This is a genomic window from Pseudorhizobium flavum (genome assembly GCF_044142885.1).
Classification (GTDB): domain Bacteria; phylum Pseudomonadota; class Alphaproteobacteria; order Rhizobiales; family Rhizobiaceae; genus Neorhizobium; species Neorhizobium flavum.
The window spans coordinates 1-56,846 of record NZ_JBIOKZ010000013.1; the positions used below are offsets into that span (position 1 = coordinate 1).

Annotated in this window: 51 protein-coding genes and 7 pseudogenes (1 of these 58 running past the window's edge); 19 read left to right on the forward strand and 39 right to left on the reverse strand. The window is 60.0% G+C overall.

The features are described 5' to 3' along the window. The 9 genes from ACEPP2_RS18895 to ACEPP2_RS18935 all read right to left on the reverse strand — a co-directional run. A partial coding sequence (locus tag ACEPP2_RS18895; protein ID WP_395517567.1) for an IS66 family transposase occupies positions 1-687 on the reverse strand: 687 nt, incomplete at its 3' end. A 45-nt stretch (positions 688-732) separates the two neighbouring features. Next, positions 733-1,080, reverse strand: coding sequence for an IS66 family insertion sequence element accessory protein TnpB (gene tnpB, locus ACEPP2_RS18900; RefSeq protein ID WP_077549229.1), 348 nt, complete (start codon positions 1,078-1,080; stop codon positions 733-735). After that, positions 1,077-1,487, reverse strand: a complete 411-nt coding sequence (gene tnpA / locus ACEPP2_RS18905) for an IS66-like element accessory protein TnpA (RefSeq protein WP_395517568.1) — start codon at positions 1,485-1,487, stop codon at positions 1,077-1,079. Before tnpA ends, tnpB begins: the two co-directional genes overlap by 4 nt. Before the next feature lie 381 nt (positions 1,488-1,868). Then, entirely contained in the window at positions 1,869-2,759 is an 891-nt protein-coding gene (locus ACEPP2_RS18910; RefSeq protein ID WP_395517569.1) for a sugar phosphate isomerase/epimerase family protein, read from the reverse strand. Between the two features lie 92 nt (positions 2,760-2,851). Beyond that, positions 2,852-4,468, reverse strand: a complete 1,617-nt coding sequence (locus ACEPP2_RS18915; protein ID WP_395517570.1) for an FGGY-family carbohydrate kinase — start codon at positions 4,466-4,468, stop codon at positions 2,852-2,854. Between the two features lie 14 nt (positions 4,469-4,482). Then, on the reverse strand, positions 4,483-5,211 hold the full coding sequence (locus tag ACEPP2_RS18920) for an SDR family oxidoreductase (RefSeq protein ID WP_395517571.1): 729 nt from the start codon (positions 5,209-5,211) through the stop codon (positions 4,483-4,485). A gap of 21 nt (positions 5,212-5,232) precedes the next feature. Continuing rightward, complete coding sequence (locus ACEPP2_RS18925) at positions 5,233-6,474, reverse strand: sugar ABC transporter permease (RefSeq protein ID WP_395517572.1); 1,242 nt, start codon at positions 6,472-6,474, stop codon at positions 5,233-5,235. Next, a complete protein-coding gene (locus tag ACEPP2_RS18930) occupies positions 6,471-7,283 on the reverse strand; it encodes an ATP-binding cassette domain-containing protein (protein WP_395517573.1) in 813 nt (270 codons plus the stop codon). The genes ACEPP2_RS18925 and ACEPP2_RS18930 overlap by 4 nt, the downstream gene beginning before the upstream one ends. Before the next feature lie 107 nt (positions 7,284-7,390). Then, positions 7,391-8,437 carry an ABC transporter substrate-binding protein gene (locus ACEPP2_RS18935; RefSeq protein WP_395517626.1) on the reverse strand — a complete coding sequence of 349 codons (1,047 nt, stop codon included), beginning with the start codon at positions 8,435-8,437 and terminating at the stop codon, positions 7,391-7,393. 242 nt (positions 8,438-8,679) lie between these two features. On the opposite strand from ACEPP2_RS18935, the gene ACEPP2_RS18940 reads away from it, so the two are divergent. Together ACEPP2_RS18940 and istA (ACEPP2_RS18945) are read left to right on the forward strand one after the other, a co-directional pair. Then, complete coding sequence (locus tag ACEPP2_RS18940) at positions 8,680-9,708, forward strand: substrate-binding domain-containing protein (protein ID WP_395517574.1); 1,029 nt, start codon at positions 8,680-8,682, stop codon at positions 9,706-9,708. 279 nt (positions 9,709-9,987) lie between these two features. After that, positions 9,988-11,437: pseudogene (gene istA, locus ACEPP2_RS18945) on the forward strand (IS21 family transposase); the annotation flags it as partial. Here the strand turns inward: istA (ACEPP2_RS18945) and ACEPP2_RS21180 are convergent. Next, positions 11,436-11,585 (reverse strand): annotated as a pseudogene (locus ACEPP2_RS21180) (helix-turn-helix domain-containing protein); the annotation flags it as partial. The pseudogenes istA (ACEPP2_RS18945) and ACEPP2_RS21180 sit on opposite strands and share 2 nt — an antisense overlap. 94 nt (positions 11,586-11,679) lie before the next feature. On the opposite strand from ACEPP2_RS21180, the gene ACEPP2_RS18950 reads away from it, so the two are divergent. Then, complete coding sequence (locus ACEPP2_RS18950) at positions 11,680-12,495, forward strand: hypothetical protein (RefSeq protein WP_395517575.1); 816 nt, start codon at positions 11,680-11,682, stop codon at positions 12,493-12,495. A gap of 9 nt (positions 12,496-12,504) precedes the next feature. Here ACEPP2_RS18950 and ACEPP2_RS18955 read toward each other — a convergent pair whose 3' ends face one another. The 4 genes from ACEPP2_RS18955 to ACEPP2_RS18970 form a co-directional block, all read right to left on the reverse strand. Then, positions 12,505-13,950, reverse strand: coding sequence for an NAD-dependent succinate-semialdehyde dehydrogenase (locus ACEPP2_RS18955; RefSeq protein WP_395517576.1), 1,446 nt, complete (start codon positions 13,948-13,950; stop codon positions 12,505-12,507). Between the two features lie 62 nt (positions 13,951-14,012). Continuing rightward, positions 14,013-15,332: an aspartate aminotransferase family protein gene (locus ACEPP2_RS18960; RefSeq protein WP_395517577.1), complete on the reverse strand. Its 1,320-nt coding sequence runs from the start codon at positions 15,330-15,332 to the stop codon at positions 14,013-14,015. Positions 15,333-15,424: 92 nt separating this feature from the next. After that, complete coding sequence (locus tag ACEPP2_RS18965; protein ID WP_395517578.1) at positions 15,425-16,591, reverse strand: iron-containing alcohol dehydrogenase; 1,167 nt, start codon at positions 16,589-16,591, stop codon at positions 15,425-15,427. Positions 16,592-16,653: 62 nt separating this feature from the next. Continuing rightward, positions 16,654-17,370 (reverse strand): TetR family transcriptional regulator, encoded by a 717-nt coding sequence (locus tag ACEPP2_RS18970; RefSeq protein WP_395517579.1) that lies wholly within the window; start codon positions 17,368-17,370, stop codon positions 16,654-16,656. 174 nt (positions 17,371-17,544) lie between these two features. Here ACEPP2_RS18970 and ACEPP2_RS18975 point away from each other — a divergent pair, with 174 nt between their 5' ends. From ACEPP2_RS18975 to ACEPP2_RS18990, 4 genes are read left to right on the forward strand one after another with little or no spacing between them, the layout of a single operon-like run. Continuing rightward, positions 17,545-17,988 (forward strand): MaoC family dehydratase, encoded by a 444-nt coding sequence (locus ACEPP2_RS18975; protein ID WP_395517580.1) that lies wholly within the window; start codon positions 17,545-17,547, stop codon positions 17,986-17,988. After that, positions 17,988-18,902, forward strand: a complete 915-nt coding sequence (locus ACEPP2_RS18980; RefSeq protein ID WP_395517581.1) for an SDR family NAD(P)-dependent oxidoreductase — start codon at positions 17,988-17,990, stop codon at positions 18,900-18,902. Before ACEPP2_RS18975 ends, ACEPP2_RS18980 begins: the two co-directional genes overlap by 1 nt. Positions 18,903-18,905: 3 nt before the next feature. Beyond that, on the forward strand, positions 18,906-19,361 hold the full coding sequence (locus ACEPP2_RS18985; RefSeq protein WP_395517582.1) for an acyl-CoA thioesterase: 456 nt from the start codon (positions 18,906-18,908) through the stop codon (positions 19,359-19,361). Positions 19,362-19,376: 15 nt separating this feature from the next. Continuing rightward, positions 19,377-20,579 (forward strand): acetyl-CoA C-acyltransferase, encoded by a 1,203-nt coding sequence (locus ACEPP2_RS18990; RefSeq protein WP_395517583.1) that lies wholly within the window; start codon positions 19,377-19,379, stop codon positions 20,577-20,579. Between the two features lie 80 nt (positions 20,580-20,659). Here ACEPP2_RS18990 and ACEPP2_RS18995 read toward each other — a convergent pair whose 3' ends face one another. From ACEPP2_RS18995 to ACEPP2_RS19025, 7 genes are all read right to left on the reverse strand, one after another. Continuing rightward, positions 20,660-21,148: a thioesterase family protein gene (locus ACEPP2_RS18995; protein ID WP_395517584.1), complete on the reverse strand. Its 489-nt coding sequence runs from the start codon at positions 21,146-21,148 to the stop codon at positions 20,660-20,662. Then, positions 21,145-22,113 (reverse strand): branched-chain amino acid ABC transporter permease, encoded by a 969-nt coding sequence (locus ACEPP2_RS19000; RefSeq protein WP_395517585.1) that lies wholly within the window; start codon positions 22,111-22,113, stop codon positions 21,145-21,147. Before ACEPP2_RS19000 ends, ACEPP2_RS18995 begins: the two co-directional genes overlap by 4 nt. Before the next feature lies 1 nt (position 22,114). Further along, positions 22,115-23,002: a branched-chain amino acid ABC transporter permease gene (locus ACEPP2_RS19005; RefSeq protein WP_395517586.1), complete on the reverse strand. Its 888-nt coding sequence runs from the start codon at positions 23,000-23,002 to the stop codon at positions 22,115-22,117. A gap of 4 nt (positions 23,003-23,006) precedes the next feature. Continuing rightward, positions 23,007-23,762 carry an ABC transporter ATP-binding protein gene (locus ACEPP2_RS19010; RefSeq protein ID WP_395517587.1) on the reverse strand — a complete coding sequence of 252 codons (756 nt, stop codon included), beginning with the start codon at positions 23,760-23,762 and terminating at the stop codon, positions 23,007-23,009. Then, positions 23,749-24,546 carry an ABC transporter ATP-binding protein gene (locus tag ACEPP2_RS19015; protein ID WP_395517588.1) on the reverse strand — a complete coding sequence of 266 codons (798 nt, stop codon included), beginning with the start codon at positions 24,544-24,546 and terminating at the stop codon, positions 23,749-23,751. The genes ACEPP2_RS19010 and ACEPP2_RS19015 overlap by 14 nt, the downstream gene beginning before the upstream one ends. 11 nt (positions 24,547-24,557) lie before the next feature. Further along, complete coding sequence (locus ACEPP2_RS19020) at positions 24,558-25,760, reverse strand: ABC transporter substrate-binding protein (protein ID WP_395517589.1); 1,203 nt, start codon at positions 25,758-25,760, stop codon at positions 24,558-24,560. Between the two features lie 71 nt (positions 25,761-25,831). Beyond that, complete coding sequence (locus tag ACEPP2_RS19025; RefSeq protein ID WP_395517590.1) at positions 25,832-26,569, reverse strand: enoyl-CoA hydratase/isomerase family protein; 738 nt, start codon at positions 26,567-26,569, stop codon at positions 25,832-25,834. A 174-nt stretch (positions 26,570-26,743) separates the two neighbouring features. Between ACEPP2_RS19025 and ACEPP2_RS19030 the strand changes: the two genes are divergently transcribed. Both ACEPP2_RS19030 and ACEPP2_RS19035 read left to right on the forward strand, forming a co-directional pair. Next, complete coding sequence (locus ACEPP2_RS19030) at positions 26,744-28,354, forward strand: AMP-binding protein (protein WP_395517591.1); 1,611 nt, start codon at positions 26,744-26,746, stop codon at positions 28,352-28,354. Between the two features lie 33 nt (positions 28,355-28,387). Beyond that, positions 28,388-29,965, forward strand: coding sequence for an aldehyde dehydrogenase family protein (locus tag ACEPP2_RS19035; protein WP_395517592.1), 1,578 nt, complete (start codon positions 28,388-28,390; stop codon positions 29,963-29,965). Between the two features lie 157 nt (positions 29,966-30,122). Here ACEPP2_RS19035 and ACEPP2_RS19040 read toward each other — a convergent pair whose 3' ends face one another. After that, a complete protein-coding gene (locus ACEPP2_RS19040) occupies positions 30,123-30,989 on the reverse strand; it encodes an ABC transporter permease subunit (protein WP_395517593.1) in 867 nt (288 codons plus the stop codon). Positions 30,990-31,060: 71 nt separating this feature from the next. After that, complete coding sequence (locus ACEPP2_RS19045) at positions 31,061-32,014, reverse strand: ABC transporter ATP-binding protein (RefSeq protein WP_395517594.1); 954 nt, start codon at positions 32,012-32,014, stop codon at positions 31,061-31,063. Positions 32,015-32,108: 94 nt separating this feature from the next. Between ACEPP2_RS19045 and istA (ACEPP2_RS19050) the strand changes: the two are divergent. Continuing rightward, positions 32,109-32,983 (forward strand): annotated as a pseudogene (gene istA / locus ACEPP2_RS19050) (IS21 family transposase); the annotation flags it as partial. On the opposite strand, the pseudogene istA (ACEPP2_RS19055) reads toward istA (ACEPP2_RS19050), so the two are convergent. Next, positions 32,971-33,759: pseudogene (gene istA / locus ACEPP2_RS19055) on the reverse strand (IS21 family transposase); the annotation flags it as partial. The pseudogenes istA (ACEPP2_RS19050) and istA (ACEPP2_RS19055) overlap by 13 nt on opposite strands. Before the next feature lie 113 nt (positions 33,760-33,872). Here istA (ACEPP2_RS19055) and tnpC point away from each other — a divergent pair. After that, positions 33,873-35,138, forward strand: a pseudogene (gene tnpC / locus ACEPP2_RS19060) (IS66 family transposase); the annotation flags it as partial. A gap of 212 nt (positions 35,139-35,350) precedes the next feature. On the opposite strand, the gene ACEPP2_RS19065 reads toward tnpC, so the two are convergent. The 4 genes and pseudogenes from ACEPP2_RS19065 to gdhA all read right to left on the reverse strand — a co-directional run bounded on the left by ACEPP2_RS19065 (position 35,351) and on the right by gdhA (position 39,647). Then, positions 35,351-35,668 (reverse strand): cupin domain-containing protein, encoded by a 318-nt coding sequence (locus tag ACEPP2_RS19065; RefSeq protein ID WP_077548883.1) that lies wholly within the window; start codon positions 35,666-35,668, stop codon positions 35,351-35,353. Positions 35,669-35,709: 41 nt separating this feature from the next. Then, positions 35,710-36,153: a CBS domain-containing protein gene (locus ACEPP2_RS19070; RefSeq protein WP_395517595.1), complete on the reverse strand. Its 444-nt coding sequence runs from the start codon at positions 36,151-36,153 to the stop codon at positions 35,710-35,712. 237 nt (positions 36,154-36,390) lie between these two features. Further along, positions 36,391-38,064 (reverse strand): dihydroxy-acid dehydratase, encoded by a 1,674-nt coding sequence (ilvD, locus tag ACEPP2_RS19075; RefSeq protein ID WP_395517596.1) that lies wholly within the window; start codon positions 38,062-38,064, stop codon positions 36,391-36,393. Between the two features lie 223 nt (positions 38,065-38,287). Then, positions 38,288-39,647 (reverse strand): annotated as a pseudogene (gene gdhA, locus ACEPP2_RS19080) (NADP-specific glutamate dehydrogenase). Between the two features lie 138 nt (positions 39,648-39,785). Here gdhA and ACEPP2_RS19085 point away from each other — a divergent pair. Both ACEPP2_RS19085 and ACEPP2_RS19090 read left to right on the forward strand, forming a co-directional pair. Further along, the gene (locus ACEPP2_RS19085; RefSeq protein WP_395517597.1) at positions 39,786-40,070 is read left to right on the forward strand and encodes a DUF6522 family protein; all 285 of its coding nucleotides are present in this window, start codon (positions 39,786-39,788) and stop codon (positions 40,068-40,070) included. 31 nt (positions 40,071-40,101) lie between these two features. Further along, positions 40,102-40,569, forward strand: a complete 468-nt coding sequence (locus ACEPP2_RS19090; protein WP_395517598.1) for a hemerythrin domain-containing protein — start codon at positions 40,102-40,104, stop codon at positions 40,567-40,569. 456 nt (positions 40,570-41,025) lie between these two features. Here the strand turns inward: ACEPP2_RS19090 and ACEPP2_RS19095 are convergent, their stop codons facing one another. From ACEPP2_RS19095 to ccoN, 10 genes and pseudogenes are all read right to left on the reverse strand, one after another. Next, positions 41,026-41,184, reverse strand: coding sequence for a hypothetical protein (locus ACEPP2_RS19095; protein WP_395517599.1), 159 nt, complete (start codon positions 41,182-41,184; stop codon positions 41,026-41,028). Positions 41,185-41,231: 47 nt separating this feature from the next. Then, positions 41,232-42,602: pseudogene (locus ACEPP2_RS19100) on the reverse strand (transposase). 100 nt (positions 42,603-42,702) lie between these two features. Beyond that, the gene (locus ACEPP2_RS19105) at positions 42,703-43,215 is read right to left on the reverse strand and encodes a hypothetical protein (RefSeq protein WP_395517600.1); all 513 of its coding nucleotides are present in this window, start codon (positions 43,213-43,215) and stop codon (positions 42,703-42,705) included. 54 nt (positions 43,216-43,269) lie between these two features. After that, positions 43,270-43,416 carry a cbb3-type cytochrome oxidase assembly protein CcoS gene (gene ccoS / locus ACEPP2_RS19110; protein WP_077548895.1) on the reverse strand — a complete coding sequence of 49 codons (147 nt, stop codon included), beginning with the start codon at positions 43,414-43,416 and terminating at the stop codon, positions 43,270-43,272. An 82-nt stretch (positions 43,417-43,498) separates the two neighbouring features. Continuing rightward, positions 43,499-44,338 (reverse strand): DUF2189 domain-containing protein, encoded by an 840-nt coding sequence (locus ACEPP2_RS19115; RefSeq protein ID WP_395517601.1) that lies wholly within the window; start codon positions 44,336-44,338, stop codon positions 43,499-43,501. An 18-nt stretch (positions 44,339-44,356) separates the two neighbouring features. Continuing rightward, a complete protein-coding gene (locus tag ACEPP2_RS19120) occupies positions 44,357-44,533 on the reverse strand; it encodes a hypothetical protein (protein WP_395517602.1) in 177 nt (58 codons plus the stop codon). Continuing rightward, positions 44,533-45,414 (reverse strand): cytochrome-c oxidase, cbb3-type subunit III, encoded by an 882-nt coding sequence (ccoP, locus tag ACEPP2_RS19125; protein ID WP_395517603.1) that lies wholly within the window; start codon positions 45,412-45,414, stop codon positions 44,533-44,535. Before ccoP ends, ACEPP2_RS19120 begins: the two co-directional genes overlap by 1 nt. Beyond that, positions 45,405-45,575 (reverse strand): cbb3-type cytochrome c oxidase subunit 3, encoded by a 171-nt coding sequence (locus tag ACEPP2_RS19130; RefSeq protein WP_142593890.1) that lies wholly within the window; start codon positions 45,573-45,575, stop codon positions 45,405-45,407. Before ACEPP2_RS19130 ends, ccoP begins: the two co-directional genes overlap by 10 nt. Positions 45,576-45,593: 18 nt before the next feature. Continuing rightward, positions 45,594-46,346 (reverse strand): cytochrome-c oxidase, cbb3-type subunit II, encoded by a 753-nt coding sequence (gene ccoO / locus ACEPP2_RS19135; protein WP_395517604.1) that lies wholly within the window; start codon positions 46,344-46,346, stop codon positions 45,594-45,596. 5 nt (positions 46,347-46,351) lie between these two features. Continuing rightward, the gene (gene ccoN / locus ACEPP2_RS19140; protein ID WP_395517627.1) at positions 46,352-47,998 is read right to left on the reverse strand and encodes a cytochrome-c oxidase, cbb3-type subunit I; all 1,647 of its coding nucleotides are present in this window, start codon (positions 47,996-47,998) and stop codon (positions 46,352-46,354) included. 291 nt (positions 47,999-48,289) lie between these two features. Here ccoN and ACEPP2_RS19145 point away from each other — a divergent pair, with 291 nt between their 5' ends. Next, complete coding sequence (locus ACEPP2_RS19145) at positions 48,290-48,730, forward strand: pseudoazurin (protein ID WP_077548901.1); 441 nt, start codon at positions 48,290-48,292, stop codon at positions 48,728-48,730. A gap of 38 nt (positions 48,731-48,768) precedes the next feature. Beyond that, the gene (gene nirK, locus ACEPP2_RS19150) at positions 48,769-49,926 is read left to right on the forward strand and encodes a copper-containing nitrite reductase (RefSeq protein ID WP_395517605.1); all 1,158 of its coding nucleotides are present in this window, start codon (positions 48,769-48,771) and stop codon (positions 49,924-49,926) included. A gap of 165 nt (positions 49,927-50,091) precedes the next feature. Here the strand turns inward: nirK and ACEPP2_RS19155 are convergent, their stop codons facing one another. Next, entirely contained in the window at positions 50,092-51,015 is a 924-nt protein-coding gene (locus ACEPP2_RS19155; RefSeq protein ID WP_395517606.1) for a ferritin-like domain-containing protein, read from the reverse strand. Between the two features lie 129 nt (positions 51,016-51,144). On the opposite strand from ACEPP2_RS19155, the gene ACEPP2_RS19160 reads away from it, so the two are divergent. The 4 genes in view from ACEPP2_RS19160 to ACEPP2_RS19175 are tightly spaced (at most 21 nt apart) and all read left to right on the forward strand, a layout consistent with a single transcriptional unit that may run on beyond the window. Beyond that, on the forward strand, positions 51,145-53,391 hold the full coding sequence (locus tag ACEPP2_RS19160; protein WP_395517607.1) for a 4Fe-4S binding protein: 2,247 nt from the start codon (positions 51,145-51,147) through the stop codon (positions 53,389-53,391). 21 nt (positions 53,392-53,412) lie between these two features. Further along, entirely contained in the window at positions 53,413-55,332 is a 1,920-nt protein-coding gene (gene nosZ, locus ACEPP2_RS19165) for a TAT-dependent nitrous-oxide reductase (RefSeq protein WP_395517608.1), read from the forward strand. After that, on the forward strand, positions 55,329-56,699 hold the full coding sequence (locus ACEPP2_RS19170) for a nitrous oxide reductase family maturation protein NosD (RefSeq protein ID WP_395517609.1): 1,371 nt from the start codon (positions 55,329-55,331) through the stop codon (positions 56,697-56,699). The genes nosZ and ACEPP2_RS19170 overlap by 4 nt, the downstream gene beginning before the upstream one ends. After that, positions 56,696-56,846, forward strand: partial view of an ABC transporter ATP-binding protein gene (locus ACEPP2_RS19175; protein WP_395517610.1) — the start only. 761 nt of this gene lie beyond the right edge of the window; 151 of the gene's 912 nt are visible here — the first part of the coding sequence; it begins with the start codon at positions 56,696-56,698; its stop codon lies off the right edge, out of view. Before ACEPP2_RS19170 ends, ACEPP2_RS19175 begins: the two co-directional genes overlap by 4 nt.

Here is a 56,846-nt window from a genome sequence, read left to right on the forward strand (position 1 = left end):
GCCCTCGCGGGCATAGCGTTCGCTTTGGCGATTGAGCGGCTGATGCTGGGCGAACTTCTCGAACAGGATCATCGCCAGAAGGTTTGGCCCGGCAAAACCGCGCGGCGTCACATGGAAGGGTGCTGGCGGTTGGGTGATCTTCTCGCATTCGCGGCAGGAGAACTTCTCCCGCACGGTCTGAATGACCTTCCACTGACGAGGGATGACCTCCAGTGTCTCTGTGATATCCTCACCGAGCTTCGACAGCTTGGCAGAGCCGCAGCAGGAGCAGTTTGTCGGAGCAGCAATGACGACACGTTCGCGCGGGAGATGCTCGGGAAACGGCTTGCGTGATGGGCGCTTGCGCTCGAAGGCCCTGACGGTCGAGGCATTGGCTGCGATCTCCGCCGCCAATTCATCTTCGCCAGCATCAGCCTCCAGCTCCTCGAGCTGCAGTTCCATCTGTTCGAGAAGCCGCGCTTTGCGCTCGGAGCGACTGCCATAAAGCTCCCGGCGGACTTTCTCGATCTCCAGCTTCAACCGCGCGATCAGCGCCTCGGAATGCGACACGAGCGCCTTCGCGCTGGCGGCCTCTGCCTTGGCGGTCGCTGCCTCGGCCTCGGCCGTAATGCGTCGGGCACGCTCCGCCGCCAAGGCCGCAAGTGCGCTGGCAAGGTCGTCAGGAAGCTGTTCAGCCGCATCGTTCATGGGCTGATGGAATCATATTCGCCCCCGCCATTCCAGCGTTTTTGCTCATCCGACTGATGTTGGTCGCCAGGTCTTTTGCGGCATCCGCCAGTCGATACCCTCCAGCAGATAACCGAGCTGTCCAGGCGTAATTACCACCGTACCATCGGCCACCGACGGCCATACAAAGCGTCCCCGCTCCAGCTTCTTCGTGAACAAGCAAGCTCCCTGGCTATCGTGCCAAATGACCTTGATCAGACCGCCGCCACGCCCGCGGAACACGAACAGGTGCCCGCACATCGGATCGCGCTTCAGTGTCTCTTGCACCATCAGCGACAGACCGGGAAAGCCCTTGCGCATGTCCGTATAGCCGGTCGCCAACCAGACCTTCACACCACCAGGAACAGGGATCATCGCCGACCCAGCACACAGTCGAGAATGCGACCGAGCGCCTCCGTGTCGATGTCGCTGTCCACGCGGACACGACGACCACGGCCTAGCTCAATCGTCACATCGCTGCGCTTCCGGCGAGGTGGTGGCGGAACCGGCGTTTCCGGGGCAGCGGATTGGGCTGCCGGCGCGGTCTCCGACACGATCACGGGCACCAACGTGCTCGATACCTGCATCGACGGCTCCTCGATCCGGCACAGTTCTTTGCGCCAACGAAAGAGCTGGCTGACATGGATACCGGCTGCGCGGGCTACCTCCGAGATCACAGCGCCAGGTTCAAAGCAGGCAGCAACGAGCCGCTCCTTCTCCTCGCGAGACCAGCGGCGACGGCGCTCGACAGACGTGATCACTTCAATCGGATGCTTCGTCATACGACTACTCCTAGTGCTACCACTAGGACTTCCGATGTTCGCATCAACCTCGCAAGGCGGCCCTCACCGGGCGCTTGCAATTTACGCGGCGCGATATTGTTGAAACGGGTGTTGTAATCGCGGCCAGCCGGTCGGTGCGATCGGGGTCGATCCAGACCCAGTCCCGGAATGCCTGTTTATGTCGAATGTCCGGTCAAAGGGGGTGCAGCTCACTTTCCGAGGAGGACTTCATCTGACAGCCGATATAACTCCAAGCTGGCACCAGGGATCCCCCACGACGGAAGTTCGCGCTTCCCCATGGTCGCGGCGGGATCAAGCGTGAAATGCTTTCCCGGTTAACGGATCACTCCGCCGAGTGGGTCCCCGACCATGACGGTCCGGTCAAGGTAGTCTTGACGTTCGCGAGACTGCGTTCTGCGCGGCAATCATCTGTGCTTGCGTGTACATCATGGCATGACGAACAAGATCATCCCCATCCTCCCACGTCTCACGCCAAATGCCGAGGATGCCCGTCAATGGCTGCCCAACCACACGGGATGAGAACGATTCATAGGTGATAGGGCCGCTGTAACCGATACGGGCTAAAGCCTGAAACACAGATTTCAGATCTATGGAGCCTGTGCCCATGTAGCCGCGATGGCTTTCGCCAGTATGAAAATATCCCAGATAATCGCCAGTCGCATGGATCGCCGCCACCGCGTCGGCCTCTTCGATATTCATGTGGTAAACGTCAAGATGAACCTTAACGTTCGCCGCTCCTACGCGACGGCAGTACTCAACAGCCTGAGCCGCGGTATTGATCATATTGCTTTCGTACCGATTGACGACCTCCATGCCCAGCGTGATGCCGCAGGCTGCCGCTTTTTCGGCTACGCGAGCCATCACTTCAATCGAAGAGGCGACACCAGCGGATGTTGCTGGTTCGGAGTATTTTTGGAAAGCCGAGTAAAGGATGCCGCAGACATGCGTCGCGCCAACATCACGCGCCATCGATACAACATCCAGTAGATGTGCTTCTCCTGCCCTAACGCGTTCTGAATCCGGCGATGATATGTCCTTCTCGGCCTCGAGCCCGAGCGACATTGTAACTCCAATACCTGCCTTCTCTAACCGCTGGCGCGTGACCTCGATGTTCATCAGGTGGGGGGCCATTGCCGAGATCTCGATCAGATCGAAGCCCATTTCCGCAGTCTTGTCGATCGCACGGATCGCTTCTTCTTCGCTCCAACCCGCCACCCAAACGTTGGCGTGCAGCCCCAAGCGGTTTTTCATTCGACTCTCCTCTCTATGATGAACGCAGCGCCTCTAGCGCATCAGCTGTCGCGACCACACGATCAGCTCATGGCCCGCCTGTAAAAACCGCTTCACCGGATTTCCTTCGCTAAAGCTTGAAGTCGCAAGAAGGCCTGGTAGCGCCTTTGATGGGAGGCATCGACCTCATCTCCCGCGGGCTCGTACGTGGCTCCAATGCGACTAGTCTGCGCCATTGCGGCGGGAAGGTCGTCAAAAAGTTTGCCCGCAACCGACCCTAGTAGTGCTGCCCCTAGGAGCACAGGCTCCTCTGCGTCGGAAGCAAGCACTGGCTTGCCTATTGCGTCGGCAAGCAGCTGGCGGATCAACTCGGATTGTCCAGCGCCACCCGATATCACAACCTTCTCCACGGGCGCACCCGCATCCGACTGGGTATCGATGATCTGTCGCAATCCGTACCCAATGCCATAGATGCCTGCCAGGTACAGTAATGCGAGGCTCTCAAGATCGCGCTCGATACCTAAGCCAGAGATGACAGCACGGGCATGCGGATCGGCATTAGGCGCTCGGTTGCCAAGGAATTCCGGCACAACATGAAGGCCCTCAACCCTTTGCACGAGACCGCTGAATGAGGTCGCGTTTTCAGTCAGCTTCTCTGTCAGAAGCTGCGCGACCGATACTCCGCGTTCTTGCGCCACCTCCCGCGCCTGTTGGCTTGCAGGATGACAGGCAACGAGGTGATCTATCGCGGCTCCCGCTGCCGACTGTCCTCCTTCATTCAGCCACATTCCAGGAACCATCGCGGAGAAGTACGGCCCCCAGACTCCACGGACGAAAACCGGATCTGTCGTTGAGGTCATGGTGCAGGAGGATGTTCCGAACACGTATCCCATATGGGTAGCAGGATTGCCTTCAATCCCGACGGTGCCGATACCGCCCGCGTGAGCATCTATCATCCCAGCTGCAACCGGAGTGCCGGGAACCAGACCTAAATCGGCTGCCGCTGCTGCCGTAAGCCCTTGGCCGAGCGGGGTTCCAGGATCCGCGATGTTCGTGCCGATCCTGACAAAACCCTCATCAGCAAGTTCATCAAGTCCGATCTGCCTGAAGTAGGTCGGATCCCAGCGGCGTTCATGAGCCAGGTAGGTCCATTTGCAGGTGACCGTACAGGTTGAGCGGGACAGGTCACCTGTTGACTTCCAAGTTAGAAAATCAGCGAGATCGAAGAACTGCCACGCTCGGTTGAACACCTCCGGCCGCTCTTCCTTCAGCCAGAGGAGCTTCGGCGTCTCCATTTCCGGAGATATGCGACCACCTACGTATTCTAGAACGTCGTGACCCGTCGCGTTGATGCGTTCGGCCTGTTCGATCGCACGATGGTCCATCCATACAATGATGTCTCGAGAAGGGTCTTCCGACGGACCAACAGGAAGAGAACTTCCTCCCTCCCCCAACACTACTAGGGAACAGGTAGCATCGAAGCCGATCCCAGCAACTCGTTCGGGATCAACACTGGCTTCGGCTAGCGCAGTACGGACAGTGTGGCAAACGGCAGCCCAAATATCGGCCGATGATTGCTCAGCAAGTGCTCCCGGCCCCCGCCAGAGCGTGATGTCTTGCTTCGCAGCAGCAAGCATCTTGCCCGAGAGGTCGAACAATGCTGCCCGCGCACTACCAGTGCCCACGTCGACCCCAAGGATCACCCGTTCATCGCGTTTTGAAGTAGCCACCGTCTGCCTCACACCTACAGGTCCAAGCTCGTCGGCATGATGACCAGATCGCGAACAGTGACGGTTCGCTTGCGGGTCAGCATGAAGAGGACAGCATCCGCTACCTCCTGTGGCTGCATGAGGCTCCCGTTCGCCAGCGCTTCCTCCATCTTTGCCTTGGGCCAATCATCGAGGAGAGCGGTAACAACGGGACCTGGCAGGACGGCGCAGACTCTGATGCCATGCGGAGCGACCTGGCGACGAGTAGAATGGACGAAGGCCTGAACCGCGAATTTGGAAGCCGTATAGATCGGTTCCCAAACAACCGGGATCACGCCAGCGACTGACGAGGTGAAGACAATATCTCCAGACTTCTGCGCGATCATATGCGGTAGTACCGCATGAACAGAACGGAATGCCGCATTGATGTTCAGGTTTAACATCTTGTCCCACGCATCAGGATCGCCTTCTGCAACTTTGCCGCCGATGTATGCTCCAGCGTTGGCATAGAAGACGTCGAGACCACCGGCGACCTCCAGAATGCGTGGAAGAATGGCCGAAACTTGCGGACCATCTAGAAGATCAACCACAAGCGGCAGCGCACTTGGCCCTATCTCTTTGCAAAGCTGGTTTAGCCTTTCCTCGGCTCTATCAATCAAGACTACGGTTGCTCCCGCGGCCACCAGCGTGCGAGCAGTTTGCAGGCCAATTCCCGAGGCTGCTCCCGTGATGGCGACAACCTTGCCCTTCATCTCATCAGTCATTTCTTTATCTCCAGAAATTGGTCAACCGCGTCCGTGACTTGCTCGCGAACGTCGCGCAAGAGAATCCACGATGACGGCGATGGCGAGGACTCCACCAGTGATCATGTAACGTAGACTCGAAGGCAGGTTTAGAAGCGTCAGGCCGTTGGATATCGCTTGGATCACGATGACCCCTAGCAAGGCTGAGTAGGCGCTTCCCCGCCCTCCGAATAGGCTGGTTCCACCGATAACCGCAGCGGCAATCGCGTTAAGATTGACATCTCCCGTCCCAGCCTGCTGGCTTGAAGACGCCAGGCGAGATGCCGACAAGATGCCACCGAGCGCGGCGAGGCTCGAGCATAGCACAAAGGCGGAAAGGTAGATGCGCTTGATGTTGATCCCGGCGCGTCGGGCCGCCTCGCGGTTTCCGCCGACCGCGAACATTGAGCGGCCCCATTTCGTGCGCGTCAAAGCGTAGTTCATCACAACAACCAGAAGCGCGAACAAGCCAAACATCCATGGCACGCCTCGGCCGAGGTTCAGGTACCAGACTGCGAACTCCAGGGTGGCAGTCAAGGCAATGACTTTTGCCAGCCGAACACCAAGCGGCTGCGCCGTCAGCCCAACGTCCTTGCGCTCCTTAGCTATTCGTAGTCCTGCATAAAGAATGACGAGTCCTGGAAGCACCGCAACGAGATGGGCAAACCAGGCGGGCATGATCCAGAGCTGGCCGAACTTAACCAGCGGCGAAGCGTAAGGCAGATTGATGGAGCCAGTATTGCCGAGCAGGTAAAGCTGGCAGCCCAAGAGAGCCAGTAGCCCTGCTAGCGTGGAGATGAAGCTCGGCATCCCAATCCAGTTGAACAGCGAAGCGTAGACGGCACCCACCAACGCGCCCGTTGCAACCGCGACCAGGATCGCGAGCGGGATCGGCACGCCCATGTTCACCCAGAACACGCCAAGTATCGCAGATGCCAACCCACTCATCGAACCCACCGAGAGGTCGATCTCGCCGAGCATTAGTACACAGACAATCCCTAGCGATATGACGCCAACCGTGGCGCAATCGAACAGGAGATTGACTAGGTTGTTGGGCGCAAGAAACAGGGGGTTGAGGCTCGTGAAGACGGCTGAAATTACCAGTAGCCCGACGGCAACAGGTAACATACCCAAGTCGCCAGAACGTATGCGATCAACAAAGGCCGACAATGTGCCCATCACGCTGTCGTCATGGCTGACGCGCTCGTCCGCTCGATCCAGGGGCTTGTTTGCTGTACTACTCATGCCCGCGGCCCTTCGACTTCCACTGCTTTGCGTTTGTTGCGGCGCGATACAGAATTCTCAGTTGCGCCTGTTATGGCCGCAACCAGTTCCTCGTTGCTGGATTCTGGGCTGAAGACGCCGTTGTTACGCCCCAGACGCAGCACGACGATCCGGTCCGCGACAGCGCGCACATCTTCCATGTTGTGGCTAATCATGATGACCCCGAGCCCGCGATCACGCACTCGCTCGATCAGGTTCAGCACCTCGGCGGTTTGGGCTACTCCGAGCGCCGCAGTCGGCTCGTCAAGCATGATGATCTTGGGATCTAGAAGAAGAGATCTGGCGATGGCAACCGTCTGCCGCTGCCCGCCTGAGAGAGAAGCTATAGGCTCACGAACCGAGGGGATCCGTGCCGCTAGCTCTTGAAGTAAGGTCCAAGCCCGAACTTCCATCTGAACTTCATTGAGACGGAATGGGTTGAGCTCGTGACCGAGGAACAGGTTGGCCACCACATCAAGGTTCTCACAAAGCGCCAAGTCCTGGAACACCGTTGCGATACCCTGGTTCAGGGCCGTGGCAGGGCTATCCAACACAACCTCTCGCCCCATGAATTTTATGGACCCCGAGGTTGGCTGGTGCACACCCGCGAGAGTTTTCACCAAAGTGGATTTTCCCGCACCGTTGTCGCCCACGAGGGCCACCACCTCTCCGGCCCGCACTTCAAGATCGATGTCTGTCAAAGCTGAGACAGCGCCGAACTTTTTAGAAATTCCACTAAGGCTAAGTATCACCTCGCCAGCGACAGGTGACCCACTTGAAAGCGTCATCATTGACCTCAACAACCTGTTCAGAGGACGGATTCAGCATCCGGCTGGAGGGAGGCACCAGCCGGATGCTACCTGTCGGCGCTTAACGGCACAGACAGGTACTTGCCCTCTTACTTCGTTATACCGAGAGCCTTGCAACCCTCTGCGTACTCACCCGTGCACACCTCTTCAGGCGTCTGGATCCCCTTGTCGAAGATCTCAGCCTTGATGTTCTCAGATGTGACAACGGCAGGTACGAACAGCTCGGACGGAGTGTTGTAGAGCTCAGTCTTTGCCTCAGGAGTCTCTCCATTCAGGAATTGCACAGCGGCCTTGGCAGCCGCTGCCGCAACGATCTCCGACGGCTTGGAGATCGTGTTGTACTGATCGCCCGAGATGATCAACTGTAGAGCCGCGATGACGGCATCGTTCCCCGTCACCGGAGGCACCGGGTCAACGCCAGCCGCTTTGAAAGCCGCGATCGCTCCACCTGCGGTACCATCGTTGGCCGCAGCAACACCCTTGATCTCATCGCCAAAGCGCGTGATCTGCCCAGCGGTCCACTCCTGTGCCTTACTCGGCTTCCAATCCGGCGTGTCGTATTCTGCCAACGTCTTGTAGCCCGATCCTTCCAGGCCACGATGGATGCCATCACGGATCAAGCCAGCTGCCGCGTCAGTCGGCGAACCATTGATCTGCAGCACGCCCGAACCTTCAGGAACGCCCTCGGCCTTCATGTGATCCACCAAAGACTTCGCGATGGCGTAGCCGAGACCTTCATTGTCGAACGATACATAGTAGTCTGCAGGAGTGTCGGGGATCGGACGGTCATACGCGATCACCTTGACGTCCTGAGACTGCGCAAGGTTTACGAGCGCGGCCGCGGCAGACGAGTCCACGGGATCGAGGACAATCACCTTCGCGCCCTGCGTAATCGCGGAGTTGAACTGCTGTTGCTGCAGCGACATGTCAGCGTTCGCGTTCTGATAGATCACCTTGCAATCCGGGCAGAGCTTTGCCATTTCAGCCTTGAATCCCGGATAATCATGCTCCTCGTAGCGGGTCGAGCCTTGATCGGGCATCAAAAACGCCACGGTTCCGCTTGTCTGAGCGTTAGCCGCATTTCCGGCCAACAAGGCCGCGAGCCCGACAGCAGCATACAGCATCTTAGTTCTCATTTCTTCTCCTCCTCTAGCGCCATCAGCGATTCTGGCGGCCCCAAAGCCCATCACCACCACAGCCGCTGCGAAACCCTCGCAGAGAAGCGTGTTGATCAGGCAAAAGGTGAACCAACCTCCCAGCTCGCCTAGCGCGTTTGTTCGATGCACAACCGATTGAGCCTCATTGCTCAACCGATGTAGCAGAGACTTGCATAATCGATTTCAGCCTGTCAAGCTGGCGTATCTTCAGGAGATGAAGTTTGACGAAGTCGCAAAGTGCACCAGTGAAACGACTAACGATCTACGACGTGGCAGCGCTCGCTGGAGCCTCACCAACCGCGGTGAGTTCGGTTCTGAACGGCACGTGGAAGAAGCGCCGGATCAGCGTTTCGTTAGCAGAGCGCATCAAACAAATCGCGGATGAAAACGGCTTTGCTCTGAATATGCAGGCGAGCGGTCTTCGCCGTGAAACGTCCCGGCTGATCGGGATGATCGTGCCCAAATATGACAACCGCTACTTCGGTTCTATCGTAGAAAAGTTTGAAAGCAGGGCACGCGAGCGCGGCCTGTTTCCTATCGTGACGTGCACACAGCGCGATCCAGAACTAGAAGTGCAAGCTGCCCGTGCGATGATATCCCATCAGGTGGATTGTCTAGTGGCTACCGGTGCCACTGACCCGGATCGTATCACTAAGCTTTGTTCGAAAGCGGGCGTACGCTCGCTCAATCTGGATCTACCAGGGAAGATGGCACCTTCCGTGATTTCGGACAATCGCGGCGGAGCGTACGCCCTGACTAAGCGGATTCTCGCTGCCTCGGCCGATACGCGAGCTCCCGGCCAACCCCTGCTTTATGTCGGCGGGCGGTCTGACCATAACACCACGGAACGAATTCGAGGTTTTACGGAAGCACATCAAGAGGCAGGTATTTCTGTGGACCCCTCCATGATCCTCGCGACAGGCTACGCTCCCGATAAGGCAGATGCTGCTTTGCGCGAGCTGGCAGCCGAACGCGGCAAGCTTCCAGCTGCCATGTTCGTTAATTCTACCATACCGCTTGAGGGCGTGATGCGGTGGATCAAAACAAGCCGCCACTTCGGGGATCATCTCCCCCATATCGGATGCTTTGACTGGGATCCGATGGTCCCCATCCTAAACGAGAACATCGTGATGCTGCGTCAGGACGTCTCTGGCATGCTGAATGCATTATTCCATCTGATCGACAGTGAGGCGGTTACCCCTCGGCTCGTCGAAGTGCCAACCCTCTTTGCATCGCTGGACACTGATTGATTCAACATGGATGGCCAGGAGCAACCTGGAATCCAATCACGTCTGCAACCGCCCGCCGCGGGATGTGATATGGTAGATACTACCAAGCGCAAGCTCGACCACGCGGCAAAGGCGGGATGGTTGCATTACCGAGAAGGTCTCTCTCAGACTGAAATTGTGAGAGCGGCGGTGCAAAAGTCGGCCACGGTAGCGGCGGCATAATGCTGCCGCGGGCGGAGTAAAATCCGGCCACCTATTTCCTTTCTGCAATGAGCGCAGGAGGGACAGGGGATCTACACCGTGGAACTTTATTTAAGGGTTTCGTCTGGCTGTTTCCGAAGGGATGACGCAGCGTCAGGCGGCGAAGCATTTCAACATCTCGCGCGACAGCGTTGCGAAGATGGTGTCGTATTCGACACCACCCGGCTATCAGCGGCGGTCACCGATCCGGCGGCCTAAGCTGGATGCGTTTGTGTCGACGATCGACCAGTGGCTCGATGCGGATATGCAGATGCCGCGCAAGCAGCGCCATACCGCCAAGCGTGTGTTCGATCGGCTGCGTGACGAGTGCGGCTTCACCGGCGGCTATACGATCATCAAGGATTACATGCGCGAGCGGGATCAGCGCCGCCAGGAAGTCTTCGTGCCGCTGTCGCATCCGCCGGGCCATGCGCAGGCCGATTTCGGTGAAGCGATGGTGGTGATCGGCGGCGTCGAGCAGAAGGCCCGCTTCTTCGTGCTCGATCTGCCGCATAGCGACGGCTGCTATGTGCGCGCCTATCCGGCTGCGGTGGCCGAGGCTTGGGTCGATGGCCACATACATGCATTCGCGTTCTTTGGGGCCGTCCCTCAATCGATCGTCTATGACAATGATCGCTGCCTTGTGGCGAAGATCCTGCCCGACGGCACGCGTAAGCGGGCAGCGTTGTTCAGCGGCTTCCTGTCCCACTATCTGATCCGGGATCGCTATAGCCGTCCTGGGAAAGGCAACGACAAGGGGAATGTCGAGGGTCTTGTCGGCTATGCCCGGCGCAACTTCATGGTGCCAATCCCGCAGTTTCCAACATGGGATGCGTTTAACGCCTTCCTGGAAGAACAGTGCCGCAAGCGCCAGAGCGACAAGCTGCGCGGCGCGAGCGAGACGATCGGAGAACGATTGCAGCGGGATCTGGCGGCCATGCGTCCTTTGCCGGCGTCGCCCTTCGACGCCTGCGACCAGGCGAGTGCTATTGTGACGGCCCAGTCACTGGTGCGCTACAAGACCAACGACTACTCCGTGCCGGTCGCATACGGCCATCAGGACGTCTGGGTCAGAGGCTATGTCGACAAAGTGGTGATCGGCTGCCGCGGCGAGATCATTGCCCGCCATCCCCGAAGCTGGGAGCGCGAAGACGTCATCTTCGACCCGGTCCATTACCTGCCGCTGATCGAGCAGAAGATCAATGCGCTGGATCAGGCAGCGCCACTCCAAGGCTGGGACCTGCCGGAGGAGTTCGCCACGCTACGCCGGCTGATGGAAGGCCGCATGGCAAAGCATGGCCGGCGGGAATACGTGCAGGTTCTGCGCCTGCTGGAAAGCTTCGACCTTGCGGACCTGCATGCGGCCGTGAAGCAGGCCATTCAGCTCGGCGCGATCGGCTTTGATGCAGTGAAGCATCTGATCCTGTGCCGGGTGGAGCGTCGGCCGCCGAGACTGGACCTGTCCATTTACCCCTACCTGCCACGGGCGACGGTCGAGAAGACCTCGGCCGGATCGGCAATTGACGCTGATAGCCCGGCGGCGTCGAATACGACACCATCTTGGCAACGCTGTCGCGAGATATGTTGAAATGCTTTGCAGCCTGACGCCGGCTCATCCCTTCCGAGACAGCCAGTCGCACCTTCAGATAAAGTTCCACGGTGTAGATCCCCAGGCCCTCCTGCATTCGTCGCAGAAGGGTAAATAGGTGGCCGGGTTTTACTCCGGCGCAGCAGGACTATCCCGCCGCTACCGTGGCCGACTTTCTCACCGCCGCTCTCACCCGTATCGTTGAGCTCAGCGACTTCACCGGACCTCTTTGTCAAAGACCTGCCGTCAAAGCTTTGCTGGACTTCCTTCCGGCAACGCTCTGCCAGCAATGCGCGCACACGCTGACCGAACAACTCACGAAGGACGCCCACACCCGCCTTTCACTTAGCCTTAGACTATCCGACCGTAAAAAGGCTTCCGTGGTAGCACGGCGGCTCAATGCCCTACTGCTAGAGATCGAGTTGTTGCCGAGGGCGAGGATGGCGACGAAAGAACAGCTTGCGAAGATCTTCGCGCTCGAAATCGAGTCGATGCGAGACGAGATCGAGAAGCTCGACCGAGCAGCCAAGCGCAGCGGCTCCCTTCGCGATTCGGTGCATCGGGAAGCTGACCGCCAAGTCGGGTACGCCTACCGTCTGCTAGAAGCTTATGGCCCTGCCGAGGACCTCAGATTTGAGACCGGGTCCGAGGTACACGAAGCGCTGCTTGAGGTCGGCGCGACGGAAGGTGATATGCCTTTTATCACTGAGACCTTCAGGTCAGAGCGAGAAGGCGTGCTCGCCGACCGAAACGGTCGAACGAAAAGCCCTTTCCTGCGAGACGTCCTCCATCGCATGGCACAGGTGGGCCTAGATGATACCGCTTTGAACCGAGACGCAGCGACCGAGGAAATCTTCCGAGCACGCGCAGATGTATTGTTGGCGCCGGCCGACGATCCACGAAAGCCAAAACTGTCTGGCGGGTCTCGGCGCTCAGAACGTGCGGCAGCCCATACAGACGTCAGCCACGGCTCTTCCTAAGTTGCCTCGTCACACGGCCGAACAAATATACTTCATCTCCAGATACTCCTCGATGCCGTACTTCGAGCCTTCGCGGCCGAGGCCGGATTGCTTGACGCCGCCGAAGGGGGACATTTCGTTGGAGATGAGGCCGGTGTTGTGGCCGACCATGCCGTATTCGAGGTCTTCTGAAACACGCACCGCGCGGGCGTGGTCTTTGGTGTAGAAATAGGCGGCGAGGCCGAAGATGGTGTCGTTGGCCATCGCAACCGCTTCTTCTTCCGTGTCGAAGGCATAGAGCGGGGCGAGCGGGCCGAAGGTTTCTTCCTGCGTCACCGTCATATCGGTGGTCACACCGGTCAGAACTGCCGGCTGCAGCATCAGACCGTCGAGACGCTTGCCGCCGACCTTCAGTTCCGCACCCTTCGAGATGGCGTCGTCGATGTGGGCGAGAACCTTCTCGATGCCCTTTTCCTCGATCATCGGGCCGATTTCGGTGCCAAGCTCCATGCCATTGCCGACCTTCAGGGCTGAAACGCGGGCGGCAAGCTTGTCCGCAAACGCGTCATAGACGCCGCGTTGGACGAAGATGCGGTTGGCGCAGACGCAGGTCTGGCCGGCATTGCGGAACTTGGCGATCATGGCGCCTTCAACCGCTGCGTCGAGGTCAGCGTCGTCAAAGACGATGAACGGCGCATTGCCGCCGAGTTCCAGGGACAGGCGCTTGATGGTCGCAGCGCTCTGCTCCATCAGCACGCGACCAACCTCGGTCGAGCCGGTGAACGAGAGCTTGCGCACGGTGTCGGAGTCGGTAAGGACCTTGCCGATGACGCGGCTAGAGCCGGTGACGAACTGGAGGACGCCCGCTGGAACACCTGCGCGTTCGGCCAAGACGCCGAGTGCAAGCGCAGTCAGTGGCGTAAGATCCGCAGGGCGTACGATCATGGTGCAGCCGGCAGCAAGTGCGGGCGCTGCCTTGCGGGTGATCATCGCCGCCGGGAAGTTCCACGGCGTGATCGCGGCGGTAACGCCGACCGGCTGACGGATGACGGTGATGCGCTTGTCGGCCTGCGGGGCTGGGATCGTGTCGCCATAAACGCGCTTGGCTTCTTCGGCGAACCACTCGACGAAGGAGGCGGCATAGACGATCTCGCCACGTGCTTCAGCCAGCGGCTTGCCTTGCTCGCTGGTGAGGATCACAGCGAGATCATCAGCGTTCTCGATCATCAGATCAAACCACTTGCGCAGGATCGCCGAGCGTTCCTTGGCCGAGCGGCGCGCCCATGGGCGGAAGGCGGCATTGGCATGGCCGATGACGGCTTCGACTTCTTCAGCCGACACCGACGGGATGCGAGCGATGACGTCACCGGTGGCCGGGTTTGTCACGTCGACCGTCTTGCCCGATTGCGCCCCAACCCACTCGCCATTGACGAGGCACTTGTCGATCAGAAGGCTAGGATCTTTCAAAGGCAGCATGGTGATCTCGCTATGTGGAAAGAAGGGCAAAGCTTTTCAGCGACTACGAGGAGAATTCGGGTTCAAACTTCCGCAAGCTTCGGCAATGCACGGGCGAAAGCGTCGGTGATCCGGTCGATGTCATCGAAGGTCATCGGCGTCGAGAAACAGACGAGGCCGTTGGCCGCGATGATCACGCCTTCGTCGAACAACAAGCGCGACAGCGCTGCGACCTTCTTCGCACCGTCAGGGCCTGCCAGCACTGTTGAGCGGAAGTCGGAAAGCGTTGCTTTGTTAAAGTGGATGCGGCGCAGCGAAGCCAAACCCGTTACCTGCGCCTCTATCCCGAGTTCCTCGAAGAGGGCGGTGATTTTCGCTTCGAAACGGTCGCCCAGCGCTTCCAGATGGGCAAAGACCTCCGGTGTCAGGGCTTCCATCGCGGCAATGCCAGCCATCATCGACATAGGGTTGGCGCTGAAGGTGCCGCCATGCTGCACCTTGGGTGCGCCGTTCGACGGGTCGTAGACCGCCATCACGTCCTTGCGGCCGGCAACTGCGCCGATCGGGAAACCGCCGCCAATGATCTTGCCGAGCGCCGTGACATCCGGATTGATGCCATAACGCCCCTGCGCGCCGCTGTAGCCGAGGCGGAAGGTGATCACCTCATCGAAGATGAGCAGAGCGCCGGTCTCTTTGGTCACGCGGCGCAGCATCTCGAGGAATTCCGGTGTCGCCGGAACCAAGCCGGCGCGGTTCGGCATGACGTCAACCAGCACGCCCGCGAGGTCATTGCCCTTGGCACGCAGGATCTTCTCGCCAAGCTCGACATTGTTGAACGGTATGATGACGACGTCATCGAGCACGCCCTGCGGGGTTCCTGCTGCAGTCGGAACAGGGTTCGGGGCGTCGACGTCTCCCCAGTTCTCCGGCCTCGCCTCCTGGCTGGTCTCCACCACATCATACGCGCCGTGATAAGCGCCTTCGCACTTTGCGATCTTGGCGCGACCGGTAAACGCACGTGCGACCTTCACGGCATTCATGACCGCTTCGGTGCCGGAGTTGCAGTAGCGGACCTGCTCAACCGAAGGCAGGCGTTCGACCAGGATTTCGGAGAGCCTCACCTCCCCCGGCGTCGCCATGCCGAAACAGAAGCCCTTCTCGAGCTGTTCCCGCGCAGCTGCCTTGATCGCCTCGCAGCCATAGCCGTGGATTAACGAGGTAAAGTTGCCGACGGCGTCGATACGACTGTTGCCATCGATGTCGATGATCCGGCAGCCCTCGCCGCGTTCAGCATAGACCTGATGGGGCGTACGAAAGACCGTGTGTCGCGTGTTGCCGGCCGGCATGACGTGCTTGGCACATTCATAGAGGGCGGCCGACTTCGGTGTCCCGAAAGTGCTCATGAATTCCTCCCTATGGACAGACAGGATCCGTGCGAACGAGGCGCTGTCCTCGTTCGCATCCTCAGCCGGAACTGCTGCCCGTTTTTTGGCTATCAGAAGGCCGCGCGATAAAGCGCGAGCGCGTCCGCTTCTGTAACTTCCACCGGATTGTTGCCGAGTAGGCGCGTTTGCAGCATTGCGTCGGCAGCAAGCTGCGGCAGCATTTCCTCGGCAACGCCCGCGTCGCGCAGGCGGCGCGGTGCACCCGACGCATCCATCAGTTCGATCAGTCGCTTCACGAAAGCGTTCGCCTTGGCCTCGCAACCGGCGTCCTGCGGGACATCTGCGCCGACAGGATTTGCAAGCTCCGCATAGAGCGGTGCGGCAGCCTTCATGTTGAACTCGAGCACCGGCTGCAGCATCAGCGCGTTCGAAAGTCCGTGCGGGATGTGATAGCGGCCGCCGAGCGGATAGGCGAGCGCATGCACCGCCGCGACCGGAGCATTGGCGAAGGCCTGGCCAGCGAGAAGCGCGCCGATCAGCATCGCCTCGCGCGCTGCGCGGTCTGCGCCGTTCTTGCACGCAGCAATGAGGTTCGACGACAGAAGCCGCAGCGCCTCGCGAGCTGCCGCATCCGACAACGGGTTCTTCTTGTGTTTGCTGGTGTAGGCTTCAATCGCATGCACCATTGCGTCGATACCGGTCGCAGCGGTGTGCAGCGCGGGCAGACCAACCGTCAGCTCGGCGTCGAGCAGCACCCGGTCAGCATAGAGCTGGTCGGAAACGACACCCATCTTCGAATGGTCTGGGCGGGTAAGGATGGTGATGTTGGTGACTTCAGAGCCGGTGCCGGCAGTCGTTGGCACCTGCACGAGCGGCAGGCGCCTCCCCCGCACGTTGCCAATGCCGTAGAGCTCGGAGAGCGGCTGCTCGCTGACCAGCATGACGGCGGCGAGCTTGGCGACATCCATGGATGAGCCGCCGCCGATGCCAATGACGATGTCCGCGCCGGCTGCGCGCCCCTGGGAGACGCAGTCGAGAAGCACCTGCTCGGCTGGATCGGCGACCACCGCATCGAACACCGTGACCTTGAAGCCGGACCCGGCAAGCGAAGCCTTCGCGGGTTCCAGTACGCCCGCCTTATGCAGGCCGCCATCGGTTACGATCAACAGGTTGCGGGCAGGAAACCAGCTGCCGAGGAGTTCGCCTAGTTTTGCGGCGCCGCCCCACTCGACGTGAATCTGCCCAACCGTGGTGAAGGAAAACGGCAAAGAAGTCATGGCTGCATTCCCTATGATATTCCGGCTGCTGCCGGACGGAATTTCTGATGGAGATTGTGGCGTTAGACGATGCCCTCGACCTGGCGTTTCGCCAGTTCGCGAGCGATCTCCTGCTTGTGTTCCAGCGTTTCGCCGGCGCGCGGGCGGTACCAGATCGCGGTCCAGTTGACCGCGCCCAGCATGCCCTTGACGGCGATGGAGGCGTTTTCGGCGCGGATGCTGCCGTCCTCCTGGCCGCGGCGGAACACGTCGATGAACAGGCGTTCGAAGTCGCCGCGGATCGCCATGATCTCGTCCAGCACCTGGCGCTGCGCGAGCGTGGTGGCACCCAGACGATGCATGTGAACGCCCTGCACAACGACCGCTAGGTAGGCGATGTTCTGCAGCATGGTCAGTGCATGCGCCTCCAGCATCGCGTTCAGCGTCGCGCGGCCGGTCGTGCCGGTCTGCATAGCTGCGTGAACTGCTTCGTTGAGGCGACGCATGCCTTCACGGTGGACGTCGAAGAACAGATCGGTCTTGGAACGGTAATAGTGGTAAATGCGTCCCTTGGTGGCGAAGAGGCGGCGCGCGACGTCATCAATGCTCGCGCCCTGGAAGCCCATTTCCATGAAGCACTGAGCCGCAGCGTCGAGAATGTCGATGTTGGTGTCGACAGTCTCCCCATCGGCCTTGTTCCGCCGCGCGCGGGTCGGGCGGCGCGGTCGGCCAGCCTCAACGGGAGCTTCTGCTTCGCTCAGTTCGCGCTTATCACCCGCGTCAAGCCGCGCGTTGGCCATCAATTCCTCCAAAGACTTTTTCTCCTGCATATCAGCGGATTTGCATGAGGTACGCAATTGCCCCAGCACCGAACAGTTGCTGCGCGAAACGCTAGACGCCTGCCATTAAACATACTACTGAGTATGTTGCAATTGTCGATTCCGCGGCAGACGTTGAGGGAGTGGAAAATCCAGATGAATGAACTGACCCGCCAGAGCGAACCGTTGATCTCTGAATGGATCACCGTCGATCAGCCGTTCGTGGACAGGTTCGCTGATGCGATACTGGATCATCAGTTCATTCACGTGGAGCCAGAGCGCGCGAAGGCCGAAGGCCCCTATGGCGGCACGATCGCCCATGGCTTTCTGTCGCTGTCGCTGCTGACCCATTTCACGCACAGCGCCCTGCCCCTGCCTGCCGCAGGCGTCGTCGAGGTGAACTACGGCTTCGACAAGATCCGTTTCCTTGCGCCGGTACCTGTCGGATCGCGCCTGCGTGGCAAGTTTACGCTCGTCGCTGAAGAGCCAAAGGGCGGCGGCAAGCTCCGTCGTTTCGCCGTGGAAGTCGAAGTCGAAGGAACACAGAAGCCGGCCGTCATCGCGGAATGGCTGGTTCTGGTTGTAGAAGGAGAGAATTAATGGCCGTCAGCTTCAAGGATCAGGTTGCGATCGTTACTGGCGCGAGTGGCGGGCTCGGCCGCTCGCATGCGTTGATGCTCGCCGCGCACGGTGCGGCAGTCGTTGTGAACGACTTTGGCGGAGCGCGTGACGGCACCGGTGGGTCAACCGCAGCCGCCGATGCGGTTGTGCGCGAGATCAAGGAAGCGGGCGGCCGTGCCATTGCCGATGGCGGCAACGTCACCTCCGAAGCCGACATGCAGGCCATGGTGGAGCGTACGCTGAAGGAATTCGGCCGCGTCGATGTCCTCATCAACAATGCAGGGATCCTACGCGACAGGACCTTTACAAAAGTAACGATCGAGGATTTCCGCGCCGTGGTCGACGTGCATCTGATGGGCACGGCAATCGCGTCCAAGGCGGTGTGGGGCGTGATGCGCGAGCAAAACTACGGCCGCATCCTGGTGACGTCGTCAACTTCCGGCGCATACGGCAATTTCGGTCAGTCCAACTACGGCGCGGCCAAGATGGCGTTGATCGGCCTGATGAACACGCTGCACCTTGAGGGTGCAAAGTACGGAATTCATGTGAATGCCATCCTCCCGACGGCAGCTACCCGCATGACCGGCGACATGATGAGCGAGGAGATGCTGCAAATGCTTGCTCCCGAACTTGTCTCGCCGGCTGCGGTATGGCTCGTGAGCCGGGAGGCGCCGTCACGCACCACTCTTTTGGCAGGTGCCGGCACGGTTGCGCGCCTCGCCGTCGTCGAGAGTGAGGGCGTCTGCTTCGCCGGCAAGTCGCTGACGCCGGATGATGTCGCCGCAAACTTCGACCGCATCGCCGACGTCTCCTCGCCGATCGAGCCCGCGGAAGGCTTGCGCCACGTCGATCGCATTATCGAGAACGCCCGGAAAGCCCTTGGCCAGGCCTGACAGATGAGCGAACGCCTTTATCCCCTTCCCCGCAGCGCTTATCCTTGGAACCAGGAGACCGTGCTGCAGTGGGAGGACTGTGACATCTACGGTCACGTCAACAACGTTGCCTACCTCAAATACTTCGACACGGCCCTGAATATGGCGCTGATCGATCACGGGGCTCTGGACCTTTCTTCGGATGCCTCCGATCCGATTGGCCTAGTGGTCAAGAATGGCGCCGAGTTCTTCAGCGAAATCAACTTCCCGACCCGGCTTTGGGTCGGAGCTCGGGTCGAGAAGGTTGGGCGTACAAGCCTCACTTGGGGTTTTGGCCTGTTCTCTGCCGAGGAGGAACTCTGCGCTGCACGCGGTACTTATGTGCATGTTTACGTGGACCGGCAAACGCGCCGGCCGATTGAACTGACCGACAAGCTGCTTGCCTGCGCCAAGGCGCTGGCGGTGCCTGACGACAACTGATTTTGGGAGAAGCAGATGAGAGAAGCAGTAATCGTCTCCACCGCGCGCACGCCGATCGGCAAGGCGTATCGCGGCGCGTTCAACGCGACCACCGCGCCGCGCCTGATCGGTCATGCGATCGAGCATGCGGTCAAACGCGCCGGCGTCGACCCGGCCGAGATCGAGGATGTTGTCGTCGGTGCAGCCCTGCAGCAAGGCACGACGCACATGAACATCGCCCGCACCGGCCTTCTGCGTGCCGGACTGCCGGTTACGGTGCCCGGCCAGAGCGTTGACCGCCAGTGCGCCTCTGGCCTGATGGCGATCGCGATTGCCGCCAAGCAGATCATCTCCGACGGTATGCAGATCACGATCGGTGGCGGCGTTGAACAGATCTCGCTGGTTCAGAACGCGCAGATGAACATCGCTAACTGGCGCGATCCCTGGATCGACGCCAACCTGCCGCAGACTTACATGTCGATGCTGGAAACGGCGGAGATCGTTGCAGACCGCTACGGCGTCAGCCGCGACGCGCAGGACGAATATGCCCTGCAGTCGCAACAGCGCACCGCCGCGGCACAGGCAGCCGGCCGCTTCGATGACGAAATCGTGCCGCTGACGACGATCATGCATGTGACCGACAAGGCAACCGGCGAGGTCTCCGAGAAGGAAATCACCCTTGCCAAGGACGAGGGTAACCGTCCGGAGACGACGCTCGAAAGCCTTACCAACCTCAAGCCAGTCTTCCGCGACGGCCAGCGCATTGCCGAAGGCCGCTTCATCACCGCCGGCAACGCCTCGCAGCTATCCGACGGTGCATCGGCCTCGGTGCTGATGGAGCGCAGTGAGGCTGAAAAGCGCGGCCTTGCGCCACTCGGCCTTTATCGCGGCATCTCCGTCGCGGGCGTTGGCCCCGAGGAAATGGGCATCGGTCCAATTCCCGCCGTTCGCAAGCTCCTCGCCCAGCACAATCTCAAGGTCGAGGACATCGGCCTTTGGGAGTTGAACGAGGCCTTCGCAGCGCAAGTCATCCCTTCCCGAGATCAGCTGGGCATTCCGAACGAATTGCTCAACGTCGACGGTGGTGCCATCTCAATCGGTCATCCCTACGGCATGTCGGGTGCACGCATGGTCGGCCATGCGCTGATCGAGGGTAAGCGCCGTGGCGCTCGCTACGTTGTCGTTACGATGTGCGTTGGTGGCGGTATGGGCGCCGCGGGACTGTTTGAAGTGCTCTGACACCGTTCATGCAACAGACATGAAAGAAGGCCGGTGGAGCGATCCACCGGCCTTCTCTTTGTCAATTCGCCTTCTGCGGATTATCGCCCGAGGCCGATCCGCCTGTCGATATGCGCGAGCGGCAGGATTGTGGCTCCAGCTTCAGCGGCCTTCACAATGCGGGCTGCGATATGGTCCGGGAATACAGCTGCCTTCGGCTGTCCGGACGCGCGAGAGACGTGCAACTGCACCTGTTCGTTCCAAGCCAGCAGGTTGCCGTCGCTGTCATGCATTTCGATGTAAAGATGCATGCGCTTGGTGTCTGCAGCCAGAACATGAAGCGTCAGCTCCAGCGCCATGCCTTGGTGGCATTCGCGCTGGTAGCCGATGCGCATGTCGAGCGTGTACAGCGTGGCAGACGTCGCATCCCGGTACGCCCGGTCGATGCCGATTGCGTCCATGAACGCCGTTACGGTCTGCGAAAAGGCGATCGCATAGGCGAAGTCGCCCATGTGACCATTGTAGTCGACCCATTCCGGACGGACGACATCCGCCCGGCTAAAGGTTGCGGCAGCGCGAAGGTCCGTCATCCCTTGCGACGCTCCAGCAGATTCACGACCTCGCCAACGACTCCGCGACGGAACAGAAGCACGCAGACCATGAACGTGCCGCCAAGCACCATCGTCACCGGCAGGCCGGAAGTGGCGAGAAAGTTCTGCATCCCGATGAGGATGCCCGCACCTACGACAGGACCAGCCAACGTGCCGATACCGCCAATCAGCGTCATCAAGATGACCTCACCGGACATTTGCCAGGCAACGTCCGCGAGCGTTGCGAACTGGAACAGCAGCGCCTTCAGTGCGCCGGCCAGGCCAGTGAGCCCCGCCGACATGACGAACGCTGCCAGCTTGAAACGCTGGACCGAGTAGCCGAGCGAAATGGTACGAGGCTCGTTCTCACGGATGGCGCGCAGGATCTGGCCAAACGGCGAGTTGACGATGCGCCAGATGAGGACAAGGGAAAGCACCGTAACCGCTGCGATGAAATAGTAGAGATTCATCGTCTCGTTGAGATCGATGATCCCAAACAGGTACCCGCGCGAAAAGCCCTGAATGCCGTCCTCGCCGTTGGTGAACGGCGCCTGCAGGCAGAAGAAGTAGAACATCTGCGCCATTGCGAGCGTGATCATCGCGAAGTAGATGCCCTGACGTCGAATTGCGACCGCGCCAATGATGAGGCCAAGCACGATCGCGGCAGCAACGCCCGCGAGGATCGCGAATTCGGGCGTCACTTGCCAGACCTTCAGGGCGTGTGCGGTGACGTAGGCAGCACCGCCAAAGAAGGCGGCGTGGCCGAACGACAGCAGACCCGTGTAGCCGAGAAGCAGGTTGAACGCTGCTGCGAACAGGACGAAGCAAAGCAGCTTCATCACGAAGATTGGGTATACCAAGGCCGGCAGGATCGCGAGGACCAGGATCAGAGCCACGAAGGTGAGCGCCGGAACCGGGCTCTTACGGGTCGGCATGACGATGGTGTCGGCGTGTGTCGCGGACATGTCAGCTGTCCTTTCCGAAAAGACCGGCCGGGCGCAGAAGGAGCACGATGGCCATGATGACGAAGACAACGATGTTGGCTGCCTCGGGGTAGAAAACCTTGCACAGGCCTTCGACGATGCCGAGCATATAGCCGGTGACGATCGCGCCGAGGATTGAGCCCATGCCGCCGATGACGACAACTGCGAAGACGATGATAATGAGGTTCGAGCCCATCAGTGGGCTGACCTGGAACAGCGGCGCGGCAAGCACGCCGGCAACGCCGGCCAGCGCACAGCCGAAGCCGTAGGTTAGCGTCAGCAGCAACGGCACGTTGACACCGAAGGCCTGCACCAACGTCGAATTTTCGGTTGCTGCGCGCAGGTAGGCGCCGATCTTGGTCTTCTCGATGATCGCCCAGGTTCCGAGGCACACGATCAGCGAGGCGACGACGACCCAACCGCGATAGTTCGGTAGCATCATGAAGCCGATATTGGTGGCACCTCGCAGCGCTTCGGGGGCCGCATAAGGTTGGCCCGATGTGCCGAAGTAGTGACGGAAGCCACCCTCGAGCAAGAGTGCCAAGCCGAAAGTGAACAGCAGGCCGTAAAGATGGTCGAGGCCGTAGAGCGCGCGCAGCATCGTGCGTTCGATCACCATCCCGACCACCGCGACAATCAGCGGCGCGAGGACCAGCGCGCCCCAGTAGCCGATGCCGGCATAGTTGAGCAGCATCCAGGCTGCGAAGGCGCCCAGCATGTAGAACGCGCCATGGGCGAAATTGACGATGCGCAGCAGCCCGAAGATCACTGCAAGGCCAAGCGATAGCAGCGCATAAAAGGAACCGTTGATAAGGCCGATCAGGAGCTGTCCCGTCAGGACGGGCAGCGCCACTCCGAAAATTGTGGTCATGGTCTCACACCCCCAGGGCCGTATTGAGTGCCTCGGTGCGTGCAGGCAGTTCCGAGACCGTGAAACTGTCGATCACCTGACCGTGGTCCATCACGTAGAAATGGTCGGCGATGCGCGACGCAAAGCGGAAGTTCTGCTCGACGAGCAACACGCTGACGCCGTGCGTCTTGAGCACCTTCAACACTTCGCCGATACGCTCGACGATCACCGGAGCGAGGCCCTCGGTCGGCTCGTCCAGCAAGATCAGGCGCACGCCGGTGCGCAGGATGCGGGCAATCGCAAGCATCTGCTGCTCGCCACCGGAAAGCTTTGTGCCAGGGCTGCCGCGACGCTCGAAGAGGTTCGGGAAGATCTCGTAGATCTTCTCAATACTCATGCCGCCCTTGGCGACGACCGGCGGCAAGGTCAGGTTTTCCTCTACCGTGAGGCTGGCGAAGATGCCGCGCTCTTCGGGAACGAAACCAAGGCCAGCATGGGCGATGCGGTGCAATGGCACGCGCATGATCGACTTCTGCTCGAACTCAACCTCGCCCTTGCGCTTGCGGATGATGCCCATGATGGCACGCAGCGTCGTCGTTTTGCCGACGCCGTTGCGGCCGAGCAGCGTGACGGTCTCGCCGGGGTAAACGTCGAGATCGACGCCATGCAGCGCATGGCTCTCGCCGTACCAGGCTTCGAGCTTGCGCACCTTGAGTTGCGGTGCCGCGTCGCCGCCGCGCGCAACCGTTGCAGGCGCAGTCAGCGTATCAGTGGCTGTCATCTTCGGAACCCATATATGCTTCGCGCACGCGTGGATCGGCGCTGACCGTCGCGTAGTCGCCGCGCGCCAGAATCTCGCCCCGCTGCAGCACGGTGATGTCGTCACCAATGTCTCCGACGACCTTGAGATTGTGCTCGACCATGACGAGAGCGCAGTCGCGGGAGACAGTCTTGATGAGTTTTGCCATGTGTTCGACGTCCTCCTGGCCCATGCCGGCCAGCGGTTCGTCGAGAAGAAGGACGCGGGGCTCGAGAGCCAGCGTCGTCGCGATTTCGAGCGCGCGCTTGCGCCCGTAGGAAAGATTGTTGGCGCGCAAGTGTGCCATGTCGGCAAGTCCAACGCGGTCCAGCAACTCCATCGCCTGCCGGTTGAGCCGGTCGAGGCTGATTAGCGAGCGCCAGAACTGGCGGGACATGTTATTGGGCCGCTGCAGGGCAACGCGGACGTTGTCCAGCAGCGTCATGTCGCCAAACGTGGCAGAGATCTGGAACGACCTGACCATGCCCATCCGCGCCACGCTGGCCGGATCCATTGCCGTGATGTCGGTCCCATCGAGCACGATGCGACCCTCAGTCGGCTTGAGGAACTTGGTCAACAGGTTGAACACGGTACTCTTGCCGGCGCCGTTGGGGCCGATCAGCGCGTGGATACGGCCGTGGCACACGTCCAAGTCGACGTTGTTGACGGCGGTAAACGGTCCGAAGCGCTTGGTCAGCCCCCGTGCCGAAAGTACGGCACGGGGTGCGCCAGCATCGGCAGGAGCCGCAGCTGGTTTATTGGTCATGGTCGCTGGGATCACTTCTTGACGAGCGGGCAAGTGCTGTTTTCGAGCGAAGCGAATGCTTCTTTGCCCGGGATCGTGGCGAGAACCTCGTAAAGGTCGCCTTCAGAGGTGGACTCAGACGGCTTCTTCACCCGGACGAGGAACATGTCGTGGACCACACGGCCATCTTCACGCAGGTAGGCGTTTCGGTTGAAGAAGTCGTTGATGTCCATGCCGCGCATGGCTTCCATCACCTTCGAGCCGCTCTTGGCCTGACCTGCAGCTTCTGCAGCCTTCAGGTAGTTCATGACGGACGAGTAGACGCCAGCGTGAACCATGGTCGGCTTCTTGCCTCCCATGCGCTCGCTATAGCGCGCGGACCATTCGCGGGTCGCATCGTCCATGTCCCAGTAGAAAGCGGTGGTGAGCGTCAGGTCCTGCGCGATGTCGAGACCAACGCCTTGGACGTCGGTCAGGAACAGCAGCATGCCCGCGACCTTCTGGCCAGCCTCGGTGATGCCGAATTCCTGCATCTGCTTGAGCGCAGTCATCGTGTCGCCCGACGAGTTGGCGAGCGCGATCACGTCGGCGCCAGACGCTTGTGCCTGTAGAATGTAAGATGAGAAGTCGGTGGTTTCGCGCGGATGGCGGACGGAACCGATCACTTCGCCGCCTGCTGCGGTGACAGCCTGTGTGGTGTCAGCCTCAAGTGCATGACCGAAGGTGTAGTCGACGGTAATGAAGTACCACTTCTTTGCGCCACCCTGCGTCAGCGCTCTGCCGGTCCCGTTTGCAAGCGCGTAGGTGTCCCAGGTCCACTGCGCCGTCGACGCCGAGCAGGCCTCAGCGGTCAGAGCGGACGAGCCAGCGGTCGAGATCAGAAAAGCGGTGTCCTTCTGGCGGGTGATTTCCTGCACAGCCATAGCAACCGACGAGGTCGGCACGTCGACAACAGCGACGACGTTCTGCTCATCGATCCAGGTGCGTGCCAGCGTCGAACCGATATCCGGCTTGTTCTGGTGGTCGCCGACGATGACCTCGATGCCCTCTCCCAGCAGCTTGCCACCAAAATCCTCGACGGCCATCTGCGCCGCCACGACCGAGCCCTGACCAGAAAGGTCGTAGTTCATGCCGGACATGTCCGTCAGGACGCCAATTCGGTAAGGCTCCGCGAAAGCTGTGGCTGCAGTCAGCGTGAACACGCTCGACAGGATAATGGTCTTCAGATTCTTCATTCTAATGCTCCTCCTTGATGCACAGACGTGCGTAGTCCCCGGCTGCCGCGCTCCCGCCCGACCCCCAGTGATTATTTGCGGCCAGCTTCTTCTAGAAGACGTCGCGATAGGTAGAACTGATCGGCTTCGCTCCATCCCGCCCAGTTCTGGCGGGCATTCCCGTCAATAGCGGACTTGGTCATCCGCAGGGCAAGCGCAGGAACTTTGGCAAGTTCCGCCGCCCATGCGCAAGCAGCAGTGACCGCGGCACCGTCATTCACGATGCGATCGCAAAGGCTAAGCGACAGGGCCTCCTCAGGGCCGATTTTCTCGTCACAAAAAAGGACACGCTTGGCGCGCGACGACCCCAGACGCTCTACGAGGAGCGGCAAACCTCCCCACCCGAGCGTCATGCCGAGCCGCACTTCCGGAAAGCTCAAGTAAGATGATGCGCCCATCACGCGAAAATCTGCCGTCAGCGCCAAGATGGCTCCGCCACCGATCGCCGGCCCCTCGATTGCTGCGATCACGGCCTGTGGCACCTGCCGCCAGGCATCAGTCATACGCCCGCCGGCATTCATTGCCTGCGCGCGTTCCACATCGCCAGCACCCGTCTTCCAAAGCTCCTCGTCCTTAAGGTCCACCCCGGCCGCGAATATCGCAGCGGCACCCGTAAGGACAACAGCGCCAACATCGGCGCGCTGCCCCACAGCATTAGCGGCCGATTCCAGTCCCGCAATGAGCTCGGAATTCAGCGCGTTCGCTTTTCCGCCTCGGTCGAAACGAACGGTCGCCACCTTGCCCTCAACGGACGTCGATACTGCCGACATTTGGCCTCCCTGCCCCTCCCGATGCGCGGTACCTCACAAACCGCTTTGACATACTACCGAGTATGTTGCATACCTATTTTCAGGATTGCAAGGCATATTTTCGTCGGGCAGATAGCGACTGGGGAGGAGCCCAGAAGCTGTGAAAATGCTCTGAGGCCTTTGGAAGGAGAGGACATGACGACCGGTACAGTCTGCGCATCGGATCCGGCACTCGACCGCAACCGTGCGGTGCTCCGCTACATCTTGGAGACCTATGCGGCCGAGCGGCCCGAGGGTCCGTTTGTCCAGTTCTGGCCGGGCGACGAGTGGAGCTATGGCGAGACGCTACGGCGCGTACGCCTGCGCGCAACTACCCTTGCCCGCGCCGGCGTGAACCGCGGGGATCACGTCCTTTGCATGATGAGCAACGGGCCTGACCTGCTCTGCACCTGGTTCGCCATCAACTATCTCGGTGCCGTTTACGTGCCGATCAATACGGCTGCGCGCGGTCGAGTCCTCGAGCACATTCTCGAAGACGCCGACGCGCCGCTTCTGGTTGCTGCTGCCTCGCTGGTCGAGCGTCTGGGCGAGGTCTCACCGGGCAAAGTGAAGACCGTACTGGTCGTGGAGGGACAAACGCAAGCGATTGCGGGCCTTGACGTTCACCTTCTGGAAGACCCGGCCGAGGAAGAGGCGAGCGTTCTCGAGCTCTCTAGCCCGATAGAGCCGTGGGATCTCTACGCCATCATGTACACCTCCGGCACGACCGGGAATGCAAAGGGCGTGATGAGCAGCTACACGCAGCTTTATACGATGGGTCCGGACGCGTTTGACTGCGTTGAGGAAGACGATCGCTGCATGATCTGCGGCCCGATCTTCCACTGCGGTTCAACGCTCTATGTTTATGCGATGCTCGCGCGTGGTCTTTCCATCGGCATGACGCGTGAGTTCAAGACAGGCACCTTCTGGCAGGCCGTGCGCGAGACAGGTTCTACCTACTGCCTGCTGCTTGGCGTGATGGCGAGCTTCCTGCTGAAACAACCGCCATCACATAACGACAAGAACCATCCGCTGCGCCGCGCATTCATCACGCCGTTCGGCGAAGACGGTCCGCTGTTTGCGGAGCGTTTCGGCGTCGACGCCTGGACCATCTATAACATGACCGAAATTTCTTCGCCGATGGTCGCGGGCCCTGGCATCACGTCCAAGGGCATCGCCGGCAAGCCGCGGCCCTGGTACGAACTGCGCATTGTCGACGAAAACGACATCGAGGTTCCGGACGGTCAGGTTGGGGAGCTCATCGTGCGCACCCACCGTCCATGGGCGCTGATGCGCGGTTACTACAACAATCCGAAGGCCACCGTTGAAGCGATGCGCAACGGCTGGTTCCACACCGGGGACGGTTTTCGCCGCGAGAAGGATGGAACCTACTTCTTCGTCGATCGCCTCAAGGACGTGATCCGTCGCCGAGGTGAGAACATTTCCTCCTTCGCCCTTGAAAATGAAGTGCTGAACATTGCGGCCATCCGCGAGTGCGCCGCAGTCGCGGTGCCCTCCGAGTTCAGTGAGGACGAAGTGCTTATTGTCGTGACACCGGTAGAAGGTGCGACCATCGACCCGGCAGCGGTTACCGAGGAACTAACCAGGACCCTGCCTCAATTCATGGTGCCGCGCTACATCCGTATCCTCGACGAACTTCCAAAGACCGCATCCGGCAAGGTGCAGAAGCATATCCTTCGCTCGGCCGGTGTTACGCCCGACACGTTCGACCGTACCACTCAGGCCCCAGGGCGGGTCAGCGCCTAAGCGCGGACACGTAGTTCGACCAAGGATTTTCCCATGTCCCAGACCGCACTGCCGCGCGTCACGTATTCCAACATCCAGGCCGATTTCTCCGGCGTCCATGACCTCCTCGACACCGTGATCGCGAAGGTGCGTGCAGAGCTGCTCGGCCAGGCCTGGCCGCATCGCATCGGTGGCGAGGATGTAGCCACCGGCGCAATCTACGAAGCCGTCTCGCCGATCGACAACCGAATCCTGCTCGGCCGCTTCCACCGTGCCGACGCTGCAGTCGTCGACCGCGCCGTTGCCGCCGCGCGTGCCGCGCAAAAGTCGTGGGGCGCTATGCCATGGCAGGACCGCCTTGTCGCGATACGGCGCTTTGCCGACCAGTTGGAAGAAGAAAAGTTCCAGCTCGCTGTTGCCTGCCTGATTGAGGTCGGCAAGTCCCGCCTCGAGGCGATGGGTGAGGCCGAAGAAGCGATCGACCTCGTGCGTTACTACGCATCGCAGATGGAGGAGAACGACGGCTTTGTCCGCCCGCTGCAGCGCGCCTTCGACAATGAGGAGACCAGCGATCGGCTGCGCCCCTATGGCGTCTTCGGCGTCATCGCACCATTCAACTTCCCGCTGGCATTGTCGGTTGGCATGCTGTCGAGCGCGCTGATCGCTGGCAACACAGTCGTCTACAAGCCGAGCGAGTTTGCCGGACTGACCGGCGCCCTCATCATGCGCGCAGCCGATGCCGCGGGGCTTCCGGCTGGCGTCCTCAACATGATCTGCGGCGACGGCAGCACCGGCCAGGCAATGGTCGATCACCCGGGCTTCGACGGCTTTGCCTTCACCGGCAGCCACAAGGTCGGCTCCGATATGCTGCGCAAGGTCGCAAGCGGCGCCTACAACCGTCCGGTCATCGCCGAGATGGGCGGCAAGAATCCGACCTATGTCGCAGCTTCCGCCGGTGTCGAGCGCGCGGCCCAAGGCATGATGCGCTCGGCCTTTGGCCTGCAGGGCCAGAAATGCTCGGCCGGGTCCAAAGTCTACGTCCATTCCAGCATCCGGGATGTCTTTGTTGAGAGGCTAGTCGCACTGACGAAGGCGATCCGCATCGGCGATCCAAGTGGCCGCGACATCTTCATGGGACCGATCATCAATGAGACCGCCTTCCGCCGTTTCGAGCAGGCGAGCGTCGACGCGGCGCGCGATGGACGCATCCTTGCAGGCGGGAACCAACTTACGGGCGGGATCTACGACCACGGCTTTTATATCGAACCGACCATCGTCGACAGCCTGCCCGCCGACCATCCGCTCAATCGCGACGAACTCTTCCTGCCGTTCCTGACGGTTCAGGTCTTCGACGACCTTGAAGCCGCAATCGCCGACGGCAATGCCATCGCCTATGGCCTCACCGCCGGCTGCTATGCGAGCGATCAAGCCGAGATCGACCTTTTCCTAGACCGTGCTCAAGCAGGCGCCCTCTACGTCAACCGCGCAAGCGGCGCGACCACAGGTGCCTGGCCAGGCATCCAGACATTCTGTGGCTGGAAAGGCTCAGGCCTATCGGGCAAAGGCGGCCTTGGGCCCTTCTACCTACCGCAGTTCATGAGGGAACAGAGCCATACGATCTGGAAGGATTGACCGTGTGGGCATGTAAATGGCCGCCGAATCCTCGGGACATTGCATAGCGGTGCTGCACGGACGATGCATGAATTGTTGCGAGACCACCTGAATGCTCTCGCCACTCACATCTGCGCGCCGCCTCCGCAGCGCGCAGATGCCTCCACGATACCAGCAACTATGCCCTGATCTCTTGCCTTTGGAACACCACGTAGGCCGCGGTGAACAGAGCGAGCATGGCGGCGATGAGGGCGGAGATTTGGGGCCAGACGATCAGGAGGCTTTGCCCGGTTGGCAAGGGCGAGCCGATGACTGCGCCGTGCAGCTGGTGCATGAACAGCGGGCCGACGGAGCGTGCCGCGGGATCGAGCAGGATGCCCGTCACCTCACCGTAAAGCGTCTGCGGAGAAAGGCGAGAAATCGCCTGACGCCACTCGAAGCTGTTCAGGATGCTGGCGGGATCGAGCGGGTCGACGGGAGCCACCACGCCGGCCACAAGCGGTGCGACCATGCCCCAGAAGACAGCCAGGATCAGCCAGACAGACAGGGCTGCGAGCGCGGATGTGGCCGGGGTGCGGATCAGCGTCGACAGTGCGATCGCCAGCGCCAGCCATACGCCTGCATAGGCAAGCGTGACGACAAGCCAGGCGACGCTGCGCACAATATCGCCCCCGGAGGGCGGCAGACCCAAGAACAGCATGCCGAGCCCGACCATCAATAGCCAAAGTGTCAGCAGAGACACGGCGAGAACGATCAGCCCACCCAAGAATTTTCCGAAGAGCATCGCATCGCGGTAGATCGGCTGTGCAAGCACCCGGCTCATCGTGCGCCTGTTGAACTCGCCATTGATTGCGTCAAAGCCGAGTGCAATCGACACCAGCGGCAGCAGAAACCCGAGGAACGCCGCGAACGATGGCAGGGGGTCCTGCGCGACCGTAAACAGCTTTAGAAAAAGGTAGGCGTCCTCAGCGGTGGTATCGCGCAAGCGACCGATCGAGCCATAGACCGCACCAAGTGCTGTCAAGATGACCAGTAGCATGATCATGTTGCATGCGGGCGCTGGGATCGGCCGCCTCCTTCAGCGCGATCGCACCAACCCCAGTGAATGGAGAGCCACTACGCCGCATTGGCTACCTCCGTGAAATAGCGGTTGTAAGCCTCATCCAACCGCGCACGGCGCAGGTCCAGATTGCGCAACGAACCACCCGCATCGACCACGATCTTTGCAAGCTCAGGCCGAACGTCTCGCGTGGCTTCGACCTGCCAGACGCCGTCAGACACCTTTGCCACCGATGCAACGCCATCAGCCTTTTGCGCCAAGCTGGTGAGATCGATACCACCTGCCTCAACATCAACGATGAAAGCGCCGCGACCGATTTGCTGGGCAAGCTCGTCGACTGTGCCGAAGAAGCCGATCCGCCCCTTGTTGAACAGGGCAACTCGACTGCAGATCGCCTGCACCACATCCAACTGATGCGAGGACAGAAGGATCGTGATGCCCTCGCTTGCCAACTGCTGAATGAGCTCCAGCAACTCGTGCGTCGATTGTGGATCGAGCCCTGAAGTTGGCTCATCGAGGATCATTACCTTGCAATCGCGCATCAGGAGCTCAGCTATCCCGAGGCGCTGGCGCATACCACGCGAATAGGTCGAGACACGCCGGCGGCCAGCATCGCTCAAGCGCACCCGCTCCAGCGCGGCATCGATCCGATGATCAATCGCCTTTCGCGACAAGCCGGCCAGCTTTCCCGTGTAGACAAGGTTTTCGCGTCCGGTCATCGTGTCGTAGAAGCCGACAGCATCCGGCAGATAGCCAACCTCGCGCTTGACCTCCAACGGCTGTCGCAGCGGATCCTTGCCAAGGACGCTGACCTCGCCTTCATTGGCCTCCGTCAGGCCAAGGAGCATAAGGATCGTTGTGGTCTTTCCGGCACCATTGGGACCAAGCAGACCGATAACCTCACCCTGGTGGACGGTCATGTCGACGCCGGCGACAGCCACTGCCTCGCCGTAGCGTTTGACCAGCCCCTTTGCTTCAAGAATGAGAGCGGCGGTGAGAAAGTCGGCCACGGTAGCGGCGGGATAGTCCTGCTGCGCCGGAGTAAAACCCGGCCACCTATTTACCCTTCTGCGACGAATGCAGGAGGGCCTGGGGATCTACACCGTGGAACTTTATCTGAAGGTGCGACTGGCTGTCTCGGAAGGGATGAGCCGGCGTCAGGCTGCAAAGCATTTCAACATATCTCGCGACAGCGTTGCCAAGATGGTGTCGTATTCGACGCCGCCGGGCTATCAGCGTCAATTGCCGATCCGGCGACCCAAGCTGGATGCGTTCGTCCCGACAATCGATCACTGGCTGGATGAGGATGTGAAGGTGCCGCGAAAGCAGCGCCATACGGCCAAGCGGGTGTTCGACCCTCTCCGTGACGAGCGCGGGTTCACCGGCGGCTACACGATCATCAAAGATTATATGCGCGAGCGGGATCAGCGCCGTCAGGAGTATTCGTGCCGCTGGCGCATCCGCCTGGCCATGGGCAGGCCGACTTCGGTGAAGCGATGGTGGTGATCGCTGGCGTGGAGCGGAAGGCGCACTTCTTCGTGCTCGACCTTCCGCACAGTGACGGTTGCTATGTCCGGGCCTATCCGGCGGCAGTATCGGAGGCATGGGTCGATGGCCACATCCATGCATTTGCGTTCTTCGGTGCCGTGCCGCAATCGATCGTCTATGACAATGATCGCTGCCTAGTGGCCAAGATCCTGCCGGACGGCACACGCAAGCGGGCAGCGTTGTTCAGTGGCTTCCTGTCCCACTATCTGATCCGGGATCGCTATGGCCGTCCCGGCAAAGGCAACGATAAAGGGAATGTCGAAGGTCTCGTCGGCTATGCCCGGCGTAACTTCATGGTGCCGATCCCGCAGTTTCCAACATGGGAGGCGTTCAACGTCTGGCTGGAAGAGCAATGCCGCAAGCGCCAGCGCGACAAGCTGCGCGGCGAGAGCGAGACGATCGGAGGACGACTGCAGCGGGATCTGGCGGCCAGCCGCGGCGTGAAGAAGCGTTCCCGCACCAGATTGACCTGGTTCTCGACCTGGCCCTTCTCCCACCCCGACGCTGGCGTACAGGCCACCGGTTCGATCAGGTAGTGGCTGCACATCTGTAGGAAGCGGCGATTGTATTGCCGTTCCTTGCCGATGAAGACCGTCTCCACCGCAGTCTTCATGTTATCGTAGATGCCGCGCGTGCAGGCCCCGCCGAAGAACGCGAATGCCCGGTCATGGGCATCGAAGACCATCTCCTGCGTCTCGCGCGGATAGGCTCTCACATACATCCTCCGGCTGTGGCAGAGCCGGACATGCGCCACCTTTACCGTCGTCGTCACGCCGTTCAGCACGACGATCTCGTGGCTCCAGTCAAACTGGTAAGCCTCGCCCGGCGCATAATAGAGCGGCACGTAGGCTTCCGCCGTTACGGAGCCGCGTTCCTTCGCCCAGGTTCGGGCGTAGCGCCGGACTGTGTCGTAACCGCCCGCGTAGCCGAGGTCGCGCAAGTCCTCGAATATCCGGATCAGTGTCAGCCGTTCGCGAGAGGATTTGGCCTCATTGGCGAGCAGCATTCCATCGAGCTGATCGCGCCAGGGGCCGAGCTTCGGCTGAGGTTGACGGGTCCGCTCGTATTTGAACTCCGTCTCATCGCTGCGCAGAACCTTCCGCACCACTTTCCGCGATATGCCAAGCTCCCGGCAGATCGCCTTGATCGACTTGCCCTGCACACGGGAAAGCCGACGTATCTTCAGAATTGTCTCCACAACAAGCATCCAAATAAAAAGCCTCCGATGAAACCGGAGGCTGTTGTAACCCCATCGCAGATGGGGGTCCCATTTGGACGCCGATCACCCCATTTGCGAGGTCCTTATTCCATGCCTAATCACAGCTCGTTATCGCCGCCCCATCCAATTGCACCTGCTGTGGATCGGACAAGCTGTCGAAGCTCGGCGAGGACATTACAGAGACCCTGGAGGTCATCCCGCGTCAGTGGAAGGTCATCCAGACGGTGCGGGAGAAGTTCACCTGCCGCGAGTGCGAGAAGATCACGCAGCCGCCAGCACCCTTCCATGTGACACCCCGCGGCTTTGCCGGCCCGAACCTCCTGGCGATGATCCTGTTCGAGAAGTTCGCCCAGCATCAGCCGCTCAATCGCCAAAGCGAACGCTATGCCCGAGAGGGGATCGACCTCAGCCTGTCGACGCTGGCCGACCAGGTCGGCGCGTGTGCCGCAGCCCTCAAGCCAATCCATTCGTTGATCGAGGCTCATGTCCTGGCCGCCGAGCGGCTGCATGGCGACGACACGACCGTGCCGATCCTGGCGAAGGGAAAGACCGATACGGGCCGCATCTGGACGTATGTTCGGGATGATCGACCGTTCGGCGGGCTGTCACCGCCTGCGGCACTGTTCTACGCATCGCGAGACCGGCGACAGGAGCATCCCGAGCGCCACCTGAAGACCTTCACCGGTATTCTGCAGGCCGATGCCTATGGCGGCTATAACCCGCTTTACAAAGTAGATCGCGATCCCGCACCGCTGCGCCAAGCACTCTGCTGGGCACATTCACGCCGCAAGTTCTTCGTGCTGGCCGACATTGCCACGAACGCCAAACGTGGAAGCAAAGCCGCGCCGATCTCACCCATGGCGTTGGAGGCCGTCAAGCGGATCGATGCCCTGTTCGACATCGAGCGGGAGATCAACGGTCTTGCCGCCCAACAGCGACTGGAGCACCGATGTAAGAACAGCCTGCCTCTCGTTGAAGAACTGCACGACTGGCTCCAAAATGAGCGGGCAAAGCTGTCGCGCAGCTCTCCGGTCGCTGAGGCAGCCGACTACATGCTGAAGCGTTGGGATGGCTTTACGTCATTCCTCGACGATGGCCGCGTCTGCCTCACAAACAACGCCGCCGAACGAGCGCTTAGAGGCTTTGCACTGGGCAGGAAGTCATGGCTCTTTGCCGGATCGGATCGTGGGGCTGATCGTGCAGCCTTCATGGCCACGCTGATCATGACCGCCAAGCTCAATGACATCGACCCGCAGGCCTGGCTCGCTGACGTTCTCGCTCGTATCGCCGACACTCCTATCAGTAGGCTGGAGCAATTGCTTCCGTGGAACTGGACACCCAGAACGTTAAACGCTCAAGCGGCCTAACCTGCGGCCGTCGCCGGATGCTTACGGTACAACCTGCAATCCGACGACCCACAAGCTGATCGACCCCGATGCAGCACAGTCGGGACGTGCTGCCGCTGTCGAGAGATGGGAGCCGGAGTTTGATGCGGAAGCCGCCTTCGCATGACACGCATGCCCTGCCCGCTCTTAACCGAGGGCGGTACTTTGTAATGAGAATAGGCTCAGAACTGCGCCTAAAGCATAATGGTTAGCAGCAGCGTGGAATCCACATGAGCCGATAACGCATGTCTGGCCCCGCCCTCCAGGAACACCCAATCGCCCGCCCTTAGCTGGATCTCCCGTGTCTCAAGGCGAAGAACCACGTCGCCGCTGATGCAGAAGAGCGTTAGCTCTTTTGGAACATGGTGCCACGGGATTTCACGTCCCGCTTGAACGCCAAGCCGGACCGCTTCGAATGACGAGGTCTTCACAAGGGCTGCGGTACGCGTAGCGCCGACCTGTTCATCCCGCAGACCGATCACTTCTCCCGGTTTCGCATGAGCCAATGCCATTCAACGTTCTCCAACTCGATTCTGACGCCCGACGGGTTGCCTCAGTGATAGCCTATGCACATCACGTAGTCTCGCAAAAGGGCCTCCTCTTGCTCCACCTCTCCCATCAATGCTTGCAGCACATCAGGCGCAGCCAGAACGCCCAGTGGGCGACGTCGCGCGTCAACCACTGGGACATTCTTCAGCTTCTTGTCCTTCATCGCTTGCCAAACTTCATTCAGCCGATCGCCGGGGCTACAGTCTGCCACTGCTTTCGTCATCACGGCCGCAACACCCATAGTGCAACTCGATCCGCAGCAATGGCTGATCTGCGCAACCACATCAGACTTCGTTATGACGCCGGCAAGAACGCCTTGGCTGTCGCAGACGACAACCATGTCCGATCTATTATCGCGCAACAGGCGAGCCGCTTCCGTAACGGGTGCATCCTCAGGTATAGCGATCAAACGTGAGCTAGCGTCAGCGAGCAATCGATCAACGAGCATGAGAAACCTCCAGACCTAGAGTGGCGCCGTGTCACCCAGCGCAGGGTCTGCGCCTTGTTTACCCAGATACTGCTCCGAGCGTCGTCTCCGTCGATTCAGAGTCGAATCTTTATAACGCAGCACCCTTGGTGTGGCCAAAGATGACGGATAGCCGCATATTCAGAAACCTTCAACCAAAGGAGTCGACGCGACAATTTGACTTAGGAGCCGCCGGTCCGCCTCGCGCATGTGTGACAGTCAGCCTGTCACCGCCCCTTCATTCGCGGGACGCGCAAGCAGAGCAAATTTTCCAAGAACGCCGCGGGTATATCGCGGTTGGGGCTTTCGCCATAGGGCTCTTCGCCTTGCGATCTCCCCCTCATCTAGCTCAAGCCTGAGCAGGTGCTGTTCAGCATTGATGGTGATGAGGTCCCCGTCTTCCACCAAGGCAATCGCACCGCCGTCGTAAGCTTCTGGCGTTACATGGCCGACGACCAGGCCCCAGGTGCCCCCCGAAAAGCGCCCATCGGTGATCAATGCGACGCTGTCACCCAGCCCCCGCCCGATGATGGCTGAAGTGGGGGCAAGCATTTCAGGCATACCCGGTCCGCCCTTTGGACCGAGGTAGCGGAGCACCAGAACATCTCCAGGTTTTATCTGATCGGCGAGAATGGCCGCCATCGCGGCTTGTTCATCGTTGAACACTCTTGCCGGTCCTGTGATCTTCGTACTTTTCAGCCCTGTGATCTTCGCGACGGCGCCCGCCTCAGCCAGATTTCCTTTGAGAACTGCAAGGTGTCCTTCGCGGTAGAGCGCTCGCTCGATAGGGACGATAACGTCCTGGTCAAGCCGCGGTTGATCTGGAAGCCTCGCCAATTCTTCCCCAAGGGTTTTGCCGGTGATCGTTAAGCAGTCGCCGTGCAGTAATCCGGCGCTCAGCAGCACCTTTAGAACCTGTGGAATCCCGCCTGCTGCATGAAGATCGACCGCCATGTAGCGGCCGGAGGGCTTCAGGTCACAGATCACCGGAACCTTACGCCGCACACGCTCGAAGTCATCCAGTGTCCAATCAATGTCCGCGGCATGGGCGATCGCAAGATAGTGGAGCACGGCGTTCGTCGATCCACCTGTCGCCATGACCAGTGCAACAGCATTCTCGATGGATTTTCGGGTCACGATGTCACGAGGCGTGAGACCTTTCTTCACCGCATCTACCAAGACTCTGGCAGATTGCGCGGCGCTTTCTAGTTTCTCCTCATCCGGGTTCGCCATGTTGGCGGATCCGAGCAGTGACATTCCCAAGGCTTCAAAAGAGGAGCTCATAGTGTTGGCTGTGTACATTCCACCACAAGAACCGGTCGTCGGACAGGCATTACGTTCAATACCTTCGAAGTCCTCGGCAGCCATCGTACCTGCCATATATGAACCCACGGCTTCGAAAGCGGAAACGATGGAAAGCGGCTCTCCCTTCCAATAGCCTGGCTTGATGGTTCCTCCGTAGACATAGATGGCGGGAACATTGGCACGCAGGATGCCGATCATTCCACCTGGCATGTTCTTGTCACATCCGCCTAGCACCAGAACGCCATCCATCCACTGGCCTTGCACCGAGAGCTCGATGCAGTCGGCAATGACCTCCCGCGAGACCAGCGAATACTTCATGCCTTCCGTGCCCATCGCCATGCCATCGGAGATGGTAGGGGTTCCAAACATCTGGGGGTTTGCGCCAGCCGCCTTGATGGCTGCAACTGCTGCGTCGGCCAATGGCTGCAGACCTGCATTGCAGGGCGTGATGGTGGAATGACCATTGGCGACGCCAATCATTGGCTTGTCGAAATCCTCCTTCACATAGCCCAGGGCGTAGTACATCGCCCGGTTCGGCGAACGGGCTGTCCCTTCAGTGATGTTTCTGGAACGATCATTGTGCGGCATGTCAGCTCCCTCCTGGCTCTCATGAGCGAAACGAGCTTTCACAAAGCCAGTTCCCCTTCAGCGCACTGATAGCGCACCCTTCGTGACATCAGGACAAGCGAACCTCGGCCCCGATCAGGAGGTAACATTGTTTTTCTGATGTCAGCTGCAACGGAAGCCAAACCTCCTAGCTGACTACCGGGCATCTTAATCTACAGCGCGCATTGCCTTTTGGCCAGTTGACTCAGATTACGCCAAGCGCGTCCATGGCCTGTGCGACCTTGACGAAACCGGCAATGTTGGCGCCGAGGACATAGTCGCCAGGTGCGCCGTATTCCTCGGCAGTGCCGGCGCAGGTGTCATGGATGTTCTTCATGATCACCGCGAGGCGCGCTTCCGTCTGCTGGAAGGTCCAACTGTCGCGTGAGGCGTTCTGCTGCATTTCGAGCGCAGAGGTGGCGACGCCACCCGCGTTCGCAGCCTTGCCGGGAGCGAAGAGGACGCCGGCTTCCTGGAAGATGCGGATTGCTTCCGGCGTGCAGGGCATGTTCGCGCCTTCGCCGAGTGCGACGAGACCGTTCTTCACCAGCGTCTTCGCGTCGGCGCCGGTCAGTTCGTTCTGCGTTGCTGACGGCATGGCAACGTCACAGGGTACATCCCAGATGGAGCCGGATTCGGCCTTCACGAAATAGACGCCCTTGCCTTCGCCCTTGGCCCGGAGATAGTCGGAGATACGGGCGCGGCGAACTTCCTTGATTTCCTTCAGGAGCTTCAGGTCGATTCCATTTTCGTCCACGATATAGCCGGAACTGTCGGAGATCGCGAGAACCTTGCTGCCGAAAGACTGTACCTTCTCGACGGTGTAGACCGCGACGTTGCCGGAGCCGGACACGACGACGTTCCTTCCATCAAAGCTCTGTCCCTTCGTGGCGAGCATTGACTGAACAAAATAGGTGTTGCCGTATCCGGTCGCTTCCGTCCTTGCACGCGAGCCCCCATAGAAGAGGGCTTTGCCGGTAAGCACGCCTGCTTCGTAGCGGTTCGTCAAACGCTTGTATTGCCCGAACATGTAGCCGATCTCGCGTCCACCGACGCCGATATCGCCTGCCGGCACGTCCGTATATTCCCGATATGGCGGTGAAGCTCTGTCATGAAGGATTGGCAGAAGCGCATGATCTCGCCCTCCGACCGACCACGCGGATTGAAGTCGGATCCCCCCTTGCCGCCGCCGATCGGCATGCCGGTCAAGGCATTCTTGAAGGTCTGTTCGAAGCCGAGAAACTTGATGATGCCGACGTAGACGGACGGATGAAAGCGAATGCCGCCCTTGTAGGGCCCCAGTGCCGAATTGAACTGGACCCGAAAGCCGCGGTTGATCTGAACCCGCCCTGGTCATCGACCCAGGGGACGCGGAAGATGATCTGTCGTTCCGGCTCGCAGATGCGCTCGATCAGCGCGTTCTCGAGGTAGCGCGGGTGCTTTGCGATCACCCGTCCAAGGCTCTCCAGAACTTCCCTTACGGCCTGATGGAACTCCACTTCGCCTGCGTTGCGCCGCAGGACCTCCTGAAGGACCGGCTCAAGCTTCTCGTCATTCGTCACCATTCGGGCAGACTCCGGTCATACAGCTTCGGCATACGCTTGTTGATGGCAGTTTTATGAACTCCCTGGTCTTCCAATTTGCGTTTTCGCAAACTGTTAGGCGTCCAACCCGCTAGAATTGATTAGTTTCCCCAACCGAGGATGTTCGGAGTGAGGATCGAGTACAACGAATCCGGTGATATCGGCCTTGATCCCGATGAGCTAGCGCGCGAATTCCAACTCTCGGCCGACACCCTCCGGCGCTATCTCCGCATGGGTCTCGTCGCGAGCACGGTCGAACGCGGTGAAGACAATGACCTTGGGAAGACGCGCGTTACAGTCCGGGTCGGCAACCGCATCTGGCAGGCGGTGGTAGAGCATGGAGATATCGTTCACCAGGAAAGGCGCGTCCTTCGAGCAGTCACTCCGCTCCGGTCGGCGCCATAATCTTGCTGCGAACAATCAAAGGACCAGAAAAATGGCAATCCTGCAGCCCCTCTCTGCTCGTAACCTGGCGACCCTGGAGATGAACCACCAAGCCCTCCTTGACCTCTGCTTGAAGCTGGAGGAACTGTCCGCCTCAAGCTCAGAGGAGATCGAAGCCGCTACGTGTGATAGGCTCGAAGCAGACCTTCTTCCTCTCCTGCGGCAGACGCAGCAGCTCGAAGAGCAAGCCCTTTTTGAACAATTTGCGGCCGCTACAGAGTCAACTTTCGGTACACATTTCACGCAGGAACTAAAGGCGGAACACCGTTGTGATCTGGCCGCCGCCGCCGATGCCTTAGCGGTGCTGAGATCGATTAGAAACAATACTGCCTCGATTGAACCGGCCCGCCACCTTCTAAGGGGATTTGCGGAGTCGCTGCGTCGTCATATCAATTCCGAAAAACTAGTTATCGAGGCGCTTTTATCGTCGGAAGCGGAGAAGCGGCCTATCTTCTCCTAGCAATCCATCTTCGAAAACTGCGCAGGCCAATATTAAGAGCAGGAGGTGTGTCGGACATCCCAGCTCTGCGGAATGTCTGACGTAAAATCCGCGTTCGAGCTGCTAGACTCCCGGTCCTTCTGCAAGCTCTGCCGGAGCCGTGTTCCCTATGTTGAGGCTTCCGATCCCTATGTTGATTGCCAATTTCTCTCCGCCTCGTCTATCTTCTGGGTAGCCGGATCGCATGTTTCCGAAGACTGTCCTCGCTTGAGCTTCGACAGGGCAGTTATAGACGCGTGAAGATTGACTAGTTGGCGTGCCGCGTCTTCCGTCCGCTCTCCCTGCTCGAGGGTGTCAATAAGACCACGGTAAATCAGAATCTGCTCATCGACAAACGCGCCTGGATGAAATCTTGTCATTGCTCCATCTCCTCTGTGCCAACATTAGATGATGGCTGAGGAAATCAGTTGAGGCATATCAAAAAGCGGCCACAAGCACACCTGCCAGATCGAACGCCGACGGCATCAGACGGTCTGCGTCAATCAATTTCAGGGTCGGATAGTGGCGGATATCGTTGAAAAACTCGTAGGATTGGCTGCTCATCCGCCCATTTCTGCCTTTAGGCGGATCGAGCATGTCCCTCTGCCCAGAGCCGCAGCGTAGGGTGGTAGTCCATGCCGCTCTCAGGCGGCAATGACGCTGTGTGATGGCCTGAGTTTGGCCAACCTTCTGAGGTTTTGTGCCGTCGCTGCAAGCAGGAATTCGTCTCGCGCACCACACGGTCCTCGGAGCCTTAGCCGCGCCATGCGCAGGATGCGCTTGAGGTGAGCAAAGAGCATCTCGACCTTCTTTCGGCGATGCCGTGACTGCACGTATTCCGGTGTTGCGGCTGTCGCTCGGGCGACGTCACGGGCATCTTCGTTGAGATCGCGCGGCACCTTGCGCATCGGTGTGTTAGGGCAGCAGCGAGGCTTCAGTTCGCAGCGATCACAGTCCCTCTTGCTGGCGCGGTAAAGCCGCGTCCCTTCGGCGGTGATCCCTGATCTGGGTGTCGCATAGGTTCGATGGAACTGCTTCAGCTCCTTTCCCGCCGGGCAGATGTAGCGGTCATTCTCGACCTCCCATAAGAAGTCTGAGCGGGAGAAGGTGCCGTCCGTCCTCTTCGACTTGTCGAAGACCGGTATGTACGGCGCGATCTTCTTCTCCTTGACCAGCCATGCGAGATTGTCGGCAGAACCGTAGGCACTGTCGGCCGCCAAATAGCCGGGCCGCAAGCCGAAGCGGCTCTCCGTTCTGTCGAGCATCGTGCGGGATGCTTCAACCTCCGCCTGGCGGATTGCTCGTGTGGCCTCTACGTCCACAATGACGCCGTGGTCTGTTTCGATCAGGTAGTTTGGTGGCATAGGCGAAGAAGGCATGGCCTTTGTGGGCACCGGTCCACTGCGCTGCCGGATCGGACGGAGAGATGAACTTCGGCGTCACCCGCGAGGCAGCACCAAAAGCGGCATCATCGAGAACAGCCAGATATTCCTGCACCGAACGCCCAGCGTCCTCTTTGGCTTCCCATTCAGCGCCCGGTACCGAGCGCTGTTTGTTGGCATCTGCTGCAATCAGGCTAGCGTCGACGGCAAATCCTTCCGCACCGACCAACCCTTGCGCAAGGCAGCGCTCCACGACCGTCTCAAACATATGTCGCAGGATGTCGCTCTGCCGGAACCGGCCATGGCGGTTCTTCGAGAAGCTGGAATGATCAGGCACTTTGCCGTCCAGTCCAAGGCGACAGAACCAGCGATAGGCGAGATTAAGGTGGACCTCTTCGCAGAGCCGCCGCTCAGATCGGATACCCATGGAATAGCCGATGATCAGCATCCGCATCATTAGCTCCGGATTAATCGAAGGGCGACCAGTGGTGCTGTAGAAAGGCTTCAACTGCGCTCGCACGCTGTCGAGTTTGAGATGGCGGTCGATCCGCGCAGCAGATGATCTGCAGGAACGTGATCATCAAGACAGAAGTCGTAGAAGAGCTGCGCCGGAACTGCCTGACATCCCATCATCGCTCAATCCTCCGCAAATCATTGCGGCGATTGAATCACGGCTACCCAGCACCGACAACGCGAGTTTTTCAACAGTATCGGAGATGACCGGCCATTACCGCTATGAATTGTCCTCCTCAGGAACGGCGAAGGCGCCGCCGGCGGAGCGCAGTATCTTCCCAATGCTATCTAAATCCCCAGCCGCTTTGACGGCGACCAGGGTACCTCCAGCGCGCAACCCCTCCGTATAGAAGTGCGCCTCTTTTTCCGGCGCGCCGCTGGTGCGTAAGATGTCATAGACGCTTGCGGCCGTTGCGCCCGCTACGACGCCCGCCGAGGCTCCGGCAAGGCTTGTGGCAAGCCATCCCAGCACTCCCACAAGGCCCAGGCCCGAGACAGGCATGAGAGCAAGGCCGGCGGCGAGACCGAGAGCGCCACCTCCGACGGCACCGATACTGGCTCCGGCTGTCGTGCTTTCGATAGGGTCGATGTCGGTTGTTAGGTGTTCGCTCTGATTGCAAATGATACTGATATCCTCCTCCGGGACGCCAGAAGAGGAAAGTTTTTCAGCAGCCAGTTGGGCGGCTTCAAGATCCTTGAACAGAGCGGCTACCGTTGGCATCGGATCCTCCACGACGATCTATCACGATAAACTAAAACGATGCTGTTCCCTTCAAGGCCTTGACCCCTACTCATCCTCGTCATCCAGGAGGACGCGGACGGCTGCGCCATCGAGATCCTCATACTGGCCATCCTTCATCGACCACAGGAAGGCGCCAAGGCCAACCGCTCCCATGAGGATCGAGATCGGGACGAGAACCAGGAAAAGGCTCATTGCAGGCTACCTTCTGTTGCGGTCGTCGATGCCGTGTGGGTATCCCTCAAACGGGAATGATCCCGTGGGGCCTACGGTTCCCTCACTTGAGCGGCGCATCATCATGGGCAGCTCCTCCGGCCATCTCCCTATAGGCGTGCCAGGTGGCATGGCCGAGCAAGGGGAAGACGATAACCAGCCCCGCCAATCCAGTCGCCAGGCACGCCAGGAACAGGCTCAGCACGATCGCGCCCCAGGCCAGCATCGGCTTTAGATTGTTCCAGACCAGCGCCATGCTGATCCCCATGGCGGTCAGGGTATCGACCCGCCTATCGAGAAGCATAGGGATCGAGAACACGCTCACGCCGAAGGCAAAGCCGGCAAACAGCGAACCGACGAAGCCACCCACCAGAAGCATGGCCCAGCCCGTCGGCGTCGTCAGCAGGACCTGAACGATCTGCGAAAACCCGAGGAACGGACTTACCCCGAAAAACAGCGCATAGATCAGAACCGCCGATCTCATCCAGAGAAGAAACAACAAAACGAGGAGCAGACCGGTGAAGAAGATGTGCGTCCCGGTTTCGGCACGAATGAGCAGCATCCGCCGGGCGCTGATCCGTTCACCCGCCTCGATGGCGCGGCTCTTGGCGTAGAGCCCCGCAGCCAGCAGAGGCGCGATGATCAGAAACCCGGCCATGGCCGGAAACAGATAGTAGTCCCGCTGGCCGACAAACAGCAGCCACACGAAAACCACCGACAGGAGGAAAACCCCAAGGCCGTAGCCCAAGCTCAGTACCGGCTGTATCCATAGATCGGACCAGCCTCTTGAAAGCCATTGCAGAGGCGCGTGCGCAGACACGTTCCTCTTGAAGAGGGGATTGCGCGTTTCCTCGATCGTCGAGGTCTCGCTGAGGAGCCCATAGGTTTTGCCAGGCATCTTCATTCGTCCCTCCCTGAAGGGCTAACAGGCAGATTTTGCTGCACGATACTGGCCCTCACCCGATCCTGCCGTTTCCGGATGGCTTACACAGCCCGGGTCACTCGCGACTGCAATGTAGACAAGATGGGCGTTGGCGGCGACGAAGACGGCAACCGCAATCCCAACCAGCGTCCACAGTGGCCATTGACGCGCAGACATCAGCGTTTCTCCAGGGCCAGGTCGTTCACATAGAGCGCAAGCGTCTTTATCTCGACTTCGGTCAGCCGCTCGTCCCACGTCGGCATATGCCCGCGGCGGCCGCCATGGATCGTGGTGATAAGCGTCTGCATGTCGCCACCATAGACCCAGTAGTTGTCGGCGAGATTGGGCGCTCCCATGTCTTGGCTGCCGCCGGCATCTTCTCCGTGGCAGGCAGCGCAAGTCGAAAGGAAAACCTCCCTGCCCGCCTGTATCTCCGTCGCATTCTGCGGCGTGGAGGTCTCTGGATTGGTGAGCGAGTGAACATACAGGGCCACCTGCCGGACCTCGGTGCGGTCAAGCATTTGGTCGCGTCCGAAGGCCGGCATTTCCGCCACTCTTGTTTCATCATGGGCTGCATTGATACCGACGCGAAGGGTCTCTGCTATGTTCTCCGCGCCCCCGCCCCAGAGCCAGTCGTCATCGGTCAGGTCCGGATAGTTGAACCGTCCCGTGCCGTCGGTGCCATGACAGGCCGCGCAGTTGTCGCCGAACAACTGGCGACCGGAGGCGCGGACAAACTCCATGAGGGATTCGTCGGCAATGATCTCCTCATAGCTGCGCATTTCGATGGCTGCCGTCCATTGCGCACGAGCGGTCTGGCTCTGAGCGAGATCCTCTTCGATCCTCTGCCGCTGGTCGGTGCCCAGCACGCCTTTCGTATAGGTCGTGCCGAGCGGCCATGTCGGCATCAGTATCCACCAAAGCAGGGCGAACAGATGCGTCACGACCAGGAAGATCAGGACACCGCGCGGCACCGGTGTGTCCAGTTCCTTGATGCCATTCCATTCGTGGCCGGTCGTCTTTCGACCGCTGACGGGATCGACTTCCTCTACGTCCATGGCCTGTCTTCCTTGTCGAGAATGCCCTTCTTGGCCTTGTCAAATCGCTTCTTGTTCGAGGGCCAGAAGGTGTAGATTAGGACGCCGACCGCAAAGGCGATGAGATAGAAGAGCCCCCAGCTCTTGGAGATGAAGACGAGTGTGTCGTGGTCGAGGTCCATGGAATGCTCCAGTTACCGTCAGTTGCTCGTGTCCGGAGGCAATTCTTCCGCAGCCGTCCCCTGATAGGCGGCGTCGGTAAGGCGTCCAAGTACCTGGAGATAGGCCACCAGAGCATCCATTTCGGTCACCTGCGTCGTCACGCCGTCGAAGGTACTGACCTGCGTCCGTTCGCCGTAGCGTTCGGTCACGCCTGAGGCGAAGTCTGTGTCTGGCGACGCCTGACCATAGGCGTCCCGAGCAGCATTTTCGACCATCTCATCGGTATACGGGACACCCAGAGACTGCTGGGCCGTCAGGTGAAGGCCGAGATCCTCGAGGTCGAGCTCGTTTTGCGCAAGCCAGGGATAGGCAGGCATGTTGGATTCCGGCACGACCTCGCGAGGATTGGTCAGATGTGCCACGTGCCAGAAATCGGAATACTTGCCTCCGATACGCGCCAGGTCAGGTCCCGTCCGCTTCGAACCCCACAGCATGGGCCGGTCATACTTGGACTCGACAGCCAGAGAATAAGGGCCGTAGCGCTCCACATCGTCTCTGAGCGTGCGGATCATCTGGCTATGGCAGGCATAGCAGCCCTCGCGGACGTAGATGTTTCTCCCTGCGAGCTCGAGTGGAGTGTAGAGGCGCATGTCGGGAACGTCCTCGACTGTCTCGTCTATGGTGAACAGCGGCGCGATCTCGACAATGCCGCCGACGCTGGCAGCAGCGATGATGGCAAAGACAAATCCGAGTGCGGACCGCTCCAGCTTCCGGTGAAAGAGCTCTCTCATCGTGATTACTCCGCTGGGGTCACTGGCGAGACAGGACCATCGACGACAGGCAGATCCTGTTCAGTGCGTGAGGCGGGTGCCCCCCGGGCTGTCATCCAGATATTGTAGGAACCGATGATCGCCCCGATCAGGAACAGAAGGCCGCCGAATGTGCGTGCGATGTAGTAGGGGTACATCGCTACCAGGGAGTCGATGAAGGAATAGGTGAGCGTATTTTGCGCTGTGTAGGTCCGCCACATCAGGCCCTGGATGATACCGGAGTTCCACATCGCGAAGATGTAGATCAGCGTCCCGGCGAGGGCGAGCCAGAAATGAGCCTCCACCAGCATCGAGGAATACATTCGCTCCCGACGCCACAGGCTAGGAACGAGGGTGTAAAGAGCCCCGAACGTGATCATGGCGACCCAACCGAGAACGCCCGCATGGACGTGACCCACGGTCCAGTCGGTGTAGTGGGACAGAGAGTTCACAGGCCGGATCGCAAGGAACGAACCTTCGAACGTGGAGAGGCCGTAGAAGATAGCCGCGATGAACATGAACCGGAGGGTGGCATCATCGCGAACCTTGTGCCAGGCACCATTCAAGGTCAGAAGTGCGTTGCCCGCGGAGGCCCAGGAGGGGACAAGCAACATGACCGAGAAGGTCATCCCAAGGTTCTGAACCCAATGTGGAAGCGCCGTATAGTGCAGGTGGTGCGACCCCACCCACATGTAGAAGAAAGTGATACCCCAGAAGCTCAGGATCGACAGCCGGTAGGAGAAGATCGGACGATCGGCGCGCTTGGGAAGATAGTAGTACAGCATGGCCAGAAAGCCTGCCGTAAGAAAGAATGCCACGGCATTGTGCCCATACCACCATTGAACCATCGCATCCTGAACACCGGGCCAGACCGTGTAGCTCTTTGCATGACTGAGTGAAATCGGGATCGCGATGTTGTTGACGATGTGTAGCATCGCGACAACCAGGATGAAGGCCATGTAGTACCAGTTGGCCACATAGATGTGCGGCTCCTTCCGGCGCGCGAGGGTCCGTATGTAGAGAACGAAGTAGGTGACCCAGACAATAACCAGCCAGAGATCGGCATACCATTCCGCCTCGGCATATTCCTTGGACTGGGTCACACCCATGAGATAGCCGGTAACCGCGACCAGGCAGAAGAGATTGTAGCCGAAGAGGACGAACCAGGGGCTGAACTGGTCAGCCAGTCGCGCTCGCGACGTCCGCTGGACGACGTGGAATGAGGTTGCAATCAGGGCATTGCCCCCAAATCCGAAGATGACGCCCGTCGTGTGGGCCGGCCTGATCCTTCCGAAGCTCGTCCACGACGTATCGAAGTTCAACGACGGCCAGGCAAGTTGCGCGGCTGCCCAGACGCCGACGAACATGCCGAAGACGGCCCAGATCATCGTGAAGACAATGCCCACCTTGATCGGATCATCGTAATACTTCGACAGACGCTCCGGATGCGGCTCCGGCTCGAAGAGCGACGACAGCAGCCGCGCCAAAAGCACGCCGCTGCACAAGAGAACGACAACGCCGTGTATGCCGAGCGGATCGAAGCGGCCGGCGGCTGCCATGGCGATACCGATGATCACCAGCGCTATCAGGATAACAACCGAAAGCTGTCTTTCTCCGGCAGTTAGTTGTCCGATCATCCTCGGCCCTCCCCTTCCTGCTGCTCGGGAGCATGCGGCAGCCCCCTCGTCCTCACCTAGATCACTGCAAGTTGGCGGCAACCCCATAGGGACCATCATGCAGCAAAGGGAACCGGAGGACAAACCTCCGATACCCGCTCATCTTTTCTTTCTCGTGCTGCGGGGTGGCGCCTTTTGTCGCATCGCGGGCCGTGGGCACACTTTCAGCGTACGCAGACGCATCACTGGAACCTTTGCTTCGGTTCAAGGTTGGCCTGTCGATCCCCGCCAAAGACGAAGGAGAGACACATGAAGTTCCTCACGCTCGCTGCGCTCGGCATTCTGAGCCTATCCACTCACAGTCTGGCCGCAGACCATCAGGTCAAGATGGTGAACAAGGATGCCGAAGGGCGTGCGATGCAGTTTGAGCCCGCATTCCTCGCAGTCGCGCCAGGCGACACCGTCACTTTCGTCAATGCAGACAAAGGACACAATTCGGAATCGATCAAAGGCATGATCCCCGAGGGAGCGGAACCCTGGAAGGGCAAGATCAATGAGGAGATCAAAGTCACTTTCGATGTCGAGGGAGTCTATGGGTATAAATGCCTGCCGCACCTCGGAATGGGTATGGTCGGTGTGATCCAGGTGGGTGATAGCACCGACAATATCGACGAAATCAAAGCTGCGAAGCTACCGGGCAAAGCCAGAACGCGAATGGATGAGCTGCTCGGGGAAGTCAGCGGCAGCTAACGACGTGTGCAAATCGGAAAGCGATGGAGAACTCTGCAATGAACCGTACACGTCACACGATCAATAGCACCGACAATCACGCCGAAGATATCAAAGGCGGCACTGTCTCGCGCCGCGCATTGCTCGCCGGCTCCGCCGGACTGGCGCTCAGTTCCGTGGGAATAGCCCACGAGGCCGCGGCAGAACATCCTCATGGCGCGGCAGGCAACACCACTCGTGCTGCGTCCCACAGCAACGCGGTCGGCAGCCTCAGCCAACGCGCTTACTCCGTGCCGACACCTGTCGCCAATGATATCTCACATGATCCCTCATCCGTGCCGCCGCCCGTCGGGAAGCGTGAGCCCGAGACCATTCGCGTCGACCTGGAGACCCGGGAAGTTGAAGCGAGGCTGGATCAGCGGGCGACCTTCCGCTTCTGGACCTTCAATGGAACAGTCCCGGGGCCGATGGTGCGTGTCCGGGTCGGGGATACCGTCGAGGTGCACCTTAAGAACTCGGAAGATAGCTGGATGATGCACAATGTTGACTTCCATGCGGTTACGGGCCCCGGCGGTGGCGCCGAGGCTACAAACTGCGCACCCGGTGAAGAGAAGGCCTTTAAGTTCAAGGCACGTCATCCGGGGCTCTATGTCTACCACTGCGCGGTTCCGCCTGTAGCGATGCATATTGCGAATGGGATGTACGGGATGATCCTTGTGGAGCCAGAGGAGGGATTGCCCCCTGTCGACCGCGAGTTCTACGTGATGCAAGGAGAGATCTACACCGCCGAGCCTTTCGGATCGGAAGGCCTCCTGACAGAGGACTACGACAAGCTTCTGAATGAGCGGCCAGAATATTTTGTGCTCAATGGCCACGTCGGAGCCCTGACGGACCATTACCCAATGAAGGCAGCGGTGGGTGAGACCATCCGCATCTTCTTTGGCGTCGGTGGCCCCAATCATGTGTCGTCTTTCCACGTAATCGGGGAGATCTTCGACAGGGTCTACATCAATGGCAGCGTCACACAGCCGCCCCAGGAAGAGGTGCAGACTGTTGTCGTACCGGCAGGAGGCGCCACGATCGTGGAATTCCAGCCGGAAGTGCCGGGGCGCTATGTTCTGGTCGACCACTCCCTGTCCAGGGTCGAGCGCGGCCTAGCAGGCTGGATCGACGTTGAGGGAGAGGAGAACCCGGAGGTATTCGAGGAGCTTTCATAAGCTCGGTTCTCGAGTACACAATCTGGGACCGGGCGGCATAGTCGCGGGTTTCCTCGTCATTTCTGGGAACCGGACCGCACCCTGAGCTTTCCCCTCGGCGCCGCTGTCGTCCTGTCATTCATCCGGCTGATGGCGACGGCGCTGAACTATGGAGGTTCAGCCAAATTACTGGCCGATCTTCCGAACAGCGTACAAGGTCCTCAACACGGCTCCAGCAGATTCCTGCAAGGACTGCTGTCTGTCGCCATCGGCTGCCTGCTCGGCAAGCAGAAGGTAGCTGTCCAGAAGGAATTCACATAGCGGCACGAGCCTGTCGCTTATGCCGGAAGGTGCGGCCGGGACAGCGCCAGATTGTACCTCCCCTGTGGCGACAGCCGTGCTTCTCTCTTGCGCGCTGTCCGCGAGAGCCTGCAACTCGGCCGCATCTTCAGCAGGCGCTTGCCGTGCTTTCTCCCTCAGCTTTACGGAGAGCTCAAGCTCCAGCGCACCGATGTCGGCGCCTTGGGATCTGATCGCGGATGAGCGCAGGCTGTGAAACGCCTTGCGGCGTTCACGCCTCAGCGTTGCGACATGCCCGAGCTCTTCCCTGGCCATGCGCTCCGCCGCAGCCTTTATCTCTTCCGAGGGCGCATGTGCTGCAACATACGTCCAAAATACGAAGGCGCGCTCTTCATTGCGAACCGCCATGGAGAATGCCTTGTACGCGTCCAGCAGCTCCGGCGCCACGAGCGCCGCTCCCTCATCATCGAACAAGGGCTCATCCAGCGTTCGAGCAGGAGTGGACCGAGAACCAACTGCCTCTTGCCAGCGAGCGACGCTGTCGAGGTGGCTGGTCTCCTCGGCGATCAGTTTTTCGAAAACCGATGCCAGATCCGGCCGATTTTCTCTTTGCATGCGAAGACAAAGAGATCGGTAACCTTCAATCGCCTCCTGCTCCATTGCGCGCGCCAGGGCCAGCACCTCATCCAGTGATGCGACCTTCCAGGGCTCCTGCTCGCGACGGCTCATCTTTCCTCCAGTGCCTTGAACAATCGTTTCGAAGCCTAGATCATGAAAGAGCATATTGGCCCGCTTATTGATGTGGATCAACGTTGCCCTCCCCAAGGCGCATAAACACGGGGATGGTTACGATGAAAAGACGATGAGGTTGGTGTGGCGGCACGAGCGAATTTGCTGAATGGCTTTTGCAGACTATCAGCCGCAGTAGCAGTCCTTCTCTTGGCATTGCTTCTTGGTCTTCATGCCGTTCCTCCGGCCCATGCCGCAGGCCAACTTGGCACGTTCCTGGACAAGGTCGAGCCGGGTGAGCTGTTCGAAGGAGCGGATCGCTTCGGGGAGTTGAGCGGAGACCCGCCCATCGTGCCGGTCATGCGCGGCGACGATATCCTGGGCTATGCCTATCTAAACTCCGACTTCACGAGTTCTATCGGCTATTCTGGCAAGCCCATCCACATCGTCGTCGGCATCGACACGCAAGGCGTGATCCGCGGCTTCAAGCTGGTCGACCACAAGGAGCCCATCGTCCTTATCGGCATACCAGAGGCGAAGGTGATCGCCTCGATGAACGCGCTCATCGACAAGGATATGGGGCGCGTCGCGTCCGGCGCCGAACGGCCACCTCAGGTGGACATCGTGAGCGGCGCCACGGTAACGGTCCTTGTCATGGGAGACAGCGTCTCCCGCGCAGCAGTCCAGCTTATCCGCAGCAACCGTCTCGGGGTCGAGATCACACCTGGCGCCGCGGCAGCCGCCGAAATTCGCAAGCTCAACCTGTCCAAGTCCGACATCGCCGACTGGCAGACGCTTCTCGGCGACGGCTCCGTCCGCAGCCTGCGCATGACGGTCGGCGAGGTGACGCAGGCGTTCCGCGACGCGGGGCAGACGATCGCGGCAGACAAGCCGGAAACGCGCAATCCCGACGACAGCTTCATCGATCTCTATCTGGCGCCGGTGAGCGTGCCATCCATCGGCCGTTCGCTGCTCGGCGATGTGGCCTATGAGCGGCTGGCCGGCAGGCTGCAGCCGGGCCAAGCGGCGATCCTCGTTGCGGGGGACGGCGCCTATTCGTTCAAGGGCTCCGGCTATGTCCGCGGCGGCATTTTTGACCGGATCGAACTGCTCCAGAACGGTCAGGGCCTCCGCTTCAGGGATCGCGATCATACACGTATTCCAGCGCTTGCCGCTGACGGTGCGCCGCGCCTTCGGGAGATCGCCCTTTTCGTGGTCCCCTCCGAATTCGGCTTTGACGTCACCCAACCCTTCGAACTTCAGATGCTGGTGCAGCGCAACGCCGAAGGCAGAAACAAGTCCGTGCTGAACTACAATCTCGGCTACGCCCTGCCGGACAAGTACGTGACAATCGAGACGCCGCCGGCGCCGGTTCCACCGACAGAACCCGCAGCGCAACCGACGGAAAGTGCCGCCGGTGCTCCACCCGCGGGCGACCTCCTGACGGACCAGCAGATTGCCGATGGCCAGCCGCTCTGGATGCGGATGTGGGACATGAACCGCGTGAAGATCGCCATCACGATCGTGGCACTACTCGTCCTGACCAGCATCTTCTTCTTCCAGGACTGGCTGGTGAAACGGCCGACGCTCTTCGCATGGATTCGCCGCAGCTACCTCCTGTTCACGCTGGTCTGGCTCGGCTGGTATGCCAATGCGCAGCTATCTGTGGTCAACGTCCTCACCTTCGTTAATTCGCTGATCACCGGCTTCAACTGGGAGTTCTTCCTGTCCGCCCCGCTGATCTTCATTCTCTGGGCAGCGGTGGCCGCCGGCCTGCTGTTCTGGGGGCGCGGACCGTTCTGCGGCTGGCTTTGCCCGTTCGGCGCGCTTCAGGAACTGACGAACAACATCGCGCAATGGCTGAAGGTCCCGCAAATACGCCTGCCCTGGGGCCTGCACGAGCGGCTATGGCCGATCAAGTACATCATCTTCCTCGGCCTGTTTGGCCTGTCGCTCTATTCGATCGCGCTGGCAGAGGTGTTCGCGGAGGTCGAGCCGTTCAAGACGGCAATCATTCTCAAGTTTGCGCGGGAATGGCCGTTCGTGATCTTCGCCCTCACCATGCTGGCGGCCGGCCTGTTCATCGAGCGCTTCTACTGCCGTTACGTCTGCCCCCTAGGCGCGGCTCTCGCCATCCCGGGGCGCATCCGCATGTTCGAGTGGCTGAAGCGGTGGCCGGAGTGCGGCTCCCCCTGCCAGCGCTGCGCCAAGGAATGCCCGGTTCAATCCATCCATCCGGAGGGGCAGATCAACGTCAATGAATGCATCTACTGCATGCATTGCCAGGAGCTTTACCACGACGACCAACGCTGCCCGCACATGATCCAGGTGCGGCTCAAGCGGGAGAAGTTCATGGCGCTTTCGACGCCGGCATCTCGGGGCGAGAAGCCTGCCAAGACCGTCGTGACTCACAAGGGCACTCCGATTGAGCGGACGCCTGAAGTTCAACCCGAGTAACGACCTAAGGAGAGGGAAGTTATGTCTACAGAAGAAACCAAGATGCGCCTCAGCCGGCGCCAGATGCTGGGATCGGCGGCATTTGCTGCCGCTGCAGGATCAGCCACCGTCGGAGGCGCCCTCAGCCTCACCGCGGGATCCGCCACACCGGCCGCCGCACAGGCCTCCGGGGACCACAGCTACGAGGTGAAGCCCGGCGAGCTGGATGAATACTACACGTTCTTCTCGAGCGGGCAGACCGGCGAGGTCCGCGTCGTCGGCATGCCCTCCATGCGCGAGCTGATGCGCATCCCTGTCTTCAATCGCTGCAGTGCGACCGGCTGGGGACAGACGAACGAGAGCCGAAAGATTCTGCTCGAGGGGATGCTGCCCGAAGACCGGGAATTCATGGCTGACCAGGGTGGAATCTTCCTGAACGGCGACCTTCACCACCCACACCTGTCGTTCACCGATGGCACCTATGACGGCCGCTACCTCTATGCCAACGACAAGGCCAATACCCGAGTGTGCCGCATTCGGTTGGACGTCATGAAGTGCGACAAGATCATCCAGCTTCCGAACCAGCACACCGTCCACGGCCTGCGCGTGCAGAAATACCCGAAGACGGGCTACGTCTTCGCAAACGGCGAGGACCGCGTGCCGATCCCGAACGATGGCAAGATCCTGGGCGACCACACGCAGTACCATGCGATCTTCACCGCCGTTGACGGCGAGGAGATGAAGGTAGCGTGGCAGGTGATGATCGACGGCAACCTCGACAATGTCGACGCCGACTATCAGGGCAAGTATGCCTTCGCCACCTGCTACAACTCGGAGGAGGGCGTTACCCTCGCCGACATGATGGGCAACGAGCAGGACTGGATTGTCGTATTCAACCTGAAGCGCATCGAAGAAGCAGTCGCTAAGGGTGACTTCAAGGAAATGGGCGGCGTGCCGGTGGTAGACGGTCGCAAGGGGTCGCCCTATACGCGCTACATCCCTGTCCCGAACAGCCCGCATGGCATCAACACGGCTCCGGACGGTATTCACGTCGTTGCAAACGGCAAGCTGTCGCCGACCGTCACCGTCTTCGACGTCCGCAAGTTCGACGATCTGTTCGACGACAAGATCCAGCCGCGCGATTGCGTCGTTGCCGAGCCGGAACTGGGCCTCGGGCCGCTACACACCGCTTATGATGGCAAGGGCAACGCTTACACCACGCTGTTCATCGACAGCCAGGTGTGCAAGTGGAACATCGAGGACGCCAAGAAGGCCTATGCCGGCGAAAAGGTCGATCCAATCCGCCAGAAGCTCGACGTTCACTACCAGCCGGGCCATAACCACACCTCCATGGGGCAGACCAAGGAAGCTGATGGCAAGTGGTTGATATCGCTCAACAAATTCTCTAAGGATCGTTTCCTCAACGTCGGTCCGCTGAAGCCTGAGAACGACCAGTTGATCGACATCTCCGGTGATGAGATGGTGATCGTCCATGACGGCCCATCCTTCGCAGAGCCGCATGACGCCACCATCGTCCATGCGTCGAAGATCAACCCGGTGCATGTCTGGGACCGTAACGACCCGTTCTTCGCGGATGCGGTAAAGCAGGCCGAAGCCGACGGCATCGACCTTATGATGGACAGTGAGGTGATCCGCGACGGTAACAAGGTTCGCGTCTACATGACGTCGGCGGCGCCTGCCTTCGGACTGGAAGAGTTCACCGTCAAGCAGGGTGATGAGGTTACCGTTTACGTGACCAACATCGATGAGGTGGAAGACCTGACCCATGGCTTCGCCATCATCAACTACGGCGTCAACATGGAGATCGGTCCTCAGGCGACGGCATCCGTGACCTTCAAGGCCACCAAGCCCGGTGTCTGGTGGTACTATTGCTCCTGGTTCTGCCATGCCATGCACATGGAGATGAAGGGCCGCATGCTCGTCGAGCCGCAAGCGGCATGACGATCCGTCGATCATTGATAGAATTCGGGATGGCGGCCTTCATGGCCGCCCTTCCAGTCGTGGTCGTCGCGGCAGAACGCGTCGTCTCCTCGACAGATAGACATTTGCAAGAGATCGTCGCCGAGGCGGCCCCCGGTGATGTCATCATACTTCAGGCCGGTGACTACTCAGGTCCGGTCGTCATCGACAAGCCGCTCGTGCTGGCCGGCAAGGCTGGCGCAACCGTGACCGGCAACGGCACCGGAAGCGTCATCGCCATCACGGCTCCCGGTGTGACCGTCCGCGGCCTTCGGGTCACAGGTTCCGGTATGGACTTAACCCTGCGCGATTCCGGGATCTATGCGGACAAGACAGCAACGGGCGCTATCATCGAAGAAAACACCGTCGCCGGCAACATGTTCGGCATCTATCTATACGGTGCGGTCGACTCAATCGCCCGCAACAACAAGGTGATAGGTCTGAAATCCGGGAGGATGAGCCAGGTCGGCAGCGGCATTACGGTCTGGAACGCGCCAGGCGCCAAGGTCATCGGCAATGATATCAGCTTCGGCCGTGACGGCATTGCGACGACTGCAAGCAAGAAGAATGTCTTCAGCGGCAATCGATTCTCGGATCTGCGCTTCGCGATCCACTACATGTACACGAATGACAGCATCGTCAGCGACAACGTCTCGACCGGCAATTCCGTGGGTTATGCGATCATGTTCTCTAACCGATTAGAGATCACCGGGAACATCTCGGATGGCGATCGCGACCATGGGCTCCTGCTCAATTCGGCAAACAGTTCCGATATTAGCCAAAACGTCGTGATCGGTCGGATGCAACCGATCGACCGCTGGCTGTCGGCCGGTGTCCAGTCCGGAGAGCACGGCGTACCGCAATCCGACGAAGAGGTCGACGCCACCAAGGGCGAGCGCCTCGGTCCGGAAAAATGCGTCTTCATGTACAACGCGAACCGCAACCACTTCACGGACAACCGCTTCGAAGGCTGCTCGATTGGAATCCACTTCACCGCCGGCTCCGAGGGCAACACCGTGAGCGGCAATGCCTTCATCGCCAACCGCAACCAGGTTAAGTACGTTGGCACGCGGTATATCGACTGGTCGAGTGAGGGACGCGGCAACTACTGGAGCGACAACCCGGCCTTCGACCTGAACGGCGACGGCCTCGGCGACAATCCTTACCGTCCGAACGATCTGATCGACCGCGTCCTGTGGACCTCGCCTCAGGCGAAGGTCCTTACCACCAGTCCCGCGGTTCAGGTCATCCGGTGGGCGCAGTCGCAGTTTCCTGCCCTCTTGCCGGGCGGAGTGGTGGACAGCCACCCTCTCATGGCTCCGCCCGCGGGCAAGAAAGTAGTGCAATGACAATGACAGTTAAAATCGAGGACGTGTCCAAGCGTTACGGCAAGGTTGACGCCGTCAAGAAGGTCGCCTTCGACCTCAATGTCGGCGAGACCATTGCCCTCGTCGGCCACAACGGGGCAGGAAAGACCACGCTGATCAAGCTGATGC

Coding starts and splice junctions, on each gene's coding strand:
- tnpB (WP_077549229.1), bottom strand. CDS start 1,080: ATGATCCCTGTTCCTGGTGGTGTGAAGGTCTGGTTGGCGACCGGCTAT.
- tnpA (WP_395517568.1), bottom strand. CDS start 1,487: ATGACGAAGCATCCGATTGAAGTGATCACGTCTGTCGAGCGCCGTCGC.
- ACEPP2_RS18910 (WP_395517569.1), bottom strand. CDS start 2,759: ATGAAAAACCGCTTGGGGCTGCACGCCAACGTTTGGGTGGCGGGTTGG.
- ACEPP2_RS18920 (WP_395517571.1), bottom strand. CDS start 5,211: ATGACTGATGAGATGAAGGGCAAGGTTGTCGCCATCACGGGAGCAGCC.
- ACEPP2_RS18925 (WP_395517572.1), bottom strand. CDS start 6,474: ATGAGTAGTACAGCAAACAAGCCCCTGGATCGAGCGGACGAGCGCGTC.
- ACEPP2_RS18930 (WP_395517573.1), bottom strand. CDS start 7,283: ATGATGACGCTTTCAAGTGGGTCACCTGTCGCTGGCGAGGTGATACTT.
- ACEPP2_RS18935 (WP_395517626.1), bottom strand. CDS start 8,437: ATGAGAACTAAGATGCTGTATGCTGCTGTCGGGCTCGCGGCCTTGTTG.
- ACEPP2_RS18955 (WP_395517576.1), bottom strand. CDS start 13,950: ATGCTGCCTTTGAAAGATCCTAGCCTTCTGATCGACAAGTGCCTCGTC.
- ACEPP2_RS18960 (WP_395517577.1), bottom strand. CDS start 15,332: ATGAGCACTTTCGGGACACCGAAGTCGGCCGCCCTCTATGAATGTGCC.
- ACEPP2_RS18965 (WP_395517578.1), bottom strand. CDS start 16,591: ATGACTTCTTTGCCGTTTTCCTTCACCACGGTTGGGCAGATTCACGTC.
- ACEPP2_RS18970 (WP_395517579.1), bottom strand. CDS start 17,370: ATGGCCAACGCGCGGCTTGACGCGGGTGATAAGCGCGAACTGAGCGAA.
- ACEPP2_RS18975 (WP_395517580.1), top strand. CDS start 17,545: ATGAATGAACTGACCCGCCAGAGCGAACCGTTGATCTCTGAATGGATC.
- ACEPP2_RS18980 (WP_395517581.1), top strand. CDS start 17,988: ATGGCCGTCAGCTTCAAGGATCAGGTTGCGATCGTTACTGGCGCGAGT.
- ACEPP2_RS18985 (WP_395517582.1), top strand. CDS start 18,906: ATGAGCGAACGCCTTTATCCCCTTCCCCGCAGCGCTTATCCTTGGAAC.
- ACEPP2_RS18990 (WP_395517583.1), top strand. CDS start 19,377: ATGAGAGAAGCAGTAATCGTCTCCACCGCGCGCACGCCGATCGGCAAG.
- ACEPP2_RS18995 (WP_395517584.1), bottom strand. CDS start 21,148: ATGACGGACCTTCGCGCTGCCGCAACCTTTAGCCGGGCGGATGTCGTC.
- ACEPP2_RS19000 (WP_395517585.1), bottom strand. CDS start 22,113: ATGTCCGCGACACACGCCGACACCATCGTCATGCCGACCCGTAAGAGC.
- ACEPP2_RS19005 (WP_395517586.1), bottom strand. CDS start 23,002: ATGACCACAATTTTCGGAGTGGCGCTGCCCGTCCTGACGGGACAGCTC.
- ACEPP2_RS19010 (WP_395517587.1), bottom strand. CDS start 23,762: ATGACAGCCACTGATACGCTGACTGCGCCTGCAACGGTTGCGCGCGGC.
- ACEPP2_RS19015 (WP_395517588.1), bottom strand. CDS start 24,546: ATGACCAATAAACCAGCTGCGGCTCCTGCCGATGCTGGCGCACCCCGT.
- ACEPP2_RS19020 (WP_395517589.1), bottom strand. CDS start 25,760: ATGAAGAATCTGAAGACCATTATCCTGTCGAGCGTGTTCACGCTGACT.
- ACEPP2_RS19025 (WP_395517590.1), bottom strand. CDS start 26,569: ATGTCGGCAGTATCGACGTCCGTTGAGGGCAAGGTGGCGACCGTTCGT.
- ACEPP2_RS19030 (WP_395517591.1), top strand. CDS start 26,744: ATGACGACCGGTACAGTCTGCGCATCGGATCCGGCACTCGACCGCAAC.
- ACEPP2_RS19035 (WP_395517592.1), top strand. CDS start 28,388: ATGTCCCAGACCGCACTGCCGCGCGTCACGTATTCCAACATCCAGGCC.
- ACEPP2_RS19040 (WP_395517593.1), bottom strand. CDS start 30,989: ATGATCATGCTACTGGTCATCTTGACAGCACTTGGTGCGGTCTATGGC.
- ACEPP2_RS19065 (WP_077548883.1), bottom strand. CDS start 35,668: ATGGCATTGGCTCATGCGAAACCGGGAGAAGTGATCGGTCTGCGGGAT.
- ACEPP2_RS19070 (WP_395517595.1), bottom strand. CDS start 36,153: ATGCTCGTTGATCGATTGCTCGCTGACGCTAGCTCACGTTTGATCGCT.
- ilvD (WP_395517596.1), bottom strand. CDS start 38,064: ATGCCGCACAATGATCGTTCCAGAAACATCACTGAAGGGACAGCCCGT.
- ACEPP2_RS19085 (WP_395517597.1), top strand. CDS start 39,786: ATGTTCGGAGTGAGGATCGAGTACAACGAATCCGGTGATATCGGCCTT.
- ACEPP2_RS19090 (WP_395517598.1), top strand. CDS start 40,102: ATGGCAATCCTGCAGCCCCTCTCTGCTCGTAACCTGGCGACCCTGGAG.
- ACEPP2_RS19095 (WP_395517599.1), bottom strand. CDS start 41,184: ATGCTCGATCCGCCTAAAGGCAGAAATGGGCGGATGAGCAGCCAATCC.
- ccoS (WP_077548895.1), bottom strand. CDS start 43,416: ATGAGCCTTTTCCTGGTTCTCGTCCCGATCTCGATCCTCATGGGAGCG.
- ACEPP2_RS19115 (WP_395517601.1), bottom strand. CDS start 44,338: ATGAAGATGCCTGGCAAAACCTATGGGCTCCTCAGCGAGACCTCGACG.
- ACEPP2_RS19120 (WP_395517602.1), bottom strand. CDS start 44,533: ATGTCTGCGCGTCAATGGCCACTGTGGACGCTGGTTGGGATTGCGGTT.
- ccoP (WP_395517603.1), bottom strand. CDS start 45,414: ATGGACGTAGAGGAAGTCGATCCCGTCAGCGGTCGAAAGACGACCGGC.
- ACEPP2_RS19130 (WP_142593890.1), bottom strand. CDS start 45,575: ATGGACCTCGACCACGACACACTCGTCTTCATCTCCAAGAGCTGGGGG.
- ccoO (WP_395517604.1), bottom strand. CDS start 46,346: ATGAGAGAGCTCTTTCACCGGAAGCTGGAGCGGTCCGCACTCGGATTT.
- ACEPP2_RS19145 (WP_077548901.1), top strand. CDS start 48,290: ATGAAGTTCCTCACGCTCGCTGCGCTCGGCATTCTGAGCCTATCCACT.
- nirK (WP_395517605.1), top strand. CDS start 48,769: ATGAACCGTACACGTCACACGATCAATAGCACCGACAATCACGCCGAA.
- nosZ (WP_395517608.1), top strand. CDS start 53,413: ATGTCTACAGAAGAAACCAAGATGCGCCTCAGCCGGCGCCAGATGCTG.
- ACEPP2_RS19170 (WP_395517609.1), top strand. CDS start 55,329: ATGACGATCCGTCGATCATTGATAGAATTCGGGATGGCGGCCTTCATG.